This is a genomic window from Flavobacterium sharifuzzamanii, assembly GCF_003254585.1.
Taxonomy (GTDB): Bacteria; Bacteroidota; Bacteroidia; order Flavobacteriales; family Flavobacteriaceae; genus Flavobacterium; species Flavobacterium sharifuzzamanii.
This window is the reverse complement of record NZ_QJGZ01000033.1, coordinates 115,343-173,013: the sequence shown is the minus strand read 5'-3', so window position 1 is coordinate 173,013 and position 57,671 is coordinate 115,343. Positions and strand designations below refer to the sequence as shown.

Genomic DNA, 57,671 nt, shown 5'->3' with positions numbered 1-57,671 from the left:
ATAAATTATGCGGTGTTCACGGTGCGATTCATCCTGAGCTTCATGAAATTCATACTATTTTTTCAAAAACCTATTTGGATCTCACGGCTCATATGAAAAGAGAAGAGTTGGTTGTTTTCCCTTTTATAAAAAAAATGAAAGCCGCGCACAGTAAAGGTACAGAACTGGAAACACCGCCTTTTTTATCTATTGAAGCGCCAATTGCAACTTTGAAAGACGATCATATCACAGAAGGACAGCGCTTTAAAAGAATTGCTGCTTTAACCAATAATTATACGCCTCCTGTTGACTCATGCAATACTTATAAAGTAGCTTTTCTCATGCTAGAAGAATTTGATAAAGATTTAAAGAAACATATTCATCTGGAAAACAACATCTTGTTTCCAAAAGCAATTAAGCTTGAAAAAACATTTGAAAAAGTGTCTTAATTAAAAACAAAACCATGGAAAAATATGTAATCAAACGCAACGGAGATTATAAGCCTTTTGAAGCTTATAAAATTCAGGATGCCATTCAAAAAGCTTTTCAGAGCGTTAATCAGCCTGTAGACAAGAGAATACTTAAAACTGTTCTTTCTGGCCTTGAGGCAAAGTATTCGTGGCCTGTTGAAGAAATTCAGGACATGATTGAAAGAGTGCTTTTTGAGAATGGATATTTCCAGACCATGCGTTCGTTTATAATTTACCGTCACACAAGAAAATTACAGCGAGAACATATTAATGGTTTAAATGATGACACTACCTATATAGACAGTACACAAACTGTTGAAGAATACATTAACCAGTCAGATTGGCGAATTAATGCGAATGCCAATATTTCGTATTCAAATGCTGGATTGGTCAGCAATACCGCAGGAAAAGTTATTGCCAATTATTGGCTTGACAAAATATATAATAAAGAAGAAGGTTCTGCTCACAGGAATGGCGACATACATATCCATGATTTGGATTGTCTTACCGGATACTGCGCTGGTTGGAGCTTGCGTGTGCTGTTAAATGAAGGTTTTAACGGCGTGCGCGGCCGTGTCGAGAGCAGACCTCCTTCTCATTTTAGAGAAGCATTAGGACAAATGGCTAATTTCTTAGGAATTCTGCAAAGCGAATGGGCAGGTGCTCAAGCTTTCAGTTCTTTTGATACCTATTTGGCTCCTTATGTTTTTAAAGATCAGCTTTCTTATGATGAAGTTCTAAAAGGAATCAGAAGTTTTGTTTACAATTTAAATGTACCTGCACGCTGGGGACAATCGCCTTTTACAAATATTACTTTAGATTGGAATGTGCCTGAAGATTTAAAAGAACAGATTCCGACCCGAAATGACGAACATTTATTTTTAATGGTTACTGATGAAAATCTGATTTTGGAAGCTAAAAATAGAGGCGTTTCAAAACTGATAGATCTAAAATATGCTGATTTTCAGAAAGAAATGAATCTTATTAATAAAGCATATTACACCATTATGACCGAAGGCGATGCAAACGGACAGCCGTTTACATTCCCGATTCCGACAGTAAACATCACTGAGGATTTTGATTGGAACGGAGAAAATGTCGATTTGCTTTTTGAAAACACAGCAAAAATTGGTTCGTCTTATTTCCAGAATTTTATTGGAAGCCAATATCTCTTAGATGAAAATGGAAATCGAATCGAAAATCCAGATGCTTACAAACCAAATGCTGTACGAAGTATGTGCTGCCGATTACAGCTTGATTTAAGAGAATTGCTAAAACGTGGAAATGGTCTTTTTGGAAGTGCCGAAATGACGGGAAGCATTGGCGTAGTAACTATCAATATGGCGCGTTTAGGTTATCTTCACAAAGGAAACATCATTAGTTTGTTCGAACATTTGGACGAATTACTCCAAATAGCAAAATCGACTTTAGAAAAGAAAAGAATATTTATCCAGCAGATGTACGATCGCGGGCTTTATCCGTACACGCAGCGCTATTTGAAACATTTTAGAAATCACTTTTCTACAATTGGTGTAAACGGAATGAATGAAATGGTTGTGAATTTTTCTGAAGGAAAACAAAATATAACTGATACTTCGGGAATTCATTTTGCAACAGAAATTCTCGATCACATTAGACTTCGAATGAAAGAATTTCAGGAGGAAACTGGAAATCTTTACAATCTAGAAGCAACTCCAGCAGAAGGAACAACGTATCGTTTTGCAAAAGAAGATAAAAAACGTTTTCCAGAAATTCTGCAGGCTGGACAAAATGAAAATATATACTATACGAATAGTTCACAAATTCCAGTCGATCATACCGATGATCCTTTTGAAGCCTTATTGCTTCAAGACGAATTGCAATGCAAATATACTGGCGGTACAGTTTTGCATCTTTATATGAGAGAAAAAATAAGCAGTCCAGAGGCCTGTAAAAATTTCGTAAAAAAAGTTTTAACCAACTTTAAACTGCCTTATATAACCGTAACACCAATTTTCAGCATCTGCCCTATTCATGGCTACTTAAACGGTGAACATGAATATTGTCCAAAATGCGACGAAATTTTACTCAATAAAAACAATCAAAAACACTTGGCTTATGAAAACGAAAACGCTTAAAATTCTAGAAGAAAAAAAATCCCAAAGAAGTAAATGTTTGGTTTACACACGTGTAATGGGATATCACAGACCTGTAGAAAGTTTTAATATTGGAAAAAAAGGTGAACACCAACAGCGTACACATTTTGAAGAAACCATCATCTATTAAAGGAATATTTAGCCTCACGCCTTTTACTTTATTAGATTATCCGCATAAAACAGCCTGCATTGTGTGGTTTGCAGGCTGTAACATGCGGTGTTTATACTGCTACAATCCTGATATTGTTTTAGGAAAAGGAAAAATAGATTTTGATTCTGTTCTTTCCTTCCTAAAAACTCGAAAAGGGTTATTAGATGGTGTAGTATTAAGCGGTGGCGAATGTACTCTACACAAAAAAATAATTGATTTTATAAAAGAAATCAAAGCAATGGGATTTGCGGTGAAAATAGATACCAATGGTTCCAACCCTAAAATATTGAATAGCCTGATTCATGATCAATTGATTGATTATGTCGCGTTAGATTACAAAAGTCTTCCTCATACCTTTAAAAAACTAACGCAATCAGGCTTATTTTCTGAATTTGAAGAAAGCCTTTCTATTTTGATTCAGTCGAATATTCCGTTTGAAGTGCGTACCACTTTTCATTCTTCTTTAATCAAAGAATCTGATTTTACAAAAATGATTGAATATCTTGAAAATCAAAATTTTGAAGGAAATTATTATGTACAGCATTTTATGAATAATGTTCCAACGCTTTCAAAACTAGACAATTCGAACAAAGAAATACAACTTAAAAACTTCTCTACTCCAAAAATAAAAGTTATTTTTAGAGATTAACAACTCAAAATGAACACGTTATGACTTTGCATCATTTTGTATTAATACTTCATCTTTTGGCAGCCACAATCTGGGTTGGCGGTCATTTGCTTCTAGCTATTTGTTATCTTCCAACAGCGTTGAAGAAAAAAGACCCTAAGATTATTTTAAACTTCGAAAAGAAGTACGAAAAACTAGGCATGTCTTCTCTCGCTTTACTTATTATAACCGGAATCTGGATGGCGTACGATTTTGGCATTAAAGCCGAAACCTGGTTTCACTTCTCCAGCGGATTTGAAAAAGTAGTTTCAATAAAACTGATTTTACTTTTCTGTACTTTCTTTTGTGCGGTTTGTGCACAATTTTTCATTATTCCAAAACTTAGTCCAAATAATATCAATAAAATGGCTGTCATTATATTAACTGTTACTTTAATTGGTGTTGCAATGCTAGTTTTAGGGTCAACGTTACGTTACGGCGGAATTTGAACTAACTAAGGATTCTACAATTACAATAAAAAAACAGCCCATAGGCTGTTTTTCCACGCTTATTATTATAAATCAATTAACTATTCAAAAATTAATCTTTGATAATTTTTCCTTCTTGTCTAAAACCATTTTGATCAGTAATGACATAAACGTATATTCCTTTAATAAATTTGCCAACATTAATTTCAGAAGTTATTTTAGCATCTTTAATTAAAACTCTACCTTCCGAATCAAACAAGGAAAAAACATATTTCTCTAAGTTTTTACCTGTAAAGTTTACTACAGATGTTGTTGGATTAGGAGAAACAACAATCTTATACTTACTGTCAGATTCTGTTTCGTCTGCAGTAGCAGCTATCCTTTCAGGGCTTGGCTCTGTATTACATGCATTACATCCAGCAAAAGAAGATGATAAAATACCGCTGATAGGTTTAACAAAGCAAAAAACAGTATTGTTTGCATTAAAATTTACAGTAATTGTCGTCGATGTACCATCTGTAAATCCTATTTGTGCAGTGTAATTTTTTGTTCTGCATATAGCATTAGTTGTTTGCATATAAAATGAAGCGCAATATAGATTGCAAACAGAAGAAAAATTATACGTAATACAGCTGCCTTGAACAGGAGTAGCACATTTTATGGGAATTTCGAAACGTAGACCATTCGCAAATCCTTCAGCAATAGAATTGCAACAGTTATTTAAAGTAGTGGTAAATGCGGTACTTGTAGAATTCATACTTCCAGCTAAATAGCTATCGCATTCTCCATTTAATTCACCAGTCGTAAAATAAGGATTGACACTTGTTCCAGCTGATGAAATTTTTATTCTAATAGGAGTGTTTAATGGTGCTCCAGGTCCAGAACTATTTATATACCCACCAGCTAAATTTATATTATGTTCATAGTAAATAACAGTACCTGCCACATTGGTAACAGTTAGCGTTGAGCCGCTTGATGTAGCTTGACTATTTGCTTTAAATGCTGCAAAAAATAAAAAAACAATAAAAAAAGTAAAATTTTTCATAATAATTTAATTTATATTTACCTACCTTCAGTCAGTTTAGGGTCGCTGTTTCGGTTATTCCGACCAAAATTTATAATAATTAAGCAACTTGGTTAAATAGATAAAACAACTCCCTTCGGGTGCTTAGCAAAAGATAATTTTTATTCTTACCAGCACAATATGTACGAAAATAACTCAACAAAATTACAATTCTGTACGTTTTCCCGTAAAGAATCAATATTTTTTCATCTTTTAACATATAGTTCTACTTGATGAAAACATAGTATTGCCATTAATCTCTTATAATATTAAGTCCAGCTCCAAAAAAGATCACTATAAATCATAAAAAAAACAGCCCGAAGGCTGTTTAAGATAAATTTTAAATGCAAGAATGCTACATTAGATTTGGTGCTATTAAGACATCATGCCCACAAGTATTGGTCCAAAAGCAGTCAATAATATATTAGCTAATGCGTACGGAATAGTGTAGCCTAAAACTGGAAACTTACTCGCTGAAGCATCTTGAACTGCTTTTAATCCAATTGTTGAGGTTCCTGCACCTGTTTGTGCTCCAAGTAAGATGAGAGGGTTTATTTTTAATACATATCTTCCAAAATACAGTCCGATGATATGCGGGATTATAGCAACAGCTACACCGGCAAGCAAAATACCAAAACCGGTTTCTTTAAGACCTGAGATAAAACTTGGGCCAGCAGCTAGACCAACAAGTCCGATAAACGCTGCAAGACCAACGTTGTCAAATATCCACAAGGCAGGCTCTGGAATTCTGCCAAAAACTGGAGTTCTCGAATGCAACCAGCCAAAAACTAATCCCATTACCAATGCGCCACCACTTGTTGTTAAAGTTACCGAAACTCCAAATAATGTTACAGAAAGCAAACCTAAAAGTCCTCCAAGAACAATACCTAAACCAACAAAAATGATATCTGTCTCCGGAGTTAAACGATCCAGATAACCTATTTCTTTTGCTGCTTCTTCCAGTTTCGCAGGTCGGCCTGAAAGATTCAAAATATCACCTCTATTTAAAACGGTCCTCGACTCGAGTGGTATCTCATGATTTTCTCTCGTTATTTTATTTAGCATTAGTCCATGATAGAAACTGCTTTTTCGAAGAGACTTTACTGTCATTCCTTCAATTGCTTTATTGGTGATCGTAACATCCAAATGTGCTAGCGGGAAATTCAACAATTCTTCATCCAGAACTTCTGGTCCAATAGAAAAGAGACTGTCTAAAATGATTCCGTGCTGTGCCATAATAACCAGTACATCATCTTTGTGAATTATTGTATCAGGTTTCGGGTCTAGCAATTGATTTTTATGGCGTATCCTCTGAATGACAATATTTTTGTTAGATATTAATCTTTCAAACTCGCTTATACTGATTCCTGTCCACTTCTCATTGGTTATTCTATACGCCCGAATAATCCATCTCTGATAGGCGCTTTTCATTCCTGGGCCATATTCAGTTTCTCCCGAAATGGTTTCTGCCAGTTTATTACTTTCTTCAACTAAATTAATACCAAGTAATTTTGGTGCAATTCCAGTCAGGAAAAAAACAAAAGATGCTGCTCCTACTAAATAAGTCACAGAATAAGCCACCGGAATATTATTGATTAATCTCATTTTTTCTGCTTCGCCAAGATTTAAATGACTGATAGCATCTGATGCCGTACCAATCACAGTTGATTCAGAAAAAGCCCCTGCTAATAATCCAGCAGCGGTTCCTATATCATAACCTAAAAAAGTAGAGACAGAATATGCCACCAATAGGCATGATAAACAAATTACCAAAGTAAGCAGTAATTGCGGAAATGCATTCTTTTTAAATCCTTGAAAAAACTGGGGCCCAACTTTATATCCAGTTGAAAACAGAAAAAAATCAAAAAAAATAGTTTTTACAATACCAGGAATTTTAATATCCAACTGGCCAATTAGCACTCCAGCAAATAAAGTCCCTAATACTACCCCAATTTTAAATGTCCCAATTTTAATGCGTCCGATTAAGAATCCAAGAGACAAGCATAAAAAAAGTGCCAGTTCAGGATGTTCTCTAAGTATAGCTGTAACCATATTACATTTTTTTTAGATAAATTTAATCAAAAAAAGAATACTTCACACTTAAAACACTTGTAAACAATAAATTACAACTATATCCACTGGAGCGAGCGATAGTAAACTAAAAATACTTAGGATCTGTCATCCAAGTTATGCCATCATCCTCATGAAACATCGGACAAAGAATTATTTTTTTCTCTCCTTTCTCATTGATAAGGTACCAATCTGTAGTATTAATTAAATCAAGAAATTCTCTTTCTGCTATTTCAGCCATCTTATCATTAGCTTCCTCATCTCCTTCTTCTATAAGAATACTTTCCAATATAGAATGTTTAATAAAATCTGCAAGATGTTTATTTTCAGGAAGCTCAGCTAAATAATTGAACTTATAGGTGATTATTCCAAAATCTCTCATATCAAAATACGTTTTTACAATCGATCCGATATTAAGATCTCTCCAATACAGTTCAAATTTTTTCATCTCTTTCTATTTATTTTAACTTTCTATTTATAAAACATTCTAAACTTACACCAACCACTCACTCACCAACTTCCTATACGTCTCTCCTATTGGCAAAGCATTTCCGCTTTTCATTACAATCTGATTTCCATCAATTACTTTAATTTTATCTTTTGGAATAATATAAGAACGATGAATTCTAATAAATTGATTTGATGGAAGTTTTTCTAAAATATCTTTCATGTTTTCTAAAGCCATGATTTTTTCATCATTGGTATGAATACGAATATAATCCCGTAATCCTTCAATATATAAAATATCATTTAGAGCAATTTTATAATGCTTACGGTCCGCTTTTACGAATAGATAATCATCTCCTGTTTTTTCTGGAACTTGAAAAGTTTCTTGCCAACGAATAAATTTCTCGACACTTTGATAGAATCGATTAAACGTAATGGGTTTCAACAAATAATCAATCACATGAAACTGAAAAGCTTCTAGGGCATATTGCGGATAAGCTGATGTAATGATAAAATTATATTTCTGATTGAACATCTGCATCAATTCAATTCCTGTTAATTGCGGCATTTGAATATCAATAAAAATCAAATCGACCGATTCTGAATTTAAAACTTCAATTGCTTTAAAAACATCGCTGTCTGCATACAAAACATTTAACCTTGAAATTTTAGAAGCATAATCGGCAATTAATTTTACAGCAAAAGGTTCGTCGTCTAGAATAATACAGTTTATTTTTTTATTCATTTTAAATCTATTTCAAGTTCGGCTGTAAAATGGTTTTCTTGTTTGGTGATTTTAATTTGGTGCTTTTCTGGATAATGAATCTGTAAACGCTTTTGCAAATTATCTAAACCAATTCCGCCCAAACTATCTTTTTTCTGCGTTCCGATTTTATTCTTCACTTTAAAAATCAATTTTTCAGAAGAAACTTTTAGTTGAATTTCTATGGGCTCTGAGTCTGAAACTTCTCCATGTTTTAAAGCATTTTCTACCAAAGGAGACAAAATGTATGGCGGAATTTCTTCGAACTGATTTTCAATTTCCACATTAAAATCAACTCGAACATTGTCTTGATGACGCAATTGTTCGAGTTCAATATACGCTTTTATATAATCAACTTCATCTGAAAGTTTGATCTTTTCTTTCTGCGATTCGTAAGTCGTAAATCGCATAATCTGGCTCAATTTATCAATTGCAGTCAATGACTTATCTGACTGAAAATAAACCATTGAGTAAATGTTATTTAAAGTATTAAATACAAAGTGTGGATTAATCTGTGCTTTCAAAAATTTGATTTCGGTATTCTTATTTTCTTCTAAAATAACCTTGTTATATTCTAAAAGACGAATCGAATAAATCACAAACCAAAGAAAAGAACTCAAGATAATTGCCATACTGCTGTAATGCAGATTGTCGAGCATATAACTCAGAAAATTAACGTTGGTATAATTTACTCTATCAAACAAAAGTTTGGTTATGATCTGCTCTAAAACAAACCTTAGAAAAGTAAAAACGAGATACGAAACAAAAGCTCCCGCAAAAAGTCTTTTCCAGTTAAAAACTTTGAAAACGACTTTCATTACAATCAAATAATGAAAATAGAAAGTAATAATGAAAACAATAAAATAAGTGCAAAGAAATAGATCGGGTACAGAAAATCGTGCTCCAATCGGATTTTTCACGAAAGTGAAATATGAAATTAAAAGCCAATAAATAATATGAATTAGACATTCGAGCCTTTTGGTAATGGTTCCTTTATACATTCGGTATATTTTTAAAACAAAGATATACATTCAGTAAAAAGCATTTTAACGGGTTTGCAGATTAATCGAAGGGGTTTGTCGATAAAAGTGGTTTTTAGGTTTTAATTCTAACAGTTTTGTCCTGTAATAAAATTCAAAACCATGAACAGAATCATTTTAGTATCAATTGTATTTCTATTTCAAATTAACGCGTTTGCCCAGCAATTTTCTTTAAAAGGAAAAATTATAAATCAAAACAAAACACCTTTAGAATTTGCAACAGCAACTTTATTAAAAACCGACAAAACATTACATCAACAATCTTCAACTGATAGTTTAGGTAATTTCACTTTAAATCCTGAAAAAGGGAACTATAAGTTAATTATAGAACAATTTGGAACCGAATTCAGTACCAAAGAAATAATCGTAAATCAAGATCTTGATTTGGGAGAAATAGAAGTAAAAGAACAAATTCAGCTTGACGGTGTAACTATAAAATCAAGAAAAAAACTGGTAGAACAAAAAGTCGATCGACTGGTTTTTAATGTCGAAAATTCTGTTGTTGCAACTGGCGGAACAGCTTTGGACGCCTTAAAATCTACCCCAACAGTGAGAGTTCAAAATGAAACCATTTCTATTGTTGGAAAAGGAGAAGTTCTGGTTATGATTGATGATCGTTTGAACAAAATGACTCAAGAAGATTTGTCTGCATTTTTAAGATCGATTCCTGCAGATAATATTAAAAGTATCGAAGTAATTACAACACCTCCAGCAAAATATGAAGCAGAAGGAAACAGCGGACTAATTAATATTAAATTGAAAACAGCCAAAGTAAATTCGTGGACTGCAAATCTTGGAAGCACTTATGTGCAAAGAAGTTATGCAAACGGAAATATAAACGGATTATTTATCTACAATTACAATAAATTGTCACTTCAGGCTTCTATTAATAAAGGAACAGATCAGTTTCTCACCAATTCTGATAATAGAATTTATTATCCAAATGAACTTTGGAAACAAGATATTACAACCAAATCAAAAACAGATTTATTAAGCATTGGTTTTGGTGCTGATTATAAACTGACTGAAAATTGGACTTCTGGAGTAAAATATCTAGGAAGTTTTAATGACAGAACTTCAGTAAATAATCCGCTCACAACTCGTTACAATACTGCTGGAGAAATTAATTCTTATGTATTATCTGATGTAAATGCACAGAACAAACCGCAAATGAATTCGGTTAACTGGAATAATGTTTTCAATTTAAATAATGAAGGCAAAAACATTACAGTTGATTTAGATTATTTCAACTATCAAAAAGACGATTCTCGTGCGTTTTCGGGTAATGAAATGGATAATCAAAAAGAGAATATTCCGGGAACTTATTTCGCAGCAATCAATTCTAACTTGAATCGATTGAAAAATTATTCCGCAAAAATTGACTTTTCCTTTCCTTATTCTTGGGCAAATATAAACTTTGGAGGAAAAGGATTTTATACCAACACCAAAAACAATCTGGCCGTTTTTGATAACGAAACTGGAACTCCCATTCTAGACACCAATTATTCTAATATATTCACATACAAAGAATACAATGAAGCAATCTATTTTTCTGCAAACAAAAAATTAAGCGAAAAATGGGAAACGCAAATTGGTTTAAGAACCGAAGCAACACAAACAGAAGGCTATTCTGAAAATCTAAACCAAACTAACAAAAACAATTATATTAAATTGTTTCCAACGGCTTATGTTACCTACAATGCAAACGATAACAACTCGTATTCTTTAAATTACAGCCGAAGAATCCGCCGACCTGATTTTGATTATCTGAATCCATTTGTGATTAGAACGAGTCCGTTTTATTATTCTGAAGGAAATCCGTTTTTGAAGCCTTCTATTATTGACAATTTAGAGTTTTCTTATATCCGAAATCAAAAATGGGTAAATACAATCTACTTTTCTCAAGTTTCAAATTTCGGGCAACAATTAGCCATTATTGATCCTGAAACAAATATCACGAAAAGCACGCCTATCAACTATGCTGACACTTATCAAATCGGACTTTCGACGTACTACAATTTCAATAAATATGCTTGGTGGAACAGCTTTATGGGATTCAATTTAAACTACCAAAATGTAAAATCAAGAACCAATTTAATTGCGTCTGTAGATGGTTACAACGGTTATATTTACAGCAATAACGATTTTACAGTAAATCAATCGAAAACTCTTTTTCTTGGTTTAAATTATGGTTTGCAATTGCCAGGACGCTATCAAGTTTTTAATATCTCTACTTTGAATATTTTAGATGTTTCGGTGAAATTTCTAGCTTTAAAAAAGAATCTTTCGATTACTTTAACTGGAGAAGATTTATTGAACGCACAAAAACCTTTAATTTCTTATTATTCAAACGGAATTAAAAACACAATGAAAAACTACAATGATTCTAGAGCTTTTAGAATTGCTTTGAGTTATAAATTCGGGAACCAAAGTGTGAAATCTAAAGAACGAAACTTTGGAAATGAAGAGGAAAGGAATCGAGTGAATTAAAAAATAAATTGCGCATCTCGAGAGATTTGCGCAGTTTTATTAAGTGAATCTTTAATAGTATATTTTTCTCTAAATAATCTTTACATAAGAAATTAATCTTCTACTCAATTACATACACTTCTTTAGAAAACAAACAGTCACTAGTTCTCAATACCATTTTATCAGGAGACGTATTTTTACTTGGTTTTAAAAATTTATAATCTCGTATAGCTATATTTAGCATTTGTTTGCCTTTTTTTTCAAAAACGGCTTTAAATTTGAATTTGCCCGTGTTTAATGAATCGACATACGATAACAAAACATTTTTTTGAATTTCATTATAATTGGCTAGCTCTTTATTTATACTAGTTGATAATAATAGCTCCAAGAATCTATTGCTTGTTATATTAGAATCGAAATTACTCACATCGTATTGAAGGTTACCATCAATCACTTTATTTACCTTTACAGTATCAGGGAAACTGGAAAACAAAATTTTATTTTTATATAAATTCTCTTTAAAACCTTCATTAGAATTCCCTTCTTTTTTATTATTACAAGAAATAATAAAAAATGTTACTAATAAACATTTCGCTATCTTATAAATCTCTTTCACTCTTCTATTGCGCTTTTGTTTACAATTAATCATTTGTAAATATATTTTACTTTATACTTCCTCAAGCAAATATAATCTAAAATAAAAAGCTTCTTAAAAGCTTATTCTTTTTAAATAGAATAAATAGTTGCAATCCCTAAAATTCAAACACATTATAAGCTGTTTTTATCTCTTTAAAAAACAATCAAATACATAAAAAAATCATTATTTATTTGTTTTTACGACCAATCGGTCATATATTTGCATCGCTAAATACAATCTATCATGACAAAAGGTGAAGAAACCAGACAGTTTATTATAGAAAAAGCCGCTCCTATTTTTAACACAAAAGGAATTGCAGCAACTTCTATGAGCGATATTATGGAGGCAACTAAATTGTCTAAAGGAAGTATGTATGTGCATTTTGAAAACAAAGATGTTTTGGCCTGCGCTGCTGTAGATCATAATATGAAAATATTAAGTTCTAAACTTGAAAATGCACTTAGAGAAGGAAAAAGTGCCAAAGAGCAGCTTTTTGCTTATATCGATTTTTTCAGCAATCCGATAAATCCGCCCGTTATTGGAGGATGTCCTTTGCTAAACTTTGGAACTGAAGCTGACGATACAAATCCTATTGTGAAAGAAAAAGTAAACGCTGCCATCAAACGCGGACAAGTACTTTTAACTTCGATTATAGAAAAAGGAATTGCCGATAAAGAATTTGATTCTGATTGGAATGCATCAGAATTTGCTATTACACTTTTTGCCATGCTTGAAGGAGGACATTTAATGTCTCGAGTGTCTGGCAATAATGATAATATGAAAACAATAGAGAAAACGCTAAAAAAAATTATATCTGAAAAATTGATATAATTTTTTTTACCATAAAAATGACTGATTGGTCATAAATAAATTTTTAATTAATTATAAAAAACAATTACCATGTCAAAAACAATTTTAATTACAGGAGCTTCAAAAGGATTTGGAAGAGCTTGGACAGAAGCCTTCTTAGCTAAAGGATACAACGTTGCTGCAACAGCAAGAAATCTAGAAACATTAAACGATTTAAAAGAAAAATACGGAAGCGCAATTTTACCTTTAAAATTGGATGTAAATAACCGTCAAGAATCTCTAGAAGTAGTTCAGAAAACAAAACAGCATTTTGGAACAATTGATGTGTTAATCAACAATGCCGGTTATGCTCTTACAGGTGCAGTGGAGGAAGCAAGCGAACAAGAAGCAAGAGAACAATTTGAAACTAATTTCTTCGGAACATTATGGTTAACACAAGCTGTTATTCCAATAATGAGAGAGCAAAAAAGCGGTCATATTATTCAAGTTTCTTCTATTTTAGGATTAGCAACTTTACCAACGGGAATGGGACTTTACAGCGCTTCTAAATTTGCTGTTGAAGGTTTAAGCGAAACATTGGCATCTGAAGTAAAACAATTTGGAATCAATGTTACTTTATTGGAACCAAACGGATATGAGTCTAATATCTGGCATACAGGAATTACCAGCGAAAGTTTGCCATATTATGACGAAATCAAAAAAGCTCTAGCTGAGAGAGAAAACATTTTTGGAAAAGTTGAAGCGACTGCCCCAATAGTGGTAAAATTGGTTGAAAATGAAAATCCGCCTCTACGTTTATTACTTGGAAAAGTGGCATTTCCGTTTGTAAAACAAAGCTACGATCAAAGATTGGAAAGCTGGGAGAAATGGAATGATGTTTCTGTTGAAGCGCATGGTTAATTAATTCGATGCCTTAACAAGGCAAAGTTATCATTCCGTAGGAATGTTTCGTCGGTAGAAAAAAATACAAAGCCCCACATTCACGTTCCGTAGGAACGTTTGATATCCATTATTATTGAAAATCATACCCGAAAATCAGACGTTCCTACGGAACGTAAAACAATGGCAACTACATAATTTCTACCAATGAAATGTTCCTACGGAACAAGCAACCAACTATATTAAGAATAAGAAAAGCGCAAAATCAGATACATTTTGCGCTTTTTTTATTTGAAATAATATTATGCCTTAACCTTTTTCTTCTTAGACTTCTTCCCTTTCTTCCACCAAATTATAAATCCAGTTATAGGCAAAGAAGCTCCAATCAAACTGACCAGACTCCAGATTATTTTTCCTGCAAGTCCAAAGAAAACTCCTGTATGCAGATCGTGATTGCTTGCTTCATAGACATCTGCAACATTATTGTCTTTGTACAATTTCGTTCTAAGCATCTGCCCTGTTTTTCCATCAAAGAAAAGCGTATTTTGATTTCTTGCCCAATCATTTGGATACGTCATTCTTAATCGCAGTTCTCCTGTTTTTCTAATTGAAAACGAAACCGAAGTTGCGCCTGGATATTTCGCATTTGAACTTTCGTAAATGTTATTATATCGAACCGGAATTGTAGTCGAATCTATTTTAGCATTAGAAACCAATTCGTCTCCCTTTCTGAGCTTGCTTCCCGTTACCAAACTAACTCCTTTTTTTACTGCATCATATTTAAAATACGTTCCAGAAAAGGCAATTAAAAGCAGAAAAATAGAAGCATAAAATCCTAAAACCTGATGAAGATCAAAATTGATTCTTTTAGACGAACCGCTCCATTTTATCTTTAAGGATTGCTTGAGCTGGCGTCTCTGTTTTGGAAACCATAAAATTAATCCCGTTATGAGCATAACGATAAAAATCACAACCGACCAGCCTTGTATAAATTCGCCAACTTCTCCCAATAATAAAGTTCGATGTATCTCCAAAACCGTATTCAGCCAATCTGCTCCTTGTTGGTTTATTAGAGTCCCATCGTACGGATTAAAATAATACGTTTTTTTCTTTTTGGTAGAAATTTGAACGGTCGCATTGGGTTCTTCTTTTTCTATTTTTAAAGCCGTAATCTTCTGTTTAGGTTCTAGGCGTTCATAGTTTTCAATTATCGTTTTTAAACCTATAAATGGCTTTTCCTGAACGGGAACATGCAGATATTCTTTGTTGGCAAAATCACGTATTTCTTCTTCAAAAACATAAAGAAAACCTGTGATGCTTACTATAAAAACAATGAGGCCCGATGCTAAACCGAGCCACAAATGAATTTGTCTGATAGTATTTTTAAAACCTTTGGTCATAATTTGCAATAAAATCCAAATGTAGAAATATCATTTTAAATGACGAATTGTAATTGTTAGAATTTAAACGTAATATTTCCTGTAACTCTCGTTGGGTTTTGAGCAGCTAAACGATATGACCAATATTTTTCGTTGGTAAGATTGTCAACTTTTAAACCTAATCTGAATTTTGGTCTGTCATAAAAAACAGAAGCGTCTAAAACGGTATAAGAAGGAATACTGAATTTAAATGTAGAAGTATTCGTTTGATAATATTCGCTTCCATAAATTCCTCCAAAACCAAATCCAAGACCAGAAGCCGCGCCTTCAGTCAATCTGTAACTTGCCCAAAGATTGGCAGTTGTTGGCGAACCTGCAGTTGTAGGTCTTAAACCATTAATGCTCGGATTTGCTTTTGTATATTTACTATCGTTATACGTGTAACCGGCAACGATATTCAAACCTTTAATCGGATTTGCAATCAATTCTGCTTCAAAACCTTTACTCAATTGCGTTCCGTCTTGAATCTGAAAGTTTACGTGGTCTGGATCGTCACGCGTAACATTCGTCACTTTTATATCATAATAACTGAAAGTCGCGCTAATTTTATTAAAGTCAAGTTTTACTCCACCTTCTAATTGATTTGCCTGATTTGGCTTGAAAGTATTTCCGTAAAAATCTGATCCGCCAACATTATTGAAACCATTCATGTAATTTCCGAAGACAGAAACTTTCTCTTTTACCACTTGATAAACTGCTCCAAATCTAGGAGAAAATGCCGTCTGATTGTAATTTCCTGCAATAGAATCACGGCTTGGATAATATACACCTTTATTGATATAACGATCTGCTCTAACACCTCCCATTACCAATAATCTATCGGTAACATTCAATACATCAGACACGTAAGCACTATAAGTTCTTTCGTTGTTTGACACCATGTTGGTATAAGTAGCATTTTGAAATAAAGGCTCAATTTTATTTAGAGTAAAATTGTTATAAGCATCACCAGGTTTTCTAAAATTAAGCGCTGGCATATTTACCGTTGCATCATTACGAGTTGCGCGAAGGCTGTAAAAATCTAATCCTGCCACTACTCTATTACGTAATTTTCCGATTTTAAAATCTCCGTTGAAGTTCTGCTGAATATCGGTTCCGTAATAAGGATAATCTTGATTGGTAACTTGCTGTCTCAATGTTTCATTACTTAACATGGTCAAAGCCACAACATAGCCTTCAGATGATGATCTTGTACGCGAAACGATAGTTTGCGAAGTCCATTCATCAGAAATTTTATATTTCAATTGTGCAAAAATATTGTATTGCTGACCTGTGTAATTTACTGTATTATTAGCAAAAGAAAGATTGTACGGAATTCCTAATTCTTCAATGCTATGCGCTTTAGCGTCAGCTTTTGTGTAGGGAGTTAATCGCGTTGGTGAAGTCCCTTTTGAAGCGCTAAATTCAGCATCAATCAATAATGTCAATCTTTCGTTTACTTCATAAGAAAAACTTGGTGCGATAAAAAAGCTTTTGTTGAATCCAGCATCCTGAAAACTTCTTTCGCTATGCAATGCCGTATTGATTCTGAAAAGAGCTGTTTTGTCTTCATTCAAAGGTGTGTTAATATCAGCCGTTAAACGATTCAAATCCCAATCGCCCGCTGAAAAAGAAACTTCTCCCTTAAAGAAATTAAAAGGCTTTTTGGTTACTCTGTTAAATAATCCTCCAAAAGAAGAAATAGTACTTCCAAATAAAGTTGCCGATGGTCCTTTGATTACCTCAATACGCTCTAAGTTTGATGGGTCTATTGAGTTATATGTAAAACTTCCAACACCATTTCTTACCAATTGTGGTGTCGCAAAACCTCTAGAAATATTGGTTGTTCTTCCTTGATTTCTCACTTCGGCAATACCAGCTCCAGGAACGTTTTTAAAAGCGCTGTTATAATCTGTTATAACTTGTTCTTTCATCAATTCCTTGCTTACAATAGTATAAACCTGCGGATTTTCCATGTTTTTCAATTTCATTTTAGAAACCTCTTCACTTTCCTTTCTAGCAAATCTATTTCCACCAGAACTTACAATTACCTCTTCTAGTTTTTGAGAAGTGTAAGTCAGTTCAAAATCAAGTGCTACTTCAGTATTATTCTGATCCACAATCACTGAAGCTGGAGAAGATTCATAACCGTTTAATTTTATTTCAACCAAATAAGTTCCAAATGGAATATTTTTTAATTGATATGTACCATCAGAATCTGTAGTTGTAGTTTTATTTAATTCTGAAATTTTAACTGTTGCGCCTTGTAAATAATTTCCGTCTTTAACAATCGCCTTACCAGAAATTGTTCCAACAGTTGATTGAGAAAAAGCCGTTTCTGAGCAAAAGAAAAGAATCAAAAAGGCTGTAAACACTTGACATAAAACATTGTTTTTAAGTGTTTTGAAAGTTGTTTTCATATAAAATTTATAATTTATCCTTATTTAGACTGGTTACAAATATATAAACGAGAACTGAAATCTTAGCAAAAGATTAAAACTTTCTTAAAAAATAATTAAAAACCTTAAATCTAAATTTCCATTAAAAGCTTAAGGCAGAAAATAGAAGAGAATTCCTTTTATAATTTACTCGAATGTGATATTAAAAAATGAGTTTCTGTTTACTTTTTTATGCGTTAATTTTCAGTTATTTATAAGTTAATCAATACTTTTTACACAAAAAACAGGTTGCACAAGCCGTTATTCTTTTTTAATTTTATAAAATCTGATGAAACGCTGATCATCTGATTTAATGTTTTAAAAACAAGAAAAACTAAAATGAGCAACGACAAAAAACTAAAAGCTGTCGCTTTCGGAGAAGTACTTTGGGATATTTTTGGTAATGAAAAAAAAATTGGAGGCGCACCTTTAAATGTAGCGCTTCGCATGAAAGCCCTTGGCGTTGATTCAAATATGATTAGCTGTGTAGGAAATGATGCAGATGGAGAAGCTATTATAAATGAAGTCCATAAATTGGGCTTGGATACCAATACTATTCTAAAATCTGATTATTTCCCTACAGGATTGGTAAATGTTACATTAGACAAAAGCAAATCGGCTACTTATGAAATTCTTTATCCTTCGGCTTGGGATAAAATTATACTTAACGAAGAAGCGAGAGAATTAGTAGTAAATTCAGATGTTCTAATTTATGGAAGCTTGGTTTGTAGAGACCAAGTTTCACGAGAAGCACTAGAAGAATTGCTTCATACGCATACTTATAAAGTTTTTGATGTTAATCTTCGAAAACCACATTACGATTATGAAACTCTGCAACACTTGATGCAGTCTGCTAATTTCATCAAATTTAATGATGAAGAGATTATGGAAATCAGCGCCGCTTTTGATTCTCCTTACAAAACCTTAGAAGAAAACATGAATTTTATCTGCTCTTTGAGCAATGCCACAGCAATTTGCGTTACAAGAGGAAAAGATGGCGCTTTATTATTGTGGGATAAACATCTTTATGAAAATGAAGGCTATACCGTAAAAGTTGAAGATACTGTTGGCGCTGGAGATTCTTTCTTAGGCGCATTGGTCACTTCGCTTTTAAACGGAAAAGAACCTCAAGCTGCTCTAAATTTTGCCTGTGCAACTGGAGCTCTGGTTGCTGGATCGGCTGGCGGAAATCCTAAAATTTCAATATTTGATATTGAGAATTTAATTAATAAAAATTAAAAGAAAATAAAAGTAAGCTGTATAAAAGGATAAATCTTTTCTCGTAAGCTTCAGAGAAGCGAAATATTTATAGCAAGGGATAAATGTTTACAACATAAAGCTCCGGAGGAGCGACATATATTAAGAATAGAAAAAAATATGTCGCTCCTCCGGAGCTTCTTTTATTCTACATTGTAAATCTATAAATATTTTACCCCTCTGGGGTTTTACTGGTAAAATAAATTTTACAAAAAATACGTCCAGCAAAAACGCTGTCCTTTTGACACAGGCTCTTTTATAGTTAAAACATCAAAATCACTTTTCAAACATGGGAACTATGTAAATTTAAAATGTAATTATTTCTTCCTAATCAATATGGGCGCAGTAACTTGTGATTTCAAATAATTTAAGGAAGAATGATGAAAAAACTACGAATTTCACTTATCAATATTCACGGACTTTTAAAAGGTTCTGGTCTAGAGATTGGACGAGATGCAGACAACGGAGGCCAGACCAAATACATATACGAATTAGCCGAATTTTTATCGCAGCATGAAGATGTAGAACACGTTCATCTTTTTACCAGATTAATCGATGATCCTGCTCTTTCGCCTGAATACGCGGTACCTGTGGAAATTATCAATGATAAATTGGATATAAGGCGAATTCCGTTTCTGGGAAAAAAATACAAAGCAAAAGAACAGCTTTGGGAAGGGCTTGATCTTTTTGTAAATGGCGCGATGCAGCACATTAAACAACATAATATTTTTCCAGATTGGATTCATTCCCATTATGCAGATGCTGGTTACGCCGCCGCCGAATTATCAGCCGTTTTAAATATTCCTTTTGCTCATACAGGACATTCATTAGGATTTTATAAAAAGAAAAAACTAATAGAAAGTGGAGAAACTGAAGAAGAACTTGAGAAAAAATTTAAATTTAAAGCTAGAATTTCTGCAGAAGAGAGAACCTTAGAACTTGCAGAATTTATAGTCACCTCGACCGAACAGGAAATTGAAACCTATAAAGTATACAAAAACTTCGAATTAGGAAAATACCACGCTATTTCTCCTGGAATTGACACCAGAAAATTTGTTCCTTATTACTATCAGGAAAATGATTCTGAGAAAAACATGGAAGAAATGCAGCGAAAATATTGGGTTCAAGAAAGTATTTCTAAATTTCTTACTAATCCTCACAAGCCTATTATTCTGGCACTTTCTAGACCTGACCGACATAAAAACTTGAACACTTTGATTGAGGTTTATGGAAAAGACAAAGAACTGCAAAGTATTGCCAATCTGGTCATTTTTGCTGGTATCCGAAAAGACATTGCCAAAATGCCCGAATCTGAAAAAAACGTTCTAACAGATTTGCTTCTTTTAATGGACAAATATGATTTGTATGGAAAAATGGCTATCCCAAAAAAGCATGATGTAGAAAACGAAGTTTCTATTATATATCGCTATGCAGCAGAAAAAAGAGGTGTTTTTGTGAATCTAGCTCTGCATGAAAACTTCGGCTTGACCGTTATCGAATCAGCTAGTTCAGGACTTCCTGTTGTGGTGACAAAAAACGGCGGCCCTTCAGAAATTATTCCTGTTTGCCAAAATGGAGAATTAGTAAATCCGCAAGAAGAAAGCCAAATTAAAAAGGCGCTCAGAAATATTTTAACCGATGAAAATAAATGGAAATACTATTCGAATAATGGAGCCATCAATATCCAGAAATACTATAGCTGGATTAGCCACGTAAACCATTATGTCGAATTGGTTAAAGAAAATCTTTCCCTTTCATCTGGAGCAGGAATTAAAAAACAGCATTATCCCAATATCAACATCGAGAGATTAAAAAGAAAAATTGATCATTTATTGGTTTCTGATATTGACGGAACATTGATTGAACCCAAACTCGCAAATCCAGGTTTAAAAGAACTAAAAACACATTTAATCAATCGGACCGATAAAATGGCATTTGCAATGGCTTCTGGACGAAATCTGGCTTTGGTAAAAAAAGTTATCGACGAAGAAGAATTTCCCCTACCCGACTTTATCATTTGTTCTGTCGGAACTGAAATTTATTACACCAACGGAAAAGATTATATTCTAGATAAAGGTTGGGCAAAATTCCTTTCTGGAAGATGGAAAAGAGAAGAAATTGTCAATAAACTAAAAGCCATTAAATGGATTAAACTTCAGGAAGAAGAAGCGCAGAATCCGTATAAAATCTCTTATTACTATGAAAAAGAAAACTACAATCATGATGAATTAATTGCGGTTTTAGGAACAGGCTGGTACAAAGTCAATATTATTCCGAGTCATGGACAATTTTTAGACTTTATTCCAAAAAGGGCTTCTAAAGGAAATGCGATTAAGTTTTTATGCCGAAAATGGTCTATTCCGTTAAGCAATGTAATTGCGGCAGGAGATTCTGGAAATGATGTCGATATGTTTATAGGTCCAGTAAAAGGAATTATCGTTGGAAACCGAAGCGCAGAATTGGCTGATTACGAAACAACAAAAAGCATTTATGTAGCCAAAGCTTCAGCTTCAGAAGGAATTTTGGAAGGTTTGAAATATTACAAAGTCATTAAGTAAAAATCTTTGAGCAAAAAAAATTAAACACATAGAAACATAGTTTTTTATTTCTTGAAAAAGGTAATTGAAAGAAACTAGTTTCTAACACATAGTTCATGTGTACTTTGACAAAGTTTGACACTCACAAAACTATATTTGTTAATGCAAGTGAAACATCATTTTTTTCTCAAACAAAAGCTATGTTTCTATGTGTTTAAAAAAATAAAAAATATACTAACAGTTTAAAATAAATAATAAAATGTATTCAGGTTCAGGATTTAGCAATTGGGAAATTGGAGATGTTGATGTATTTATAGATGAAAAAGGAATTCATCATTTATTTCATTTAATCATTCCTAATCACGATTATATTGCCCATGCCGTTTCTAAAGACGGTCTTTCGTGGAAACGAGTAAAAAATGCCTTATTTGTAGGCGATCCCGGAGAATGGGATGATGATATGTTATGGACAATGCATATCAGCAAAAAATCGGATGGCGAAGGTTATGAAATGTATTACACAGGACTTAAACGTCAGGATAAAGGAATCGAGCAAAAAGTAGGAAGAGCAATTTCTTCCGATTTACTCACTTGGAAAAAGGAAAATCTATACGGACTTCCTTTTAAAAGTGAAGCGCCACATTATGAAGGTCCAAACAACAATCCGCGACAATGGATAAGTTTTAGAGATCCTTTCAAATACCAATACAAAGGAGAAGATTATTTGTTAATCTGTGCCCGAAGCGCCTCTGGACCAACATACCGAAGAGGCTGTATTGGTGTGGCAAAAAGAGAAAAAGAAGGTTATGTGCTGCAGAAACCGCTTCATATTCCGTATGTTTATGATGATGTAGAATGTCCGTGTGTTTTTGAAATTAAAGGAACACATTATCTTTTGGGATCAATTAGGGAAGATATTAAAGTTCGTTATTGGTCTTCACCTGAGTTTAGAGGAGAATATTCAGCATTTCATAACAATGTACTAATGCCTCAAGGAAACTATGCCGCAAGAGTGGTTAAAGATGGTAAACATTTTCTGGTTTATAATTTCTATTTTGCAGACGGAAATGTCAATACGCATCGTGTGATTCCACCTCCAAAAGAACTCGATGTTGATAAAAACGGACGTCTTTTATTGAAGAGTTATTATTATTGGGAGAAACTCTATCAGAAAACCATACTCCAAAAAGATCTTCCTCTTCCCTTACCTATTTTAGGAAATCCAACAGCCGATTTTGTTTTAGAAAATGAAAGCAAATGGCGTTTTGGATGCCGAAGCGGTTACGAAATTTACGGTTTCGAAAAACCATCAAATGATTTTGTCTGGGAAGGAACATTATCTGTGGAAGGAATGGGAAAAACAGGTTTTGTGATCGAATGTGACAAAGAAGGAACGGGATACTATATTTCGATCGATTTTATGAACGGTTTCGTACAGTTCAGAGCGTGGGGATTTAATGAAAAAGATGTCAAGAATAATTTCATCTTCGAAAACATTCAAACCAATCAGTTTCAAATTAGTGAAGAAAAACAGATTTCTTTTAAGATTATCCGCTACGGAAATTATTACGAACTCTCAATAAATGATATCGTAAAACTAACTTTATTGGATTTTAAATACAACGAAGGGAAAATTGGCATTTATGTCTGTTCTGCTGTAATTTCGATTAGCGATTCTAAAATTCATGTAATTCCAGAACCTGAAAATGAATATGCAGCTTCAGATCCTGAAAAATATGACAATGAACTACAGCCAAATTCTTTAATTTAAATAATCTATTCAATTAAAATTAAACACATAGAAATATAGAATTTCTTACGCTAAAAAAGGCGTCTCACTTGTTTCAATTCGCATAGCGACTATGTGTGGAGAAACGAGTTTCTCTTTTACTTTCTTTATTAATAATTTAAAATCTATGTTTCTATGTGTTAAAAAAATATATACCTCGAGTTAACCCAGCTGTTTTTATTTTGAAAGATTAAACTTAAATTGGCATTTCAAACTCATAATTTAATAAAATGCCACAAAGCCCTTCTCCTGAAGATGTAAAAAGAATTTTCGAAAAGTATTTTACTGCCGATATGAATATCTGGAAAGGGTTTTCGGAGAAAATTAAAGTCCGTGAATTTGAAAAATCAGAAATTATAAAAGATTATCATGGTGTGGAGAAATACCTTAATATCATCATTAAAGGATCGGCAGGATTGTTTGTTTGGGATGGCAAAAGAGATATTTGCATTAATTTATTGTATGAAAATAGTTTTATAAGTGACTATATGTCTTTTTTAAATCAGCAACCATCGGTTATAAAAACTGAAGCTTTAGAAGATATAGTACTTTGGTCTATTTCTCATCAAGATTTAAATGAATTATATCAAAGATCAGAAACTGGTTTACGAATCGGAAAAGCTATTTCTGAAATGCTCTACGTGCGCAAACAGCAAGAACAGATTAATCTTTTGACGCTTTCGCCCCAAGAACGTTATTTAAAACTTATAGAAGGAAGACCGGAAATTTTTCAGAGAACACCTTTAAAAATCATCGCTTCTTACCTTGGTTTAACGGCAGAAAGTCTAAGCCGAATTCGAAAAAGAGTTATGGAAAAATGATTTCTTACCCAAAGTCAATTTTATTTTCATTTTGCCTCGCTAAGTTTGCTTCACTAAACCAAACAAATTTAAAACGATGAAAAATAAAATCAACTTTGGAGCTATTATAGTTTTTTACGTAATCGCTGTAATCTGCAGATATGCAGCTGTAAAAACCAATTTATTATCTGGAATTGAAAATCCGTACTTAGTGATTTTACTGCGCGGTGCTGGTCCTGCTTTGGGAGCTTTGGCTGCGATAAAAATATTCTCACTTCACAATCCAATGTCTTTAAAAGGAATATACAAAAATGCAATTGTTCCTTTTGCCATATATTGGATTCTTCCAGCAGTTTTAATCGCTGGAGTTTATTATGCTACAATTGGTAAATTCCCAATTTTATTGATGTTTACTGTTTTAGTTTACGGTCTTTTAGAAGAAATCGGATGGCGAGGCTTTTTACAAGAGCAATTAAAATCACTTCCTAAATTTACCTCTATAGTAATTATTGCAGTTCTTTGGTTTGCTTGGCATTTAAATCTGGAAACCACTCCAAGCAACATGATTTTTCTTGGAATCATTTTCTTTGGAACTTGGGGAATCGGAAAAGTATATTCTTCTACAGGTTCTTTGCTAGCGGTTGCAGGAGTACATTCATTAAACAATTTCTTCCGCGATGGTTTGCATGAGACAGAACTTATTTTAATTGCAGTTTTATTAGCAATATGGATTGGTTTTATTATTCTTTACAACAGAAAATATAGAACTGTGTCAAACCCAGCTTAACCAATAAGTTTTAAATAGTTTATATAAAAAACTGCGTAAGTCTTAACTGATTTACGCAGTTTTATTTTTTTTAACACATAGAAACATAGTTTTAGATTGTGTATAAAGGCATTTCACTTGCATTAATACACATAGCTGTACGACTTGAATCTATGTGCTAGAAACTAGTTTCTTTTTATACTCTTTATTTTAGAAATTAAATACTATGTTTCTATGTGTTAAAATTAGATATTCTCTATCTTAATTTAATCGTTCTGTTGTTTCCATTCTTAAGCAATGCTCGCTCCCAAGATAAAGTGGATTTCCATGTTTCTCAGACCAGAATCCGTCTAATACATCTTTTGTGATACATCTATAAACTGCAACTCCTTTATAGGTTTTATTGTCGTCGCCTTTATAATTGAAATTAATTACCAAAATATTGTCCTTAAAGAAACCCGTTCCTTTTTGCTGATGCGAATTGATAAGCCAATTTGCTTTAATTCTGTTATTTTTATCTAAAGTTAGAGTCAAAACACCTTTGTATGTTATTTCATTGCTTTCGTCCTGATTGCTTCCCGAAACCGAAAAAGTGCCTACTAGATCTTCTATTGTCATTTATGAATGCTGCTATTTTTGGCAAAAGTAAAAATTATCTTTTAAATGAATCTTCCTCAATACTACTCTAGAAAAATACTTTTTATTCTTTTAAGATAAAGGTTGAAATTTTGTTAATTTCTTATCGAATTAAGTAAGGTTCGTGTAAGAATTATGACTAAATTGGTAGTATGAGAACAAATCCTGATGTGCTTATTATTGGTGGCGGTCTTGCTGGTCTTGCTGGCGCTATACACTTATCCAAAAAAGGATTAAAGGTAGTTCTTATCGAAAAAAATACGTTTCCAAAACATAAAGTCTGCGGAGAATATATTTCAAATGAAATACTTCCCTATTTATTTTGGCTTGATATAGATGTTTCTCAATTGCATCCCACAAGTATTTCAAATTTTGAATTTACAGCCCAAAATGGTAAAACAGCAAAAGCCAAACTTCCTTTGGGAGGTTTTGGAATAAGCCGATATGGGTTAGATCATTTTCTATTTCAAAAAGCAGCAGAAAATGGCTGTACGATCATAACAGAAACAGTTACAAATATTTCTTTTGAAAATGACATTTTTACCATAACAACTTCTGAAGAAATTCTTTCAGCTAAAATAGTTCTTGGTGCTTATGGCAAAAGATCAAATATTGACCAAGTTTTGTCAAGAGATTTTATTTCTAAGAAATCGCCTTGGCTAGCTGTAAAAGGACATTACAATGGAAATTTTGACGAAAGTCTTGTTGCTTTGTACAATTTTCAAGGCGGTTATTGCGGCGTTTCAAAAGTCGAAAACGATGTTATAAACATTTGCTATCTGGCCGATTTTGAAACTTTTAAAAAATATAAAAACATTGAAGAATACCAAAAATCAGTGCTTTATAAAAACAAAAAATTAAAGGCTATTTTTGAAAATAGCACTTCCCTATTTGAAAAACCTTTAACCATAAGTCAGATTTCATTTGACAGAAAAGAGCCTGTAGAAAATCATATTTTAATGATTGGTGATACTGCAGGATTAATCCACCCAATGTGCGGCAACGGTATGGCAATGGCAATTCACAGCGCCAAAATTGCTTCAGAATTAGTATTGGATTTTTATTACGGAAAGATAGAATCAAGAAACGAATTGGAGAAAAATTATATTCAGGAATGGAAAAAGCATTTTAGCAAAAGATTATTCTTTGGACGAATATTAGCCAAAGCGCTGACATACAAAAATTTCACACATATAATGACCACTATTGCAGCTTCGGTTCCGTCATTACTTTCTATTATTGTAAAACAAACGCACGGCCGTCCGATAACAATTGAATAAATGAGTGTAAACACCAAATATAGAACAGAAGAAATTGAAATCATGGACGATTTTTCGTTAGAAGGCGAAGAAGTAATTGGCGCTTTAGATCAAATTGCTTCTATCAATCAATTGCTTGGCGGCAATAAACTGACGCTTCATGGCATAAAAGAGCTTTTTAAAAAGACTGATATTTCTAAAACAATTACCATTGCCGATATTGGCTGCGGAAATGGAGATATGCTCAGAATGCTTGCCAAATATGGGGAAAAAAATAATCTCAGCTTTAAACTAATAGGCATTGATGCCAACGCTTTTACAATCGATTATGCCAAAAGACTTTCTAAAGATTTTCCAAACATAGAGTACCTCTGTATAGATATTTTTAGCGAAGAATTTCATCAGTTAAAATATGATATTGTACTATGTACACTCACATTACATCATTTTACAATAAACCAAATTGCAGATGTAATGAATACTTTAAACAAAAATGCTTCGATAGGAATTGTGGTAAACGATCTTCATAGAAGCAAATTGGCTTATCGACTATTTGAACTTATTGGCGTCGTTTTCAATCTCAACAATATGTCGCGTAATGACGGATTGATTTCTATTCTTAAAGGATTCAAGAAAAATGAACTAGAAAGTTTATCGCAAAAATTAAACTTAAAAAACTACTCCATAAACTGGAAATGGGCTTTTCGCTACCAATGGATAATTACAAAAATATGAGTGTCAAGATAATCACAGCTGTTAAACAGCTTCCGCAATATTCACGTACCACAGAAGAAATTCTTCCGTTTGTCGATATATGGCTTGAAGGTCAGGAAGAACGTTTTGTCAAGAAAGTGAAAAAAATATTTGAAGGTGCTTCAGTAGACAAACGCTATTCTATTATGCAGCCTTCGGAAGTTTTTACAGCCACTTCATTTGAAGAAAAAAATGATATTTATAGCCGTGAAATGATTGTTTTAGGACATCAGGTTCTTGAGAAAGCGTTAGAAAAAACAGGCTGGGATCCGCAGAGTTTAGATTACATTATTACCGTAAGCTGTACCGGAATTATGATTCCTTCGCTTGACGCTTACCTTATTAATAAAATGAAATTAAGACAAGATATTGTTCGTCTTCCTGTAACCGAAATGGGCTGTGCGGCCGGAATATCTGGAATTATTTATGCAAAGAATTTCCTGAAATCAAATCTGGGCAAGCGTGCGGCTGTAATTGCGGTTGAATCTCCAACTGCAACTTTTCAGCTCGATGATTTTTCGATGCCCAATATTGTTAGTGCTGCCATTTTTGGAGATGGTGCTGCCTGCTGTTTATTATCTTCCAAAGAAGAAGATTCTGGTCCCGAAATTCTAGACGAACAGATGTATCATTTTTATGACGCCGAGCACATGATGGGTTTTAAACTCACTAACGGCGGACTGCAAATGGTTCTCGATATTGAAGTTCCAGACACAATTGCTTCTCATTTTGGCGATATTATTCATCCGTTTCTTAAACAGAATAATCTCGAAATTAAAGATATTGACCACATGATATTTCATCCGGGAGGAAAAAAAATTGTGACAACTGTCGAGTCACTTTTTGCTGGACTGGAAAAGAATATTGATGATACAAAAGAAGTTCTTAGGGAATACGGGAATATGTCGAGCGCAACCGTTTTGTATGTTTTAGAAAATATTATGAACCGAAATCCGAAAAAAGGAGAAAAAGGTTTAATGCTGAGTTTTGGCCCAGGATTCTCGGCACAAAGAGTTTTATTGCAATGGTAATTTGAAAGTTTATGGAATTAAATGAGATAATAGCACAACTTCCCTACAGCGAACCTTTTTTGTTTGTTGATGAATTGCTTCATGCTGATGAAAACGGTGTGACGGGAACATATACTTTTCGAGAAAATCTTGACTTTTACAGAGGACATTTTAAAAACAATCCTGTAACTCCTGGCGTAATTCTAACTGAAACGATGGCTCAAATTGGAATGGTTTGTTTGGGAATATTTCTTTTAGGAAATGATTTGGGAGAAAACACCGTAATCGCTTTTACATCTGCCGATATGGAGTTTTTGAAACCTGTTTATCCAAATGAAAAAGTAACGGTTACTTCTGAGAAATTATTCTTTCGTTTTGGAAAATTAAAATGTAATGCCGTAATGAAAAATGAAGCTGGACAAGAAGTCTGTCGAGGTGTTCTAGCTGGAATGATAACAAAAAGATTATGAAAAAACGAGTTGTTATAACAGGTCTTGGAGTTGCCGCACCAAATGGCGTTGGCATTCCTGCATTTACTCATGCGCTGCAAAATAGTATTTCAGGTATTCGGCATGATGCTCAGTTAGAAGAACTGCAATTTTCTTGTCAGATTGCGGGTCAGCCTCAAATTTCTGAAGAGTTGAAAGCGCAGTATTTTACAGAACTTGAACTTCGCGGACTTAACAGCACGGGAATTTTATATGGCGTTATTGCAGGAATAGAAGCTTGGAATAATGCAGGATTGCCATTAAATGAAAATCCAGATTGGGACAGCGGTGCCATTTTTGGAGCTGGAACTTCTGGAATTGACAAATTTCGCGAAAGCATTTATAAAATTGATGAACTTCAAATTCGTAAACTCGGAAGCACTGTTGTGGCGCAAACCATGAATAGCGGTGTCAGCGCGTATCTTGGCGGTAAAATCGGACTAGGAAATCAGGTTACTACCAATTCATCAGCTTGTACAACTGGTGCCGAAGCTATATTAATGGCGTATGACCGAATACAATCTGGACAAGCAAAACGAATTCTAGCAGGAAGCACATCTGATAGCGGCCCATATATTTGGGGAGGTTTTGATGCACTTCGTGTCTGCTCATCCAAATTTAATGACAAACCCGAAGAAGGTTCAAGACCAATGAGCGCTTCGGCAGCAGGATTTGTTCCTGGAAGCGGAGCCGGTGCTTTTGTCATTGAAGATCTTGAAACAGCTCTAAAACGTGGGGCGGTAATTTATGCTGAAATATTAGGCGGAAATATCAATTCTGGCGGACAAAGAGACGGCGGAACTATGACGGCTCCTAATAGTACAGCCGTGCAAAGATGCATTAAAACGGCCATCGAAAATGCAGGAATCAGCGCAAATGAAATTGATGCTATAAATGGTCATTTGACAGCCACAACAAAAGATAGTCTTGAAATTGAAAACTGGACAAAAGCATTGGGTCGAAACGGTGTTGATTTTCCATATATTAATTCTCTTAAAAGTCTTACGGGACATTGCTTAAGTGCTTCTGGAAGTGTCGAAAGTGTTGCTGCAGTATTACAGCTTCAAGAAGAATTTCTATTTGGAAATATAAACTGTTCTGACCTTCACCCAGAAATCGCAGCATTAATTGATCCTTCAAAAGTGCTTTTAAAAACTATTAAATTCAACCCAAAAATAATTGCAAAGGCCAGTTTTGGTTTTGGCGATGTAAATGCATGTATATTATTTAAAAAATTTGAAAACTAAGATGGATAGAACTGAACTTATCAAGGAATTAAAAGTAATTATCAAGCCTTTTGCAACTAACACAGAAGCTTTTGACAATCTAACAGAAGAAACCGATTTTATTAAAGATCTAAATATCAATTCGGCAAATCTAGTTGATATTGTATTGGACATTGAAGAAAACTTTGATGTCGTGATCGACAATGCCGATATGGAACGCATGCTCAACGTAAAAGCTGCTGTTGAAATCATTGAAACCAAACTCGCCGAAAAATGATTGGCAATGATATAATAGATCTTGCGCAGTCACGCATAGAAAGCCGTTGGCAGCGCAAAGGTTTTATAGAAAAGCTTTTTACCGAAGAAGAACAGCAGTATATAAAAGACTCTGAAAAACCTGAAATTATGGTCTGGCTTTTATGGAGCATGAAAGAAGCAGCTTATAAAATTTATAACCGACAGACCAAAATACGGGAATTTAGTCCCAAAAAGCTGTGCTGTTCCATAGATTTTTTAAGCTCTAATCTTTCTTTAGGAAAAGTGATCTGCAATGAAAACGCGTATTATACCAAAAGTATATTTTCTTTAGAAAGCATTCATACGATTGCTGTAAATAATTTAGAAAATATAAATAATGTAGTCGAAGTTGAAAATCCGGAAATTATAAAAGACAAAAACGGAATTCCATATTTAAAAATGGACAATATACTTCAGGATATTTCGATCAGTCATCATGGAAGATTTGAAAAACGAGTAGCATTTAGAAAAGGTTTTTTACCTATTTAATAAAAATTCTTTTACTACAACAGCATGATTTATTTCAAGATCTTTCGCTCCAAACAGTAAAGTTAATGGCTGTTTTGTTGCAATATTTCTTAAACGCTCTACTTCTTCCTTTTTTAGCTTTAGTTCTTCGATATATAATTTAGAAAAATCTTCAAAACGTTCCTTTTTGTGATCAAACCATATTCTCAATTTAGGCGAAGGCGCAATCTCTTTGTTCCATTCATCAATTGATAAATCCGTTTTCTTTATTCCGCGTGGCCATAAACGATCTATCAAAACGCGATAAGTTCCGTCACTTTCTTTAGAATCGTAAACTCTTTTTATATTGATTGTTTTCATTTTATTTGATTTCCTTCAAAATACTTTCTGCTATTTTATTATAATCATCGTTATAATGATGCGAACCAGGTATTTCGATGGTTTTTATATCCGATTCTGCAAACTGTTTACGAATTTCAGGTTCTTCTTCATTTCCAAAAAAACAAACCGGATTATAGGCCTTGATTTTCTTCATTTCAGAAATCACATCATAGTTATCATTTGAGCTTTCCAAACTTAACATGTCGGCTATATGAATTTCAAAATCTGCTTTTACATCTGGCGATAACGAATAAACTCCTTTTAGCTTTTCTTTTAAAGTTTCTGGTAAATTAGCCGCCGCAAACGGAACAACAGATGCTCCAAACGAATAACCTACAAGAATAAATGCTTTTTTGTTCCATTGCTGTAAATAATGCTCAACGGCTTTGGAAATCGAAATCGAAGTTTCTAATGGCGTTTTGGCATTCCAAAAATACTTCTGCGCATCGAGTCCGATAACGGCAATTCCTCTTTCGGCTAGAGCTTCTCCAACCGATTGGTCAAAACTGGTCCAACCTCCATCACCCGAAATCAAAAACGCAATGGGAAGATTTTCGTCTTTATTTTTTGTCGGAATCAATGTTAAAGGCATTTCAAACGGAAGCGGAGCTAAATTCTGTTCTTTTAATAATGAATTTTGCTCTGATTTCTGCTTTGCAAAATTAGGCGTATTTAGAACTTCTTTGTAAGCTTCAATAAATTGAGGCAGCCAATTTTTTGTAACAGAAAATCCATGTCCGACTTTGGAAAGCGAAATTAACTTTCCAAGTTTAAGTCCATCCATATATTTTTTGGTATCGGCATAATTGCACACTTGATCTGTCGTTCCTTGCAGTACAATAAAAGGCACTGTAAGTTTTTCTGTTTTTTCGAGGTAATACGCTTTTCCAGGTTTCAAAACATGAGATGTAAGTCCAGAGCCATCACATAAAGTTCTGTCTGTTTCTATATCTGGGCAAAACCCTAAAGCAATTCCGCCGCTAAAAGTATTGGCAGGAGCTTGAGCCAACATGCCATAAACTAAAGTTGCTCCAGAAGAATATCCGACCAAAATGGGTTTTAAATATTGTTTTAGCTTTAATTTTTTCTGCAAAATCAGACTCAATTCTTCAAAATCACTTGCTGGATAATAACATTTCGATTGTTCTTTCTTAATGCTTTTAAAATAATGCTGAATATCAACACCCGCAACTAAAGCGCCTTGATCAACAATATTTTTTGCCATATCTACCACTCCACTGTTCCATCCGCCATCGCCAGAAATAAATAGCACAAATGCATTTGGTGTTGTTTTGGGCTTATATATGGTGACTTTTCCAAATGAACCCACTTTTATAGTATCAGCATCTGATGCAAAAATGCTATTGCTAAAAATTAAAACGAAAAGAAAAATTAGAGCTGTTTTATTCATCATAATCTATATTAAATTAAACTAAGCTTTCTTACCATACATTATAACCGAAAGAACAATCAAATAGACATAAAGATTTAGCATGAAAAGCCTTTGCCACAATCCTTTATAAAGTGAAATAAAATTATCTTCATTTGGAGAGAACCGAAATGTAAATAGTATCGTTGTAATAAGTCCCACAGCAAAAATGATCCATGAAAAAATATAAAACTGAGATTTTTTTTGCGTCACAATTGCTTTTCTCAACACTAAAGGAAGCAATAGTGCTGCAAGAACTCCAACGCCTCCAGCCAAGCTATGCATCATAAAAGAATTGGTCATTTTTCCGTCAATTTTATCTGCTTTAAATAAGCCAGATCCAATTCCTTCTCCTAAACCGTAAAATATAATTAGCAGAGCGCCTAATTTTATATTTTTTGAATTGCCATTAAAGGTTTTTCTAAAAATAACTCCGAAGCAAATAAATACCATTCCGATACAAATCCACCAAACCGATATTATATTCGAAACCGGACTAATACTTGCTCCCAAAGAACTCATCGTATTTTTTAGCTGACTATAACCTAAATAATGATTTCCTAATAGAAACACAACAATAAAATCAGAAACACAAGTCATAATACAAAGTATCGCTGCTATTTTTGTCCAATTGAATTGTGTAGTTTTCATATTCTTAAAAATTACGGTTTTACAACTTTATTCAAAACAATTGGAACCTGAAGCAAATCGTAATCATGAGAATAGAGCAAATATTTGTTGTGCCAAACGGGAGAAAATTTTTCTTTAAAGTCTCGCAAACCTTTATAATGTGCAAAGAATTTGATTCTTTCGTAAGCAAACTTCATGGATTTTTCTGGAAAAGTATCTGCTTCTTCCATCCCGCTCATTGCTGCCAATCCGAGATTTACTGAGGTGTATCCTTCCGATTTTAAAAATGTAAAAAGTTCAATAAGAATAAAATCCATGATGCCGTTTGGAGCATCGTTTGTTTTACGAATTAAATCGTACGTCCCTTCGTTTTTGGCATAATCTGGAATTACATTTAAAAAAGCGACAATTTTTTCTTCAGCATTATCCACAGTGATAATAGTCTGCTGTTTCAGTTCTTCCCAATCAAATCTTCCTTGCGAAAAAATAATCTCGCTTCTTCCTGTATTATACAGCCATTCATCACTTACTGCTTTAATTTTCTGAAGTACGCCATCTTTTATTGGCGGCGTATAAATGGTAGTTTTAAAACCTTTTTCTTTGACTTTGCTAATAGCATTCCGCATCGATTTTCTTGCGCCACCTTCTAATGTAAAGAGAGACAAATCGACAACGCCTTCTTGACCAATAAACAAACTCTTTTTTTGCAGTGAAGCAAACAGATCTAAATTTTCTTCAGACACGCGATAGTAGAGACTTCTTAGTCCGTTTTCGTAACAATAAGAATCAAATTCTATTATACATTGTTTCATTTCGGCTGTTGATTCTGCTACAGGATTTTCTAATACAACAGCAAAATTATCAGCAACGCGATACGCTAAAAAAGACTTTTTATTATTGGAAATAAAAATAGTCTTATCGTCATAGGTTTTAAAATAATCCAAAGAAGATGATCCGTATTGTTTTAGAATTTCATTCGCTGCAGCGAAATCACCTTCAACAGCTTCTTTTTTAATAGAATATGGTCGAATTAAAGCATAAAGCAAAAATCCTAAAGATAAAAATCCGCATATATTTATTGATATCAGAAAATGTCTTGCAAAACGGTCTAAAGGAACTAAATCTGAACTTCCAATCAGAAAATAATTCTGCAGGGTATATTTTATAGATTGAAGCCAATTGAAATCTATATCAAAATGTTTTTTGTCTAAGAAATAAAAACCTAGAATCCCATATATTAAAACAGCCGAAACACTTATTAAAACAGTTTTAAAACCTACATTCTGCAAGTGTGAATTGCTTTTTACGTAATATTCTTTTCTAGTTACAATAAGACTAATCAAAACGACGAATGCAATTATAGCTTCTTCATAATCAATCGCTTTTGTAAGGTTTCCTATAACAGAAATACCTGTCAGGAACACAGAAAACCACCACGCAGTTCTTAATCCTTTGAGCATAAAAGCGGCGTTAACGAGCATAAACAATCCGGCAGTTATCACAAAATAATTAGATACTTTAATAGCAGAAATTGGAATTATATCTTCTAAAACATCTAAACGTTCTGAAATAGCGGGAGTTAAAACAGAAATGATATTGACTAGTCCTAAAATAAAGATTAAGAAAGAAGGTATTATACGCATTAAAAGTTTGTTGGCACTCAATAAAAATAGTGCCGCACCTGCTAATAGCGGAATCCAAAATTCAAAGAAACGATATAGAAAAGTTATAGCTATTGCATTGACATTCTGAAAACCAAATTGTATCAATATAAAGCTCATTGATATTTCTATAGCTCCAAGTCCGCGAAGAAAAGGAGAAACGACCAAAAATATCACCGAAATAATATAGCCCATTATGGCTGCTGTTAAGGAGGGCGTAAACCCTAAAGCAATCATGGCAACATACAAATGCGCTATTCCGACCAATTCAATAATAACTGAATAAAGAACAACTAGCAGGAATTTATTTTTTATGATTCTGTTATTTCTCAAATCCTCCATAAAAATCTCAGCCGAAGGAAAAAATCTTATGATCATCTTGTAGACAAATCCTTTTTCTAAAACCGAAACATAAATAAAGTATAGCATAACGCTTAATGCAATAACTCCTGCAAAAGCATACCATTCGCCAGCACCTGTAGTCCCTTGAAAAAAAGAATAGATTAAAGCAGGAATTGCCACGATTATCACTGAGAGAATTCCAACAAAACCATAAACGATTGATGCAAAATGAATTTGAGTTGCTTTTACGCCCTTCTTTTTTATAGGTTTTGTAAAAAAAGCTAAAGAAGAAACTCCGCCCGCTGGTAGAAAAACACTAATGAAGTTTCGTTTTAGAAAGAGTATTACTGCATCTTTAAAAGCAATTTTACTTTGTACTGCCATAAACGAAGCATAGTACATTAATGCCTGTAATATTATATAAACTGCAGCTAGAATTACTCCGTATAAAACCCAAAAACTGCTGGCGTCTGCAATTACGTTTTTTACTTCTTTTAGTTCTGAATGTTCATGTTTGATAAACCATATTCCGATTCCGAGAAAGAAAATGGTAAAGATCGATTGTCTAATAATTTTATCATTTTCGCGTATAAAAGAGATTCCTTTTTTTTCTTTAAAAAAAACAAAAAATCTATTCGAAATGGATTGTACTTTCATATTTATACTATAACATAATTTAGTAATAAAAATAAAGGTCTTGAGTTGTATAAATTTACGATAATTATCTATTACATATAATTTTACACAAATCTTTTTTGAATTACCAGCGCATCAGTTATTAAGAAGATTCTTTATATTTGAATTGAATTATATTCTAAGTTTTATTTGCTAGCAACCTGAAATCTATGAGAATACTTTTTACTAAAACAGTATTATTTCTATTGACCTTATCTTTATTTTCATGTGAAAATAAAAAACCGAAACCTATAGCAAAACCAGCATATAAAGCGGGTGTAATTTTATCTTTTGATGATGCTTATGTTGACGAATGGTCTGAAGCAGATAAAGCTTTGCGAAAATATTCTTGGAAAGCCACTTTTAATGTCTGTCGAATAGATTCTATTGGAGCTCCAGAAATTAAAACATTGCTCGAAATGCAAAAATATGGTCATGAGATAGCTGGACATGGTTATCATCATTACAATGCGGTTAAGTTTACCAAACAATTTAGCGTCAAAGAATACTTAAAACAAGAAATAGATCCTATGATTGTTTCTATGAAGAAAAAAGGATTCAACGTTACTTCTTTTGCGTATCCTTACGGAGAAAGATCAGATTCTTTAGATCAGGCTTTATCTCCTTTATTCAAAATTATAAGAGGAAGAGCATTTGGAGGCGAAATTCCAGAGAAACAAGACAGTTATTTTGATTATTCTAAAATTGTATTTGCTTTTGATATTGACAATAGCCATATCCATTTTAGTATTCCGTATTTGCTTGAATTATTAGATTATGCCAAAAAGAACAATAAAATTTTAATTCTATGCGGTCATAAACCTGTTAAGGAAATAACCGAAAACTATCAGGTCAAAATTGAAACTTTAGAATTTATCTGCAAATACATGAAACTGAATGATCTTAAATTCTATCGCCTTTCAGATTTAGATAATCTGCTTCCGCCTCAGCTTTAATCCATAAAATATAAATTATAAATTATAAATAATGAAGATCCATCTTGTCTTTATGCTCGCTGCCGTAACGGTTTGTCAAGCTCAAGTAAAAAATTCTGTAATCAAAGCTTCTTCAAAAATCTGCTATATCAAAGAGGGCAATGAAGAAAAAACAAAATGGTATTTAGACCCAAAAGCAAAACCAGATTTATACGTTACAAATAAAAGTCCGAAAGAAAAAATCGTTGTTTTTTATACTAATGAAGATTCTATCTCAATAAAATTAAAACCTGGAAAAAAGTTTGATTTTACAGTACTTTTAAATAATACCGACAGCTGTTTTACACGCGTTGAATGTCCATCATTAAAAAACTTTTCGAAACTCAAACCTGAGATGCACGATACAATTCCATTTGTGCTTTCGGAGTATAACAATATCATTTTTAAAGTAAAATTAGACGATAAAGAAACTCTAGACTTAAAATTTGATTCAGGAACAAGCGATTTTCTTTTAACAAATGAGGCGCTTAATCAGTTAAAATTAAGCAGTTTAAAGGGACATAGTTTTCAACTTGGAAATCAAATCTGGAACGATCAGGAGATTTTCCCTGTAGAATTATCTGGACAAGGAACTGTGGGCCGTTTTGGATGGAATATATTTGATGGAAAAATAGTAGAAATCGATTATGATAAAAAGCTCTTTATAATTCATTCTAAGCTATCAAAACGAAGTAAAGATTATATAAAACTTGATATGGAATTTACTCGTACTCTTTTTTGCGTTCAAGGACATCTTCAAATAAACAATACAGCTTATAAAGGACGTTTTCTTTTTGATAATGGTTATCAGCGTACCGTAATGCTCGATCAGCAGATAATGAAGGAACAGCAATACCCGAAAGAAAATTTGCCTGTTCTGAAAAAAGTTATTTTAAAAAATGGACAAGGAGAAGAAATTCCTGTTCTGACGGTGAAAAACGAAAAATTCTATTTAGGTAATTTATGCTTGAATGATGTTCCTGTACAATTGCTGGCGACAAGTAATCCAGCCCAGTTCAAAACCCATATTCTTGGGAACGAAGTTTTAAAAAGATTTAATACGATATTGGATTTTCAGGAAAACAAAGTTTATCTAAAACCAAATTCGTTGTGGAACGAACCTTATACAGAAGGCTAACAAAATAGCCACAGGAAAAAACGACTTTTTCAGAGAATGCAGTAACTTTTAATTACTTTTATCAGCATAAAAAATCATTTTATTTTTCTCAGCAATAATAATCGGCAATGAACAAAGTTTTATTAGTTGAAGACGATCCAAGAGTTGCTTCTTTTATCACAAGAGGACTTGAAGAACAAATGTATCAGGTAAAAAATGTCAGCAAGGGTTTTGATGCCATTAATGAAGTAATGGAAACCTCTTATGACATAATCATTCTTGATATTATGCTTTCGGATATTTCTGGATTTGAAGTCTGCGAGGTTCTAAGAAATCGAAAAATAATTGTTCCAATTCTTATTTTAAGTGCGCTAGATACTCCGCAAGAAAAAGTTAGAGGATTAAAAGCTGGAGCCGATGATTATCTGGCAAAACCATTTTTGTTTGAAGAACTTCTCGCCCGAATCAACGCTCAGCTGCGTCGTACAGAATTTAGTTCTGGTGTTTTAGATTTTCAGTCTTATGCCGGAATCAAAATTAACATGAAAGAACAAAGTGCTACTAGAGATGGTATAGATTTAAAACTTTCCTCCAGAGAACTAAAACTTTTGATTTTTTTCATGAAAAACAGAGAAACCGCTTTGTCTAGAATTGCCATTGCTGAAGCAGTTTGGGATATGAATCTTGATATGAGCATAAATACTGTTGATGTTTATATTAATTACTTAAGAAATAAAGTAGATAAGAATTTCCCTTTTCCGCTTATACACACTGTGAAAGGCACCGGATATATGCTTAAAAATAAAGTTTATGAATCTCAAGAATAAACTTGCCATAAACTCGACCCTCTTATTTGCCTTTATCCTAGGACTTGTTCTGATTGGCTCTTTTTTGCTTTTTAAAAGCCACAGAAAAGATTTATACTATGAAAAACTTGAAGACAATGCTTTAATAACAGCTTTTTTCTATTTTGAGAAAGATGAGATTAAAAAAATTGACAGTATAAGCTATCAGGAAATAGAATCTAAATACAATAAAATTGCCAACCAGTCTATCAGAATTTACAACGCCAAAACAAAAAAGCTGTATTTGCATGATGATGTTCCTGTTGAACTAAATGATCGAGAATTAAAGGCTATTTCGAAAGACAAAATACTGCATTTTAATATATCTGAAAGACAATTTAGCGGATTATATTACAAAGACAATCAAGGTGATTTTATTATAGTTGTTTCTGGAATTGACGATGTTGGAAATCAGCAGTTAGAAACACTTTCTATTGTTTTTTTCTGTTTTTATCTGGCTGGAATTGCACTTAACTATCTCTTGGGAAGATTTTTGGCAAGACAAACTTTCAGACCTTTTGCCGATGTAATTTCAAAAGTAAACACCATTACAACAGAAAATCTCCATTCGAGACTCGAAATGCCTGCTGTGAGCGGAAAAGATGAAATAAAAGAGCTAATTACAACTTTTAATTATCTTTTAGAGAGACTTGAAAATGGGGTTACAATACAGAAAAATTTCCTAAAAAATGCTTCGCACGAACTAAAGACTCCGCTTACTTTTATTATTGGCGACATTGATGTTTCTTTACAGCATCCAAGAACTAACGAACAATACGAAGAAGTGCTTAAATCTCTTAGAAAAGACACTTTTCATCTAAAATCGACTTTGGACGGATTATTGATTCTGTCAGGATTAGAACTTTCAGAACCCGACCAGATGGAAATTGTCAGAATAGATGAAATAGTATGGAATATTCTTGAAAAAAAGGCTATTGAATATCCTGAGGTAAAAGTTATTCTTAATTTAGACGCCATTGCCAATAACGAAGATTTATTGTCGGTAAACGCTAATAGACACATGCTTTTTATTGCTTTATATAATATTATTGACAATGCTATTAAATTTTCTTTTCCTTCTCAGGTTAATGTCACAGCCTTTGAAAAACAGGGAAAACTTCTTTTAAAAATAATAGATCAAGGTTCTGGAATTGCAGAAAAAGACATTGAATCAATTTTTGATTTATTCTTTAGAAGCGATCGCACCAGACATATTCAAGGTCAAGGATTAGGGCTCTTTATTACCATGCAAATTCTTAAGCGTCATAACATCAAATTAACTGTAGATTCTGAACTTGAAAAAGGCACTGTTTTTTCGCTTCTATTTCCTTAATTTTTGATCAAAAAAACAGCCTCTTTTCGCCAATTAAGAAAGTGAATTTTCTCATTTCGTAACATTTACATAATACTCTAATCTATCTCTAATCTTGTTTAAATCTATCTCTAATTCCTTATTTCATAAGGCATGAGATAAACTGCTTGATTCTAAAGCGATAATCCGTTTTTTTCTAAACAACATCCTCATCATTATAAATTAACAAAGAATTGTTTTTTGATTTTACGTTAACATAAGCCTTAAATCGAATCGAATTAAAGAGATTTTATTTGTCACGAATAAAAACTAATAAATAACATGACAAAACTAAAACTCTTTCTTTCGGCTCTAATGCTCCTGACCGCAGGAAGTATTTTTGCCCAAATTACAACTTCATCTTTGTCTGCAAAAGTCAATGATGGAACAAGTGCGGTTATCGATGCAGAAGTTACCTTAACGCATCTGCCGACAAATGCAGTTTATAAAGCAACAACAGACAAACAAGGTCGTTTTAGCTTTGAAAACTTAAGTGCCGGCGGGCCTTACGAATTAGAAATAAAAAGTGCAGACACTAAAGACTATTCAAATGCACAAATTTTTCTATCTCTTGGAGAAAATGATTTACCAGCTATTTCGGTTGGAAAAGCAGATAATAATGTATTGGAAGAAGTAGTAATTACAAGCTCTAAACCTTCTTCTAAAAATAACGGCACAAGCATAAACGAAAAACAAGTAAATGCACTTCCTTTAATCAATAGAGGAATTCAGGATGTGACCAAACTTGTTCCTCAAAGTTCAAATAACTCTTTTGCTGGCACCAATTTTAGATACAACAACGTAACTATTGATGGTTCTATAAATAATGATGCGATAGGTTTTAGTCCGTCTTTAGGAGGTCAATCAGGAACTTCTGGAATGCCAGGAAGTAGTACGCGTTCAAATTCTATAAGTTTAGATGCTATACAAGATATTCAAGTTTACATTGCTCCTTATGATATTAAATTAGGAAACTTTTTAGGAGGAAGCGTAAATGCTGTGACAAGAAGCGGAACAAATACCGTTAGCGGATCTATTTACAGTTATGGCAGAAGTGCTGCGCTTACAGGACCAAACAATGCTGGTGACGGTTCTAAAATGCCAAGTTCTTTTGGAGATTACCAAGTAGGTTTTAGATTAGGATTGCCAATTATTAAAGACAAATTGTTCTTCTTTACAAATATGGAATATGCAGAAAGAACAGATCCTGTTTTTTATAATGCTGGTTCAACAGATTCTAACGGAAAATTAACTTCACTAGTAGATAATGCCACTGCAGAACAGATTTCGCAATTCGTAAAATCAAACTACGGATTTGACCCTGGAACTTATGGTTCTTACAATAATTTTTCTAAAAGCCAGAAATTCTTCAATAAGATTGATTGGAAAATCAATGAGAAAAACTCGCTTTCTTTACGAAATAATACGGTAATTTCTCAAGCGACAAACTTAGAGCGTGATGCTGCAAACTTCAGATTTGCAAGTATGGATTTTACTCAGAAAAACCAAGCTATTAGTACGGTTTTAGAATTAAAGACACACTTTAACAGCCAATGGTCAAACTCCTTTATTGCAAGCTATTCTGCTATAAAAGATTATCGTGATCCAAAATCGAATAATATTATGTTTCCTCAAACAGAAATTGGTTACAATGGAGGAACAATTTTCTTAGGAAATGATCGTGAAGCAACTGTTTTCAATATGAAACAAAACACGACCGAAATTACAGACAATCTTACTTATAAAACAGGAAATCATACTTTACTATTTGGTACTCACAATGAGTTTTATGATATCAATTATGGTTTTGTAAACGCACTTAACGGAAGAGTTTCATACAAATCTCTTGCAGATTTCTACAATAAACTACCTACTCGTGTTCGCGGAACTTATCCGTTTGATGGTTCAACTAGAGATGAAATCTTTAATAATCCGTATGCTAAATTCAAAATAAACATGTATAGCGCATACGTTCAAGACGAAATTAGAATTGGAAACAAATTAAAAGTAGTTCCTGGTGTTCGTATAGATTATACCGATTTACCAAACAAACCTAAATTAAGCACACAAGTACAAAACTCTCCTGAAGATCCAAATTACGGAACAACATATACTTATACTCCGCTAAATCAGATTAAAAATAACTTCTTCAGTTCAGCATTAGTTTCTCCTAGAGTTGGTTTTACTTATAACGTAGACGATGACAAAACATTTGTTATTAGAGGTGGATCTGGAGTATTTACAGGAAGAATTCCTTTTGCATGGTTAGGCTATGCTTACTACAATGATGGTGTTGGATACGGAAGCTACGACAAAAACAATCTTACTCCAGCTCAAGTTGCAGCGGCGGGAGATCCTTTGGCAACTGGCGGTTTAAATGGTTACCACGACGCTACTCCAAAAGTGCAAGCCGATTTAATTGACAATAAATTTAAAATGCCAGCTGTTTTAAGAAACTCATTGGCTTTTGATAAAACAATTGATGGCTATAAATTCACGATTGAAGGTATTTATACTAAAGTAATTCGTGATCTAGAATTTCAACAAGTAAATAAGACAGATAATCCAACTTATTTCTCTTATGATACAAAACATGAAATGCCAATTTATGCTGCAAACACAAACCCAGCTTTTTCAAATGCTTATTTGTTATCAAATACAAATAAAGGATACCGTTACAGTATTACGGAAATGATTTCTAAAACTTACGATTTTGGTTTCAACTTTATGGTGGCTTATACTTATGGAGACTCTAGAGATATCACAAACGGAATTCGTAACTCTATGGAAAGTAACTTCCAGATGAATCAATCATTAACACCAAACAATCCGCAATTAGCAACTTCTAACTTTAATATCAAACACAGAATTGTTTCTAATGTTGGTTATGGCGTAAAATTAGCTCCAAACAATACTTTCTCTGCTAATGTGTATTTTAATGCACAATCAGGAAATCCGTTTTCTTGGGGATTTGTTAACTCAACAATTGCAGGGACTGGACAAGCAGCTGGTTTAGCTTATATATTTAAAGATGCGGCAGAAGCAGCAAAATATATTGGAGTGAATTCTGCAGGAGTTCCTTCTGCTACAGCAGCACAGCAAGTTGCAGATTACGAAGCGTTTATTAACGGAAATGATTATTTAAAAAGCCGTAGAGGAACATTTACACAAAGAAATGGAGATACAACTCCTTGGAACATTCAAGCCGATTTAAAATTAATGGATGAAATTCAGGTGACTAAAGTTGGAACTTTCCAAATCTCATTCAGCATGGCAAATATCGGAAACCTTATCAACAAAGATTGGGGAAGAAGTTATTTTGTTCCAAATACTTATAATTCAACAGCAAGTCTTGGTTTAACTAAATCAGGAAACTTAGGAGGAGTTGCAACAGGCGATCCTACTTATACTTTCCAAAAACCAACTTCAGCACCGTATACTGTAGATCAATTAGCTTCAAGATTCCAAGGGCAACTTGGCTTGAGATATTCGTTCTAAAAATGTGTTTTTTTTTATTTTTGATTATCTCCCCGTTTCTAATTTCTGAAGCGGGGAGATTTCTCATTTTAATTGTCTGCGACAAAATTAGGTTTCAAAAAGAAGTATTTTAATAACCTTAATCTTTTTTGTATTTTTAATCATTCATAAGTTTTTCTATTACTGATTTAAAATGCTAAAAGAAAAAACAATTCAGACTTTATTCTTAGTGACTTTTATTATCTCTTCTCTTCCGACTTGTTACGGACAGTACAAGATTTCGGGATATGTTGATGCTGGACAGAAAAATAAAACTGTCTATTTGAGTCTTCTGAAATATGATGAGGAAACCATGATTACCGAAAATCAGATTCTTTTTTCAACTCAGACAGATAATTCTGGTTACTTTGAATTTAAAGGACAATTGTTATCTGAAAAAGATAAGCTTTACCGTATTCATTCTAATATCAACCCGATTAAAGGATTACAATTGGTTGCGGATAATGAGAAAAGCAATTTTTACAATTTTATTTTTTCTAATAGAGATACAATCTATTTTCCAAAAACTGGAAACAATTGGTTTAGCCAATCCAAAAACAGCAATTTGACAGACAAAGAATGGAGAAAACTTAAGTCTTTTGAAAAACAATTAGAGAAAAATAATGCTCAAATAAAAAACAAAGAAGCGCAACAGCAGGCAATACATGATTTTGCAGAGAAAGTGAAAACATACAGCGAAAAGAGCATTAAACATCCTCTGCTTAAACTTTTAGCCTTTTCGGATATCAAAAGAAATGATTTCAACATAAAAGCCGATTTCGAAAAAGATGAGGTATTTTACAATGCTGTTTCAAACTCACTAAAAAACTACTATGGCGAAACGTCTTATTACCTCCAGTATCAAGATGAAATTTCAAAAATTTCAAATGTTATTTTACAGCAAAAATATACGTTTCAGAAAAAGCTCAATTATACTTTAGGTATATTAGTTTTAATTTTGACTGTCATTTCCGTTTTTCAATTTAGGAAACTGAAAGCTCTTAAACCTCAAAAAATAATACAAGAAATCTCAAGCCTGACCTTGACCAATCAGGAAGAGAAAATTACCAAACTGATTTTAGAAGATAAATCAAATAAAGAAATTGCCGATGAGCTTTTTATTTCGTTGAGTACGGTTAAAACACATATTAGAAATCTTTACGCAAAATTGGATGTTGCAAACCGTCATGAATTGTCTTCTAAATTAAAAAATCATCCTTGGGATTAGTCCCAATTTCAGCCTCTACTTAACTCATTTTCAAAACTACTCGATTTAATTTTGTTTCCGAAATTTTAAATCAATCGGAAATGAAAAGACATTTTTCACTATTAATCTTCATTACAATCTTGCAATTTGCTACAGCGCAAGAAGCAGACAAAGCTTTTAAAAACAGGCAAAATATTCAAGAAAAGCTATTGGAAACAAAAGTGCTTTTAGAAAAAGACAACGGAAAACTTTGGGGAAAGCCAATCTGGAACGATAGTATTATTGTAATCGATTTTGACAATTCAATCTATAGTTTGGTAAAATTACCGAATAGCAAAACGGATAATGGCGTTTTATATTCTAAAACTATGGAACCTAATTCGCTTGTTTTTGTTAATACTACACAGAAATATGAAGGTAAAGAATATGCGACGGTTCTGAATAATTATCTGGACGATAAAAGCGCCACGGTTATTCATGAATTGTTCCATTTACTTCAAATGAAGTATCGAAAGTTTAATGGAAATCCGATTGAATATCTTGACGAAACCAACGCGCGAATTTTATTAAGATTGGAATATCAAGCTTTAAAAAATGCTCTGAAAGCGATAATAGAAAAAAGAAATATAGATGAGGTTAAAAACTATTTGAAAGATGCCGTTATTTTCCGAAAAGAAAGACAGCATCAATATTCAAAAAAACTGAATGATGAACTGGAAATAGAGACTTTGGAAGGCTTAGCAAATTATACTGGTTTTGTTCTCTCTTCTTATGACAATAAATATGAAAAAGCTATAGAAGAAATCAACCAGCGAGAAGAAGCAAAAACTTACACTAGGCCTTTTCCTTATGCCACAGGACCAGCTTATGGATTGATTTTTGACTACTTGAATATTGCTTGGAGAAAAAGTTTAGATAACATTTATAATTTCGCTGACATTTATGAAGTTATGATATTAAAATCAAAATTAACTATCACTAAAAAGCAACTACAATTAGCCAAATCCAGGAACAATTTTATTGAAGTAAACAAGCAAGAAATTGCTCGGGAAGAAGAACAAAAAAAGCTGATTTCTTATTATACTGAATTGCTAATCAATAAACCAATCCTTAAAGTCGCTCTTACCGATATTGAGCATTACGGGCGTACTTTTAACATGAATGGAACGCTAACTTTAAATGATAAAGGAATTGTGTATTCTAGTATTAAAGGACGTGATAAATCGGGAAATAACTTTGGAAATTTTGCAACTATCGAAGGAAAAAATCAATTGGGAAAAGCTGGTATTTTAAGTTATGATAAAGATGGAAAAACTTATTTTGTTTTTCCGTTTCCGTCTAAAATTGAAGGAACAAAAGTTATAAGTGAATTTTACGAAATAGAACTAAATCCTGATTGGAAAATTGTAAAACTAAATGATGACAATATGGAAATTGTTAGAGAGCCTAAAAGCTAAATTAAAGCTGTTGTAACACAGAAATATGTTGCTTAAAAAAGACAGCTTTTTTGTAAGCTTCGGAGAAGCTAAATATTTATAGCAAAGGATAAATATCTGCAACATAAAGCTCCGTAGGAGCGGCATTATTTTTTGTAATCTAAATATATGCCGCTCCTACGGAGCTTTTTTATTTGTCTGATTGTATTTCTATAAATATTTCGCTTCTCCGAAGCTTAACAAAAAAAATCTTTTGAGATAGCCACATCTTTTACAATAAAGTTTCCTCATCTTCAGGATTAAAACTGCCTTCATCAGGATATTTTATACTTCCTTTCAATTCTTCCACTCGTTTCGGATCAAATTTAGGAAGCTGTAATTCATTGTCTTTCTTCCATTTTTTAACTGTTTCAGCGATTTCATCTGCTTTATCTTTTGAAAAAGGAGTGTCTCGCGCCATATACAATGTTTGTGATGGATAAGCCAATGAAGTGCCACTTTTTTCAATAATATCCAACATTCTCAATAAAAGATCTTCTTGAACTTCTTGCGACGTTTCAAGGTTTATGGCTTCAATATAAGCTGTAATTTCGACTTTTAAAGCATCTGCTGTAATTCCAGTAAAACGAACTATTGGCGGAGTATTTAAAACGGCGGGATGTGCATATAGCAAAGACCTTAATTCTACAAGCAGATAACGCATCTGATCTGGAGTGGTTTCCATTCTAAAACCAAAAATAGGATTGAATATAAAACGGTCACGATGAGCAAAATTTTCTATTTTACTAGCCGAAAGCTGTCCATTCGGAATTGTTACAATAGTACGCGCTGCTGTACGAAGTGTGGTAGAACGCATTCCGATTGCTTCTACTGTACCTTTTATATCATCAACTCGGCAATAATCACCAACACGCAATGGCTGATCTGCGATAAGACTCACACTTCCCACAAAATTTTCTATCGTTTTTTGCGCTCCCAGAGCTAATGCGATCCCCCCAATTCCCAGTGCGGCAAGTCCAGCGGTAACATCTACTCCAATAATTCCTAAAATTGCGATTATTCCGATTACGACAATTGCAGCTTTCATAGTACGGCTTAAAAACAATACCGCAGATACTGCAGAAGCTCGCCCACTGTTGCTCATTCTGCTGCGCGTGTACATGCTTACAAAGTCGGTCATTCTCCAGAGCAGAATTAAAAAAGCAACAATTCCTATAGTAATTATGATAATACTAAATCGCTGACGAACTATTATCGAAATTCCCATTCGTTGTGTAAATGCCACAAATAACATTACCGTAAGATACATTTGAACCGGCAGTGTAAAAGCATCTATAATTGCGGTTCCTTTCTCGGTATCAGCTTTCTTCCATATTTTTTGAATCAGAAAAATGAGCACGAAAATAAGGAGTCTCGACAATAAATAAGTAACTACTGCCATTACCACTACTACTGCCCAATGGCCAATTGGAACATTTCCTAATTTTCTTTCTATCAAAAATTTGGGCAAAACTCTATCCAAAAAAGTTTTTTCTCCGCTGATATCTGCTCCACGAATTGCTTCAACTGTTTCTGCTGAAAAAAGCCATAATGCCGGTTCGCTGTCGTCTGACTGATTTTCTAAATAAAGCTGTATGTTTATTTTGTCTGTAGATATATTTCCAACCAAATCTATACCCGTTGTCAGATTATCATCTAAACGTCCTAATTCTTTATTACTTAAAATAGATGATGGCGAAAAGTTACCTCCCTGATCCAAAAGTTTCTGAAAAGTCTTTGCTATTTCTATTCTTTCGGCTGTTTTACGATAGGAACGCTTGCTCAGAACAAGGTACTGGCTTGCACGCAGATAATTCTGATCGCCAAGTGCCTTGATGAATCCGTTGACCGTTCCTTGAGGCGTTCTTCTTCCGAGTGAATCATCTGGAACCTTGGCTGGCTCTTCGGTTGTCTTTGCTGCACCTAGAAGCTGTGCTTCGGCTGTATTTGTGTTGACTAGCAAAGTCAAACTCAACAAGAAAAAAAACAATATCCGTTTTGTACCTGAAATCATACTCTATCTGCTTTAGTAATGACTATTAAAAATACTAAATATTGAAGAAAAACAGCAAAGTTTCCGTAAGAAAAAACAGAGTCACATCATTCTTTAAATTTCCCTACAAAATCCTTCATTAGATTTTTCAAGAGCAATTCTTGAACTTGTAACAAATTCAATCAATCCAAATTGTTTTAATCTTTCAGTTAAACTTACTATTTCATCATCTGTTCCTGTAGCTTGCAATATGGTGTACTCTTTTTGGATTTCTGAAATTTTAAGATCATTTTGGCGAAGCATTAATTCCATATCCATAAATAGAGCCGTCGGAATTTTAAATAATGCAGTCTGTCTAAAAATAATCTCTTCATTCAGATGATAGCAACATTTATAAACTTCAATAATTTTCTCTATTTGCGCCGATAAATTAATGACTTGATCCAGTGTATCATTTACTACGATAGTATGTCTGTACATATTTTCAATTTCGCAAATTGACATATTAAGGCTCAAAATCTGTATTTGTTTTCTTAAAAACATACTAGATAATTTGCTTATCAATCTTATTTGATCTTCGGAGTAAATAGTTAGAGTAAATTCGTTTTTCATTGTTTTTTATCGTGCTTTTTTTGAATGAGTTACTGAGAAATAAAAAAGCCTTTCACATTTGATTGAGAAAGGCTTTTATGAATAGACAATAGAATCCTGACTCGTCATGTGATACGAATAATGATAATTGAAATAATAATGCTATTCTGAATTGAATTTTTCATACTTGCTGTAAACAAAAAAACCTCCCTTAAAAGGGAGGTTTTTCTAAATTGTATATTTTACTTATTTATATAACACCCCTTCACTACTATCGAATGATAATTGTGATAATAATTGAAGCGATGTTAATACTATTTTTCATTTGCTTGATTTGATGCGCAAATATAAAGCAATTTTTTAATCTATAAATATTATTTTTTAAGGTATTAAAACTGCTCTTCCTTTTATTTTTCCTTGTCGCATCCTATCGTATACTTCATTGGCTTCGTCAAGTTTATGTTTTTCAATTTCGATATGAATTTTCTTTTGTCTTGCCAAACCAACCACTTCCATCAGTTCTGTCCTAGATCCCCAATACGGATTGGTCATGCTCACTCCAAAAGGCAATCCATTCATGCTGTATTGATAATGCCCTCCGCCAAGGCCAACAATAGTAAGATCTCCATCAAGGCTTACTACTTTTGTTCCTAAATCTATTGTAGAAGTTGCTCCAACAAAATCTAGAACTACTTTTGCTTTTTTGATTCCAGTAATTTTCTGAATTTGCTCTGCAGCGTCAGCATCTTTAGAATTAATTACATAAGCTGCTCCTAATTCTTTCGCAAAAGCAAGTTTATCTTGGGTCACATCGCAAGCAATAATTTCTGCTCCGCTTATTTCTCTCAATATCTGTAACGCAACATGACCTAATCCTCCAACGCCAATTACTACAACATATTCGTCAGCCATTAATTTATGAAGCGAACGTTTTATTGCAGAATACGGAGTAAGCGCAGCATCTGTCAATGGAGCTGCAATAACAGGGTCTAAATCATATATAGGCACTAAAAATCTAGAAGATGGCACGAGCATATAATCGGCCATACCGCCGTCTAATCCTAGTCCGCCACCATAGGCCTGTTCAGATTGATGATCACAATAATTTTCTTTTGACTGCTGGCAAGATTTGCAATGCCCACATCCCCACGGACCATATACAAGAACTGCATCTCCTTTTTTATAACCTTCGACATTTTCTCCTATTTCTTCGATCCATCCAGCATTTTCATGTCCTAACGTAAAAACGGTTCCAACTACTGTTCCTTCATCTATAATATGCAGGTCTGAGTGGCAAACACCAGCTCCGCCAATTTTTAACAAAACTTCATCACCTTTAGGAACAGGTCTTTCAATATCATTAACAACACGGACATCTTTGTGTCCAAAAAAACGTACTGCTTTCATAAAATAAACTTTTAGATTACTATTCTACTAATTTACAACTTGTATCTTTTATCAGGTTTATCACACAAGTTAAGTTTATCCTAATTTATTGCTAATAAGAGCATTTATAGAAAACGGTTATGATTTAGAGATAAGGCAAAAAATGAAAATCTAATTTGTAAATACAAAAAAAGAGAACCTAAGTTCTCTTTTTACATTTATATTTTGGTCTTACTATTTAATAATAAACAGACAATAAAATTTTAGAATTTGTACTTTCGATATATTTTGAAAGTCTACCTAAAAATTCTTGACTAACCATCGGACAGCCGTGGCTATTGATGATATAGTATTCTTTTTCATCAGATGGAACCTCTTTATAAGAATGCAATACGATAGCACGTTTCATAGCATTATTATTCGTTTCGTCCAATCCAGCAAGTCTGAAAGCTTTTCCGAATATACCTTTATATGGTTTTTCTACAGAATATCTTCCTAGTGCAGTGCAATTAGATTCTGGGGCATTACTAAATTGTAAAATGTCGCCTTTTATTCCAGTTTCAGATCCTTTTCCATGTGCAACCAAACCTTGATCAAGAATTTGATTATTTTCTAGATCGTAAACAAAAAAACGATTTCTTCCTGATTTAATTTTCATATCAACAAGAAAAGCAATTTTGTTGCTATACTTGTGATTTGACGCCGTAAAAGCCTTAATCTCATTTACATGCTCAGTGAGTCTTGCAAATTCGACTTCGTCTAAAATTTCATCCTCGTCCCTCATACTTAATGAAGTAAATGAACTTAAGGAAAAAAGCAGTGCCAATAAAATTACTCTCATATCCGGCAAAATGTTAAGTTAATAGTTATGACTTGGGATCATTGATAATTTTCTGTTGCAAAATTATACACAAATGTTATACAATTCCCATATCATAAGTTAAAGATATTATAAATATCTGAAAACAACAATATTATCTGTTAATATTCGATTAAAACACCTGATTTAATGTTGAAATGCTATGTCTAGTGTTAATATTATCCGTTTTTAGCTACGGACTTTTTTTGTCTCATCAATAAATCAAAAAATAATTTCTGCCAAGTGAAATTTCACTTGACAAAAATTATTAGAAACATAAACGCAATTAGTAATGTAATATTTTATCTGTTGCTCTTTTTTTTAATTAAGCCATTTTTTTAATGTATCCATAATCAATTTCTGGTCTTCTGCAGAAAAATGCTTTACTCTGGTTGAATGGCTTCCTTGCGGAAGTACCATTTTTAGTGCATCAACACTCGACTTTGGTGTTGGAGAACATGAGAACCAAGTATCATAACCTCCGTAGATATATATAATTTTATCCCCTTTATTCTCAACATATTTACGCACTTTTTTAATGTATTTTGGATTGTATTTAATCACAACCTCTTTTGGGGCAAATCGTGCATTAGAACTGCTTTTTACAATAGTTAACAAATCGGCAACTGGCTCAAGATCAAAACCATAATAACCCAATTCACTTAAATGCTGGTAATAAGAAGGCAAATACACAAACCACATTTTATCATTGTAGGTTCCTACTCCAACAATTTTATTCAAATAATCGAAAAGCTCTTTTGCAGAGGCATTTACTGGCGGAATTTCATCGCATTTTCCTCCCCACTGCCAAAACGAAAAAGGAAATTCTAAAACAGCATATTCCAATGCTTCCGCGAAAGGAACTTCTGTAAACTGCATTTTTTTCTCAGCTGAAAAATCTTTAAAAACCTCTAAAACAGCGTCTTTATTTTGCAACACAGCTCTTTGAAAAGCCGTTATTTTGGCTCTGCATTCTTCCGTTCCAACTGTTCTTGTGTGAGTTATAGTTCTCGGATCTTCACAAGTATTAATTAACGGCGCCACGTACGGCATTGCCACATCAACATCATTTGGATATATTGATTTATAAATTAGGGATGTTTCTCCTCCTTTGCTGATTCCTGTTGAAATCCATTTTCCTGAATATATTTTTTTCAGTTTAGTCACGATGCTATGATAATCTTCAATAGCTTGATCATTAGTTAAATATTCCCATTGAATCGGATTTGGTCTTGATTTTCCGTAAAAACGATATTCAACAGCAACCTGATTGGCCTGCAACAAACTGCTTACTTCACTTTTAATATTTTCGGTATTATAGCCGTGAGTTTCAATTACAGTTGGTCTATCATAACCTAAATGTGAAAGATAAATATAATGCTGAAAAGTCCCTTTTTCTGGGTGTTTGTGATCTAGAGGCTCGTCTAAAATTATCTGATACGATTCGATATAATTTTCTAAATTATCAATTCGCGTTATGATGGCTTTTGGGAATAATTCAGTTAGTTTTTGCTGTAGATTTGCTGAAGATTCTTGTGCAGAAACTGCAAAAATATTTAGAAAAAGAAAGAACAGCGTAATAATAAAGGATTTTCGATTCATTTTAATCTTGTTATTTTAAAATTTTAAAAGTAAGTGCAATATCCAGCAAAAACTGATATTATATTACCCTTAAAATGTAATATTTTATCTAGTTTGCATTAACATAGAACAAAATAAAAATAATCCTCTAATTTTATTGAAAATTTGAAATTTGCATCAATTTTACAAAGTATGTATATTAAATAATAACTTAAAAAAATAAAAAATGGCAATTGGAGTTGGCGGATCAACTATAGATATCGAATTAGGAAAAATACAAAACATGACACTTGGTGTTGTGCCAATCGGACTTCCAGAATACAAACAGCGTATCAAAAAAGCAGTTTCTTTAATGAAAGAACAAAATTGCAAAGCGCTTTATGTAAATGCGGGGACTAATCTGTATTATTTTACAGGAACAAAATGGAATCCGTCTGAGCGTATGGTTGGCGCCATAATTCTTGAAGATGAAACGGTTGAATATATTGTTCCAAAATTTGAAGAAGGAACTTTTAAGACTTTCATGAAAATTGAAGGAAATTTAAACTTTTGGGAAGAACATGAAAGTCCTTCGGAATTGTTTGGAAGTATTCTGAAAAGTAAAAATATTACAGATGGCATTATTGCGCTGGATGAATCGGCTGCTTTTTTTCTAATTGATGGAATCTCAAAAGCGAATCCTAGTTTTAATTTTGTAAATGCACAGCCTATAACAGCAGGATGCAGAATGCATAAATCGGCAAATGAAATTGCTATAATTCAAAAAGCAAAAGACATTACTATGGTGGTTCAAAAAGCAGCCGCAAGTATTTTATATCCGGGCATTCCAGTAAGTACAGTTGTCGATTTTATCCATAGAGCACATATTAAGGCTGGTATTGCATCTGGTTCTTATTTCTGTATTGTTCTTTTCGGAGAAGATTCTCAATATCCGCATGGAGTTACTGCTCCTCAAAATTTAGTTGATAATGATGTAGTTTTGATTGATACAGGATGTCGTTTAGAAGGCTATTTATCTGATATCACAAGAACTTATGTATATGGAACTCCAAGTGACGAGCACAGAAAAATTTGGAATCTTGAGAAAGCAACTCAAAAAGCAGCTTTTGATGCTGCTCAAATTGGAGCAACATGCGGCTCTGTAGATGATGCCGCGCGCAAAGTTTTGGCAGAAGCTGGATTAAGTGGAGATTACGAAATTCCAGGATTACCACACCGCGTGGGTCATGGAACAGGTTTAGATATTCATGAATATCCTTATTTAGTAAGAGGCAATCAAACTATCTTAAAAGAAGGAATGGTAGTTAGTAATGAACCTATGATCTGTATGCCAGGTCAATTTGGTATTCGTCATGAAGATCATTTTTATATGACGGCTGAAGGCCCTAAATGGTTTACTGAGCCGATGCAGAGTATCGATAATCCGTTTGGGTTATAAGCTTAAAATAATTCTAATTCAATATTTACAAAAGAGCTATCTATTTAAGATGGCTCTTTTTTTATTAGATATATGTCGCTCCGCTGGAGCTTTTTGATCTTTGGAAATTGCAATTCCTATAAATATTTTGCTTCTCCGAAACTTTTAAATCTTTAGCAAATTGAATTTCTATAAATATAACGCTCTTCCAGAGCTTTAATACTATTAAAAAAATCCCGGAGGGATAAAATATTTATAGAAAACAATCCTATTTCAAAATATAAAAAAGCCCCAGCGGGGCGAAATATGTATAGAAATATACTATGTCCCCAAAAGAAAAAGCTCCAGAGAAGCGAAATATTACATCATTAATAAACAGAAAAAAATAGGGCTGTCTCAAAAAGACAACCCTATTCATTTTTAACTAAATCAACTATTATTCAACCAATAATTTTTTCTTTTCTACAAATTTTCCATCTGTAGCCACAACAATATAAACTCCTTTATTTAAATATTTAAGAGAATAAACAGTTGTATTATGTATTGTATCTACCAAATGGCCTGTGCTATTGTAAATTGACACTTTAACTTTATTGATATCAATATTTTCAAAAGTAAAGTTTACAACATCTGAAGCTGGGTTTGGATACATTGTGAATGCTTTTGCAGTATTTGTATTTATGCCCGGCAATCCAGCACTTCCAGATTGTAAATCAATTGTATGAGAAGCACTCCAATCGCTAAAAGCTGTTCCATTTATTGCTCTTACTCTAAATTCATATACGGTCTGAGTTCCTTGTTTCGGAATCCATAGATAATATGTTGTAGAAGTTCCTGCGGATGTCCATCCAGAAGAAGTATTCAATTGCACTTCATAAGATGCGGCATCTGCTGATGTTGCCCAAGAAGCATAAAATCCTGATGAGTACACACCTGCATTTCCAAGATTAGCAGGAATTGTCAAAGTTGCTGGATTTGATGGCACGGAAGTTCCTGCTTGAACAGTATAATCTTCGATTTCACCATCTCCTAGATTTCCACAAGTTGAAGAAGGATTAGCATTATATTTCATCACAACTCTCATTTTAGTAGTACCTGTAAATGATGCAGGTGTAAAACTTGTAGTTACCGCAGCGTTTGATGAAACATTATTAATTACTCTTTCAGATGCTTCAAACTGATTGTTTTTATTGTAGTCGATCCAAACTCCCCAATATTCTGTGTAGGCAGAACCGCTAAAACCTGGAGTTAAAGTAACGCTTGTATTTGCGTTCGGACTCAAAGTAATCACTTTTGAAGTATAATCTGCATAACCGTTTGTTTCTTTTCCTGATGCATTTACAAAACTTCCTACTGCAACAGAACTTATATATTCATAACCGTTTGTTCCTTGCGCACTGCATAATGGAGCTGCAGGAATTGTGACAGTAGCCACATTTGAATAAGCAGAATAATCAGCCCCTGATTTTGCTCTTGCTCTATATTTATATGTGCTGTCGGCAGTTAAACCTGTATTAGTATAAGTAGCTGCAGTGTTAGCTAGTGTCGCAATTTCAGCATAAACATCATCTGAACCTGCTCTTTCGATAATTACATTTGTAGCATTTGTGGCATTGTTAGTCCAGTTAAGCACAGCTTGTAAATTAGTCACAGTTGCTGTTAAATTTGTTGGAGCCAATACTGTATTTGTTGTTTGAGCTCCTGCTAAAATTGGCTCATTTGGTTTGGTGTTATAAGCATAATCCAACACCGTATACCCTACTCCGCCAGCCTCTACTTTTACATGCATCCATCCGTAACAAACACGTCCTCTGCTTGTATATTCAAAACCAACATATCCAGTTTTATTATCCCAATTTGTATAAGTAGCAGTTCTCAAATCTAATTGATTTGGATATGCTCCAGGTGCAGCAAAATTACTAGAAGCTCCAATAGAAGTACCTTGTGATAAGAATGATATATTTCTTGTTCCCGCTTCACAAATCAATCTTTTTCCGTAAGTTTCTATTTTTAAAGCTGCCGCAGCATATTGCCATGCTCCATACTCCGTATTGTCTCCAATACCCATATCAAAATACTGCCAAGTCGATGCTGCATTGGCCGTATAATCAGGATTGTTTACATAAAACACTCCGTAAGGCGCATCAAATTTCAAATTGATTGTTTTAGTAGCGGTATCCAAAGTTGCTATTCCTCCTGTAATTGCTGCATCTTTAAACGTAACTGTAATAACAGCATCATTTGTTGTATTGTGTGCAGTTGCTTTTCCTGTAAAAGAAAGTACAGCTTTAGAATTGCTTTCAAGAGTTAAAACTGCTGTTAAACCAGCTGGCACACCTGTAATTGTATAGTCGGTTCCTGCTGTAAAAGTGCCACTGCTTTTTGTAAATGTACCATTATTAGTACTTAAAGCAATTGTTGCCGTTGAAGTTATGCTTCCGTCATTTACTTCAGCTTCATACAGTGTTTCTGGTGATAAAGTTGTAGCTGTTTTATCGGCCATTCCGGTATAAATTGGGGTATTTGGCTTAGTATTATAAGCATATTCCAAAATTGTATACCCGTCACCATCAGCGTTTACTTTTACTTTAAACCATCCATAACATGTAAGACCATCCATTAAATAATCGAATCCTACATAACCAGTTTTTCCGTCCCAAGCTGTGTAACTCGCTGTTCTTAAATCCAACTGATTTGGATAAGCACCAGGAGCAGTCATATTACTTGTTGGACCAACGGCTGTGTTTGAATTCAATAACGAGATATTTCTAGTACCCGTTTCGCAAACTAGTCTCTTTGCATACGTTTCAATTTTTAAAGCATTCGCAGCATAACGCCAACCTCCAAATGCACGATCGTCTCCTTTTGCAATTTCAAAATATTTCCATGTCAATGCTGACGAAACCGTAACATCTGGCATGTCTACAAAAAAGATTCCGTATGGGTCTGAAAATTTAAAATTAAAGTATAAAGAAGTACACGATAAATCAGCTGTTCCGCCTGTAAAAGCTGCTGGTAAGAAACTAATTCCACCAGATGTATTGTTGATTAATGCATGATTTGTTGCTTTTCCAGTTAATGTAACTGTAAT

The 57,671-nt window shown here is 33.4% G+C and carries 47 protein-coding genes (2 of these 47 running past the window's edge); 28 read left to right on the top strand and 19 right to left on the bottom strand.

Going from position 1 to position 57,671, the window contains the following annotated elements; genetic code table 11:
• The 5 genes in view from ric to DMA14_RS03865 are tightly spaced (at most 20 nt apart) and all read left to right on the top strand, a layout consistent with a single transcriptional unit that may run on beyond the window.
• On the top strand, nucleotides 1-428 hold the 3' portion of the coding sequence (gene ric, locus DMA14_RS03885; RefSeq protein ID WP_111423292.1) for an iron-sulfur cluster repair di-iron protein. It extends 304 nt beyond the left edge of the window; 428 of the gene's 732 nt are visible here — the last part of the coding sequence; its start codon lies off the left edge, out of view; its stop codon occupies nucleotides 426-428.
• A 14-nt stretch (nucleotides 429-442) separates the two neighbouring features.
• Nucleotides 443-2,566, top strand: coding sequence for a ribonucleoside triphosphate reductase (locus DMA14_RS03880; protein ID WP_111423290.1), 2,124 nt, complete (start codon nucleotides 443-445; stop codon nucleotides 2,564-2,566).
• The gene (gene nrdD, locus DMA14_RS23055) at nucleotides 2,547-2,714 is read left to right on the top strand and encodes an anaerobic ribonucleoside-triphosphate reductase (protein WP_202006439.1); all 168 of its coding nucleotides are present in this window, start codon (nucleotides 2,547-2,549) and stop codon (nucleotides 2,712-2,714) included. The genes DMA14_RS03880 and nrdD overlap by 20 nt, the downstream gene beginning before the upstream one ends.
• The gene (locus DMA14_RS03870; RefSeq protein WP_238989913.1) at nucleotides 2,692-3,384 is read left to right on the top strand and encodes an anaerobic ribonucleoside-triphosphate reductase activating protein; all 693 of its coding nucleotides are present in this window, start codon (nucleotides 2,692-2,694) and stop codon (nucleotides 3,382-3,384) included. The genes nrdD and DMA14_RS03870 overlap by 23 nt, the downstream gene beginning before the upstream one ends.
• A gap of 20 nt (nucleotides 3,385-3,404) precedes the next feature.
• Nucleotides 3,405-3,851 (top strand): CopD family protein, encoded by a 447-nt coding sequence (locus DMA14_RS03865; protein ID WP_111423288.1) that lies wholly within the window; start codon nucleotides 3,405-3,407, stop codon nucleotides 3,849-3,851.
• A 91-nt stretch (nucleotides 3,852-3,942) separates the two neighbouring features.
• Here the strand turns inward: DMA14_RS03865 and DMA14_RS03860 are convergent, their stop codons facing one another.
• From DMA14_RS03860 to DMA14_RS03840, 5 genes are all read right to left on the bottom strand, one after another.
• Nucleotides 3,943-4,875, bottom strand: coding sequence for a T9SS type A sorting domain-containing protein (locus DMA14_RS03860; protein WP_111423287.1), 933 nt, complete (start codon nucleotides 4,873-4,875; stop codon nucleotides 3,943-3,945).
• A gap of 393 nt (nucleotides 4,876-5,268) precedes the next feature.
• Nucleotides 5,269-6,945, bottom strand: a complete 1,677-nt coding sequence (gene aspT / locus DMA14_RS03855) for an aspartate-alanine antiporter (protein ID WP_111423285.1) — start codon at nucleotides 6,943-6,945, stop codon at nucleotides 5,269-5,271.
• Between the two features lie 106 nt (nucleotides 6,946-7,051).
• Nucleotides 7,052-7,411 (bottom strand): hypothetical protein, encoded by a 360-nt coding sequence (locus DMA14_RS03850; RefSeq protein ID WP_111423284.1) that lies wholly within the window; start codon nucleotides 7,409-7,411, stop codon nucleotides 7,052-7,054.
• 45 nt (nucleotides 7,412-7,456) lie between these two features.
• Nucleotides 7,457-8,155: a LytR/AlgR family response regulator transcription factor gene (locus DMA14_RS03845; protein WP_111376601.1), complete on the bottom strand. Its 699-nt coding sequence runs from the start codon at nucleotides 8,153-8,155 to the stop codon at nucleotides 7,457-7,459.
• On the bottom strand, nucleotides 8,152-9,174 hold the full coding sequence (locus tag DMA14_RS03840) for a sensor histidine kinase (RefSeq protein ID WP_111423347.1): 1,023 nt from the start codon (nucleotides 9,172-9,174) through the stop codon (nucleotides 8,152-8,154). Before DMA14_RS03840 ends, DMA14_RS03845 begins: the two co-directional genes overlap by 4 nt.
• 141 nt (nucleotides 9,175-9,315) lie before the next feature.
• Here DMA14_RS03840 and DMA14_RS03835 point away from each other — a divergent pair, with 141 nt between their 5' ends.
• Nucleotides 9,316-11,703: an outer membrane beta-barrel family protein gene (locus tag DMA14_RS03835; protein ID WP_111423282.1), complete on the top strand. Its 2,388-nt coding sequence runs from the start codon at nucleotides 9,316-9,318 to the stop codon at nucleotides 11,701-11,703.
• Between the two features lie 100 nt (nucleotides 11,704-11,803).
• Here the strand turns inward: DMA14_RS03835 and DMA14_RS03830 are convergent, their stop codons facing one another.
• Complete coding sequence (locus DMA14_RS03830) at nucleotides 11,804-12,331, bottom strand: hypothetical protein (RefSeq protein ID WP_111423280.1); 528 nt, start codon at nucleotides 12,329-12,331, stop codon at nucleotides 11,804-11,806.
• A gap of 231 nt (nucleotides 12,332-12,562) precedes the next feature.
• On the opposite strand from DMA14_RS03830, the gene DMA14_RS03825 reads away from it, so the two are divergent.
• Nucleotides 12,563-13,150: a TetR/AcrR family transcriptional regulator gene (locus DMA14_RS03825; protein ID WP_111423278.1), complete on the top strand. Its 588-nt coding sequence runs from the start codon at nucleotides 12,563-12,565 to the stop codon at nucleotides 13,148-13,150.
• Nucleotides 13,151-13,219: 69 nt separating this feature from the next.
• Nucleotides 13,220-14,029 carry an SDR family NAD(P)-dependent oxidoreductase gene (locus tag DMA14_RS03820; protein WP_111423277.1) on the top strand — a complete coding sequence of 270 codons (810 nt, stop codon included), beginning with the start codon at nucleotides 13,220-13,222 and terminating at the stop codon, nucleotides 14,027-14,029.
• A gap of 281 nt (nucleotides 14,030-14,310) precedes the next feature.
• Here the strand turns inward: DMA14_RS03820 and DMA14_RS03815 are convergent, their stop codons facing one another.
• Nucleotides 14,311-15,408 (bottom strand): PepSY-associated TM helix domain-containing protein, encoded by a 1,098-nt coding sequence (locus DMA14_RS03815; RefSeq protein ID WP_238989912.1) that lies wholly within the window; start codon nucleotides 15,406-15,408, stop codon nucleotides 14,311-14,313.
• A gap of 56 nt (nucleotides 15,409-15,464) precedes the next feature.
• A complete protein-coding gene (locus DMA14_RS03810; RefSeq protein ID WP_111423275.1) occupies nucleotides 15,465-17,846 on the bottom strand; it encodes a TonB-dependent receptor in 2,382 nt (793 codons plus the stop codon).
• 357 nt (nucleotides 17,847-18,203) lie between these two features.
• Here DMA14_RS03810 and DMA14_RS03805 point away from each other — a divergent pair, with 357 nt between their 5' ends.
• From DMA14_RS03805 to DMA14_RS03785, 5 genes are all read left to right on the top strand, one after another.
• The gene (locus DMA14_RS03805; RefSeq protein ID WP_111423273.1) at nucleotides 18,204-19,103 is read left to right on the top strand and encodes a carbohydrate kinase family protein; all 900 of its coding nucleotides are present in this window, start codon (nucleotides 18,204-18,206) and stop codon (nucleotides 19,101-19,103) included.
• 395 nt (nucleotides 19,104-19,498) lie between these two features.
• Nucleotides 19,499-21,679: an HAD-IIB family hydrolase gene (locus DMA14_RS03800; RefSeq protein ID WP_111423272.1), complete on the top strand. Its 2,181-nt coding sequence runs from the start codon at nucleotides 19,499-19,501 to the stop codon at nucleotides 21,677-21,679.
• Between the two features lie 238 nt (nucleotides 21,680-21,917).
• Complete coding sequence (locus DMA14_RS03795) at nucleotides 21,918-23,429, top strand: glycoside hydrolase family protein (protein WP_111423270.1); 1,512 nt, start codon at nucleotides 21,918-21,920, stop codon at nucleotides 23,427-23,429.
• A 248-nt stretch (nucleotides 23,430-23,677) separates the two neighbouring features.
• On the top strand, nucleotides 23,678-24,268 hold the full coding sequence (locus DMA14_RS03790; protein WP_111423268.1) for a Crp/Fnr family transcriptional regulator: 591 nt from the start codon (nucleotides 23,678-23,680) through the stop codon (nucleotides 24,266-24,268).
• Nucleotides 24,269-24,344: 76 nt separating this feature from the next.
• The gene (locus DMA14_RS03785; RefSeq protein ID WP_111423267.1) at nucleotides 24,345-25,034 is read left to right on the top strand and encodes a CPBP family intramembrane glutamic endopeptidase; all 690 of its coding nucleotides are present in this window, start codon (nucleotides 24,345-24,347) and stop codon (nucleotides 25,032-25,034) included.
• A gap of 240 nt (nucleotides 25,035-25,274) precedes the next feature.
• Here DMA14_RS03785 and DMA14_RS03780 read toward each other — a convergent pair whose 3' ends face one another.
• Nucleotides 25,275-25,631: a hypothetical protein gene (locus DMA14_RS03780; RefSeq protein ID WP_111423265.1), complete on the bottom strand. Its 357-nt coding sequence runs from the start codon at nucleotides 25,629-25,631 to the stop codon at nucleotides 25,275-25,277.
• A 170-nt stretch (nucleotides 25,632-25,801) separates the two neighbouring features.
• Here DMA14_RS03780 and DMA14_RS03775 point away from each other — a divergent pair, with 170 nt between their 5' ends.
• From DMA14_RS03775 to DMA14_RS03745, 7 genes are read left to right on the top strand one after another with little or no spacing between them, the layout of a single operon-like run.
• Nucleotides 25,802-26,929: an NAD(P)/FAD-dependent oxidoreductase gene (locus DMA14_RS03775; RefSeq protein ID WP_111423263.1), complete on the top strand. Its 1,128-nt coding sequence runs from the start codon at nucleotides 25,802-25,804 to the stop codon at nucleotides 26,927-26,929.
• Nucleotides 26,930-27,643 carry a methyltransferase domain-containing protein gene (locus DMA14_RS03770; RefSeq protein WP_111423255.1) on the top strand — a complete coding sequence of 238 codons (714 nt, stop codon included), beginning with the start codon at nucleotides 26,930-26,932 and terminating at the stop codon, nucleotides 27,641-27,643.
• Nucleotides 27,640-28,692 carry a type III polyketide synthase gene (locus DMA14_RS03765; protein ID WP_111423344.1) on the top strand — a complete coding sequence of 351 codons (1,053 nt, stop codon included), beginning with the start codon at nucleotides 27,640-27,642 and terminating at the stop codon, nucleotides 28,690-28,692. The genes DMA14_RS03770 and DMA14_RS03765 overlap by 4 nt, the downstream gene beginning before the upstream one ends.
• Nucleotides 28,693-28,703: 11 nt before the next feature.
• Nucleotides 28,704-29,141 carry a 3-hydroxyacyl-ACP dehydratase FabZ family protein gene (locus DMA14_RS03760; protein ID WP_111423253.1) on the top strand — a complete coding sequence of 146 codons (438 nt, stop codon included), beginning with the start codon at nucleotides 28,704-28,706 and terminating at the stop codon, nucleotides 29,139-29,141.
• On the top strand, nucleotides 29,138-30,406 hold the full coding sequence (locus DMA14_RS03755; RefSeq protein WP_111423252.1) for a beta-ketoacyl-[acyl-carrier-protein] synthase family protein: 1,269 nt from the start codon (nucleotides 29,138-29,140) through the stop codon (nucleotides 30,404-30,406). The genes DMA14_RS03760 and DMA14_RS03755 overlap by 4 nt, the downstream gene beginning before the upstream one ends.
• Before the next feature lies 1 nt (nucleotide 30,407).
• Entirely contained in the window at nucleotides 30,408-30,662 is a 255-nt protein-coding gene (locus DMA14_RS03750) for an acyl carrier protein (protein ID WP_111376621.1), read from the top strand.
• Entirely contained in the window at nucleotides 30,659-31,171 is a 513-nt protein-coding gene (locus DMA14_RS03745; protein ID WP_111423250.1) for a 4'-phosphopantetheinyl transferase superfamily protein, read from the top strand. The genes DMA14_RS03750 and DMA14_RS03745 overlap by 4 nt, the downstream gene beginning before the upstream one ends.
• Here DMA14_RS03745 and DMA14_RS03740 read toward each other — a convergent pair.
• From DMA14_RS03740 to mprF, 4 genes are read right to left on the bottom strand one after another with little or no spacing between them, the layout of a single operon-like run.
• Nucleotides 31,160-31,510 (bottom strand): DUF488 domain-containing protein, encoded by a 351-nt coding sequence (locus DMA14_RS03740; RefSeq protein ID WP_111423248.1) that lies wholly within the window; start codon nucleotides 31,508-31,510, stop codon nucleotides 31,160-31,162. The two genes, DMA14_RS03745 and DMA14_RS03740, sit on opposite strands and share 12 nt — an antisense overlap.
• 1 nt (nucleotide 31,511) lies before the next feature.
• The gene (locus DMA14_RS03735) at nucleotides 31,512-32,945 is read right to left on the bottom strand and encodes an AcvB/VirJ family lysyl-phosphatidylglycerol hydrolase (protein WP_238989911.1); all 1,434 of its coding nucleotides are present in this window, start codon (nucleotides 32,943-32,945) and stop codon (nucleotides 31,512-31,514) included.
• A gap of 18 nt (nucleotides 32,946-32,963) precedes the next feature.
• Nucleotides 32,964-33,611 carry a DUF998 domain-containing protein gene (locus DMA14_RS03730; protein WP_111423245.1) on the bottom strand — a complete coding sequence of 216 codons (648 nt, stop codon included), beginning with the start codon at nucleotides 33,609-33,611 and terminating at the stop codon, nucleotides 32,964-32,966.
• An 11-nt stretch (nucleotides 33,612-33,622) separates the two neighbouring features.
• Nucleotides 33,623-36,250, bottom strand: coding sequence for a bifunctional lysylphosphatidylglycerol flippase/synthetase MprF (gene mprF, locus DMA14_RS03725; RefSeq protein WP_111423243.1), 2,628 nt, complete (start codon nucleotides 36,248-36,250; stop codon nucleotides 33,623-33,625).
• A gap of 188 nt (nucleotides 36,251-36,438) precedes the next feature.
• Between mprF and DMA14_RS03720 the strand changes: the two genes are divergently transcribed.
• The 7 genes from DMA14_RS03720 to DMA14_RS03690 all read left to right on the top strand — a co-directional run bounded on the left by DMA14_RS03720 (nucleotide 36,439) and on the right by DMA14_RS03690 (nucleotide 46,735).
• Nucleotides 36,439-37,224, top strand: a complete 786-nt coding sequence (locus DMA14_RS03720) for a polysaccharide deacetylase family protein (protein ID WP_111423242.1) — start codon at nucleotides 36,439-36,441, stop codon at nucleotides 37,222-37,224.
• A gap of 31 nt (nucleotides 37,225-37,255) precedes the next feature.
• Complete coding sequence (locus tag DMA14_RS03715; protein ID WP_157957664.1) at nucleotides 37,256-38,380, top strand: hypothetical protein; 1,125 nt, start codon at nucleotides 37,256-37,258, stop codon at nucleotides 38,378-38,380.
• A 107-nt stretch (nucleotides 38,381-38,487) separates the two neighbouring features.
• Nucleotides 38,488-39,186: a response regulator transcription factor gene (locus DMA14_RS03710; RefSeq protein WP_111423239.1), complete on the top strand. Its 699-nt coding sequence runs from the start codon at nucleotides 38,488-38,490 to the stop codon at nucleotides 39,184-39,186.
• Nucleotides 39,170-40,537 (top strand): sensor histidine kinase, encoded by a 1,368-nt coding sequence (locus DMA14_RS03705; RefSeq protein ID WP_111423237.1) that lies wholly within the window; start codon nucleotides 39,170-39,172, stop codon nucleotides 40,535-40,537. Before DMA14_RS03710 ends, DMA14_RS03705 begins: the two co-directional genes overlap by 17 nt.
• 300 nt (nucleotides 40,538-40,837) lie before the next feature.
• Complete coding sequence (locus DMA14_RS03700; protein ID WP_111423236.1) at nucleotides 40,838-44,053, top strand: TonB-dependent receptor; 3,216 nt, start codon at nucleotides 40,838-40,840, stop codon at nucleotides 44,051-44,053.
• Between the two features lie 172 nt (nucleotides 44,054-44,225).
• On the top strand, nucleotides 44,226-45,299 hold the full coding sequence (locus tag DMA14_RS23050) for a response regulator transcription factor (RefSeq protein WP_317047240.1): 1,074 nt from the start codon (nucleotides 44,226-44,228) through the stop codon (nucleotides 45,297-45,299).
• Nucleotides 45,300-45,379: 80 nt separating this feature from the next.
• Nucleotides 45,380-46,735, top strand: coding sequence for a hypothetical protein (locus DMA14_RS03690; RefSeq protein WP_111423234.1), 1,356 nt, complete (start codon nucleotides 45,380-45,382; stop codon nucleotides 46,733-46,735).
• A 250-nt stretch (nucleotides 46,736-46,985) separates the two neighbouring features.
• Here the strand turns inward: DMA14_RS03690 and DMA14_RS03685 are convergent, their stop codons facing one another.
• The 5 genes from DMA14_RS03685 to DMA14_RS03665 all read right to left on the bottom strand — a co-directional run bounded on the left by DMA14_RS03685 (nucleotide 46,986) and on the right by DMA14_RS03665 (nucleotide 53,184).
• Nucleotides 46,986-48,767: a mechanosensitive ion channel family protein gene (locus tag DMA14_RS03685; RefSeq protein ID WP_111423232.1), complete on the bottom strand. Its 1,782-nt coding sequence runs from the start codon at nucleotides 48,765-48,767 to the stop codon at nucleotides 46,986-46,988.
• 93 nt (nucleotides 48,768-48,860) lie between these two features.
• A complete protein-coding gene (locus tag DMA14_RS03680; protein ID WP_238989910.1) occupies nucleotides 48,861-49,250 on the bottom strand; it encodes an acetolactate synthase small subunit in 390 nt (129 codons plus the stop codon).
• 468 nt (nucleotides 49,251-49,718) lie between these two features.
• Nucleotides 49,719-50,744 (bottom strand): NAD(P)-dependent alcohol dehydrogenase, encoded by a 1,026-nt coding sequence (locus DMA14_RS03675; protein WP_111423228.1) that lies wholly within the window; start codon nucleotides 50,742-50,744, stop codon nucleotides 49,719-49,721.
• Nucleotides 50,745-50,961: 217 nt separating this feature from the next.
• Nucleotides 50,962-51,564 carry a murein L,D-transpeptidase catalytic domain-containing protein gene (locus DMA14_RS03670; protein ID WP_238989909.1) on the bottom strand — a complete coding sequence of 201 codons (603 nt, stop codon included), beginning with the start codon at nucleotides 51,562-51,564 and terminating at the stop codon, nucleotides 50,962-50,964.
• Between the two features lie 339 nt (nucleotides 51,565-51,903).
• Nucleotides 51,904-53,184 (bottom strand): S28 family serine protease, encoded by a 1,281-nt coding sequence (locus DMA14_RS03665; protein ID WP_111423226.1) that lies wholly within the window; start codon nucleotides 53,182-53,184, stop codon nucleotides 51,904-51,906.
• A 205-nt stretch (nucleotides 53,185-53,389) separates the two neighbouring features.
• Between DMA14_RS03665 and DMA14_RS03660 the strand changes: the two genes are divergently transcribed.
• Nucleotides 53,390-54,601, top strand: coding sequence for a M24 family metallopeptidase (locus DMA14_RS03660; protein ID WP_111423224.1), 1,212 nt, complete (start codon nucleotides 53,390-53,392; stop codon nucleotides 54,599-54,601).
• Between the two features lie 415 nt (nucleotides 54,602-55,016).
• Here the strand turns inward: DMA14_RS03660 and DMA14_RS03655 are convergent, their stop codons facing one another.
• Nucleotides 55,017-57,671, bottom strand: the 3' portion of a protein-coding gene (locus DMA14_RS03655; RefSeq protein ID WP_111423222.1) for a M43 family zinc metalloprotease. Its footprint extends 1,194 nt past the window's final position; only the last 2,655 of its 3,849 coding nucleotides appear in the window; its start codon lies off the right edge, out of view; its stop codon occupies nucleotides 55,017-55,019.

Coding starts and splice junctions, on each gene's coding strand:
- DMA14_RS03880 (WP_111423290.1), top strand. CDS start 443: ATGGAAAAATATGTAATCAAACGCAACGGAGATTATAAGCCTTTTGAA.
- nrdD (WP_202006439.1), top strand. CDS start 2,547: ATGAAAACGAAAACGCTTAAAATTCTAGAAGAAAAAAAATCCCAAAGA.
- DMA14_RS03865 (WP_111423288.1), top strand. CDS start 3,405: ATGACTTTGCATCATTTTGTATTAATACTTCATCTTTTGGCAGCCACA.
- DMA14_RS03860 (WP_111423287.1), bottom strand. CDS start 4,875: ATGAAAAATTTTACTTTTTTTATTGTTTTTTTATTTTTTGCAGCATTT.
- aspT (WP_111423285.1), bottom strand. CDS start 6,945: ATGGTTACAGCTATACTTAGAGAACATCCTGAACTGGCACTTTTTTTA.
- DMA14_RS03850 (WP_111423284.1), bottom strand. CDS start 7,411: ATGAAAAAATTTGAACTGTATTGGAGAGATCTTAATATCGGATCGATT.
- DMA14_RS03845 (WP_111376601.1), bottom strand. CDS start 8,155: ATGAATAAAAAAATAAACTGTATTATTCTAGACGACGAACCTTTTGCT.
- DMA14_RS03840 (WP_111423347.1), bottom strand. CDS start 9,174: ATGTATAAAGGAACCATTACCAAAAGGCTCGAATGTCTAATTCATATT.
- DMA14_RS03835 (WP_111423282.1), top strand. CDS start 9,316: ATGAACAGAATCATTTTAGTATCAATTGTATTTCTATTTCAAATTAAC.
- DMA14_RS03830 (WP_111423280.1), bottom strand. CDS start 12,331: ATGATTAATTGTAAACAAAAGCGCAATAGAAGAGTGAAAGAGATTTAT.
- DMA14_RS03825 (WP_111423278.1), top strand. CDS start 12,563: ATGACAAAAGGTGAAGAAACCAGACAGTTTATTATAGAAAAAGCCGCT.
- DMA14_RS03820 (WP_111423277.1), top strand. CDS start 13,220: ATGTCAAAAACAATTTTAATTACAGGAGCTTCAAAAGGATTTGGAAGA.
- DMA14_RS03815 (WP_238989912.1), bottom strand. CDS start 15,408: ATGACCAAAGGTTTTAAAAATACTATCAGACAAATTCATTTGTGGCTC.
- DMA14_RS03810 (WP_111423275.1), bottom strand. CDS start 17,846: ATGAAAACAACTTTCAAAACACTTAAAAACAATGTTTTATGTCAAGTG.
- DMA14_RS03805 (WP_111423273.1), top strand. CDS start 18,204: ATGAGCAACGACAAAAAACTAAAAGCTGTCGCTTTCGGAGAAGTACTT.
- DMA14_RS03800 (WP_111423272.1), top strand. CDS start 19,499: ATGATGAAAAAACTACGAATTTCACTTATCAATATTCACGGACTTTTA.
- DMA14_RS03795 (WP_111423270.1), top strand. CDS start 21,918: ATGTATTCAGGTTCAGGATTTAGCAATTGGGAAATTGGAGATGTTGAT.
- DMA14_RS03790 (WP_111423268.1), top strand. CDS start 23,678: ATGCCACAAAGCCCTTCTCCTGAAGATGTAAAAAGAATTTTCGAAAAG.
- DMA14_RS03785 (WP_111423267.1), top strand. CDS start 24,345: ATGAAAAATAAAATCAACTTTGGAGCTATTATAGTTTTTTACGTAATC.
- DMA14_RS03780 (WP_111423265.1), bottom strand. CDS start 25,631: ATGACAATAGAAGATCTAGTAGGCACTTTTTCGGTTTCGGGAAGCAAT.
- DMA14_RS03775 (WP_111423263.1), top strand. CDS start 25,802: ATGAGAACAAATCCTGATGTGCTTATTATTGGTGGCGGTCTTGCTGGT.
- DMA14_RS03770 (WP_111423255.1), top strand. CDS start 26,930: ATGAGTGTAAACACCAAATATAGAACAGAAGAAATTGAAATCATGGAC.
- DMA14_RS03765 (WP_111423344.1), top strand. CDS start 27,640: ATGAGTGTCAAGATAATCACAGCTGTTAAACAGCTTCCGCAATATTCA.
- DMA14_RS03760 (WP_111423253.1), top strand. CDS start 28,704: ATGGAATTAAATGAGATAATAGCACAACTTCCCTACAGCGAACCTTTT.
- DMA14_RS03755 (WP_111423252.1), top strand. CDS start 29,138: ATGAAAAAACGAGTTGTTATAACAGGTCTTGGAGTTGCCGCACCAAAT.
- DMA14_RS03750 (WP_111376621.1), top strand. CDS start 30,408: ATGGATAGAACTGAACTTATCAAGGAATTAAAAGTAATTATCAAGCCT.
- DMA14_RS03745 (WP_111423250.1), top strand. CDS start 30,659: ATGATTGGCAATGATATAATAGATCTTGCGCAGTCACGCATAGAAAGC.
- DMA14_RS03740 (WP_111423248.1), bottom strand. CDS start 31,510: ATGAAAACAATCAATATAAAAAGAGTTTACGATTCTAAAGAAAGTGAC.
- DMA14_RS03735 (WP_238989911.1), bottom strand. CDS start 32,945: ATGATGAATAAAACAGCTCTAATTTTTCTTTTCGTTTTAATTTTTAGC.
- DMA14_RS03730 (WP_111423245.1), bottom strand. CDS start 33,611: ATGAAAACTACACAATTCAATTGGACAAAAATAGCAGCGATACTTTGT.
- mprF (WP_111423243.1), bottom strand. CDS start 36,250: ATGAAAGTACAATCCATTTCGAATAGATTTTTTGTTTTTTTTAAAGAA.
- DMA14_RS03720 (WP_111423242.1), top strand. CDS start 36,439: ATGAGAATACTTTTTACTAAAACAGTATTATTTCTATTGACCTTATCT.
- DMA14_RS03715 (WP_157957664.1), top strand. CDS start 37,256: ATGAAGATCCATCTTGTCTTTATGCTCGCTGCCGTAACGGTTTGTCAA.
- DMA14_RS03710 (WP_111423239.1), top strand. CDS start 38,488: ATGAACAAAGTTTTATTAGTTGAAGACGATCCAAGAGTTGCTTCTTTT.
- DMA14_RS03705 (WP_111423237.1), top strand. CDS start 39,170: ATGAATCTCAAGAATAAACTTGCCATAAACTCGACCCTCTTATTTGCC.
- DMA14_RS03700 (WP_111423236.1), top strand. CDS start 40,838: ATGACAAAACTAAAACTCTTTCTTTCGGCTCTAATGCTCCTGACCGCA.
- DMA14_RS23050 (WP_317047240.1), top strand. CDS start 44,226: ATGCTAAAAGAAAAAACAATTCAGACTTTATTCTTAGTGACTTTTATT.
- DMA14_RS03690 (WP_111423234.1), top strand. CDS start 45,380: ATGAAAAGACATTTTTCACTATTAATCTTCATTACAATCTTGCAATTT.
- DMA14_RS03685 (WP_111423232.1), bottom strand. CDS start 48,767: ATGATTTCAGGTACAAAACGGATATTGTTTTTTTTCTTGTTGAGTTTG.
- DMA14_RS03680 (WP_238989910.1), bottom strand. CDS start 49,250: ATGTCAATTTGCGAAATTGAAAATATGTACAGACATACTATCGTAGTA.
- DMA14_RS03675 (WP_111423228.1), bottom strand. CDS start 50,744: ATGAAAGCAGTACGTTTTTTTGGACACAAAGATGTCCGTGTTGTTAAT.
- DMA14_RS03670 (WP_238989909.1), bottom strand. CDS start 51,564: ATGAGAGTAATTTTATTGGCACTGCTTTTTTCCTTAAGTTCATTTACT.
- DMA14_RS03665 (WP_111423226.1), bottom strand. CDS start 53,184: ATGAATCGAAAATCCTTTATTATTACGCTGTTCTTTCTTTTTCTAAAT.
- DMA14_RS03660 (WP_111423224.1), top strand. CDS start 53,390: ATGGCAATTGGAGTTGGCGGATCAACTATAGATATCGAATTAGGAAAA.